General features: G+C 70.1%; 50 protein-coding genes and 3 tRNA genes. 41 read left to right on the forward strand and 12 right to left on the reverse strand.

The annotated features are described in order from the left end of the window. Window positions 1–17: 17 nt before the first annotated feature. Both H181DRAFT_RS14910 and cimA read left to right on the forward strand, forming a co-directional pair. Window positions 18–1,121 (forward strand): branched-chain amino acid aminotransferase, encoded by a 1,104-nt coding sequence (locus tag H181DRAFT_RS14910; RefSeq protein WP_045865125.1) that lies wholly within the window; start codon window positions 18–20, stop codon window positions 1,119–1,121. Between the two features lie 530 nt (window positions 1,122–1,651). Further along, window positions 1,652–3,262 carry a citramalate synthase gene (gene cimA / locus H181DRAFT_RS14915; RefSeq protein WP_045864927.1) on the forward strand — a complete coding sequence of 537 codons (1,611 nt, stop codon included), beginning with the start codon at window positions 1,652–1,654 and terminating at the stop codon, window positions 3,260–3,262. A 133-nt stretch (window positions 3,263–3,395) separates the two neighbouring features. Here the strand turns inward: cimA and H181DRAFT_RS14920 are convergent, their stop codons facing one another. Continuing rightward, window positions 3,396–4,628, reverse strand: coding sequence for a cytochrome P450 family protein (locus tag H181DRAFT_RS14920; RefSeq protein WP_045864928.1), 1,233 nt, complete (start codon window positions 4,626–4,628; stop codon window positions 3,396–3,398). 223 nt (window positions 4,629–4,851) lie between these two features. Here H181DRAFT_RS14920 and H181DRAFT_RS14925 point away from each other — a divergent pair, with 223 nt between their 5' ends. The 3 genes from H181DRAFT_RS14925 (at window position 4,852) to H181DRAFT_RS14935 (ending at window position 9,460) form a co-directional block, all read left to right on the forward strand. Further along, on the forward strand, window positions 4,852–7,272 hold the full coding sequence (locus H181DRAFT_RS14925) for a polysaccharide lyase 8 family protein (RefSeq protein WP_045864929.1): 2,421 nt from the start codon (window positions 4,852–4,854) through the stop codon (window positions 7,270–7,272). Window positions 7,273–7,514: 242 nt separating this feature from the next. Beyond that, entirely contained in the window at window positions 7,515–9,137 is a 1,623-nt protein-coding gene (locus H181DRAFT_RS14930; RefSeq protein WP_045864930.1) for an acyl-CoA carboxylase subunit beta, read from the forward strand. 68 nt (window positions 9,138–9,205) lie between these two features. Further along, window positions 9,206–9,460 carry an acyl-CoA carboxylase epsilon subunit gene (locus H181DRAFT_RS14935; RefSeq protein ID WP_045864931.1) on the forward strand — a complete coding sequence of 85 codons (255 nt, stop codon included), beginning with the start codon at window positions 9,206–9,208 and terminating at the stop codon, window positions 9,458–9,460. Window positions 9,461–9,571: 111 nt separating this feature from the next. On the opposite strand, the gene H181DRAFT_RS14940 is transcribed toward H181DRAFT_RS14935, so the two are convergent. After that, a complete protein-coding gene (locus tag H181DRAFT_RS14940) occupies window positions 9,572–9,760 on the reverse strand; it encodes a hypothetical protein (RefSeq protein ID WP_045864932.1) in 189 nt (62 codons plus the stop codon). Between the two features lie 547 nt (window positions 9,761–10,307). Between H181DRAFT_RS14940 and H181DRAFT_RS14945 the strand changes: the two genes are divergently transcribed. The 8 genes from H181DRAFT_RS14945 (at window position 10,308) to H181DRAFT_RS14980 (ending at window position 20,649) form a co-directional block, all read left to right on the forward strand. After that, a complete protein-coding gene (locus H181DRAFT_RS14945; protein WP_045864933.1) occupies window positions 10,308–13,943 on the forward strand; it encodes a sensor histidine kinase in 3,636 nt (1,211 codons plus the stop codon). 9 nt (window positions 13,944–13,952) lie between these two features. Continuing rightward, window positions 13,953–14,366 (forward strand): roadblock/LC7 domain-containing protein, encoded by a 414-nt coding sequence (locus H181DRAFT_RS14950; protein ID WP_028435354.1) that lies wholly within the window; start codon window positions 13,953–13,955, stop codon window positions 14,364–14,366. Window positions 14,367–14,437: 71 nt separating this feature from the next. After that, window positions 14,438–14,848 carry a DUF742 domain-containing protein gene (locus H181DRAFT_RS14955; protein WP_045864934.1) on the forward strand — a complete coding sequence of 137 codons (411 nt, stop codon included), beginning with the start codon at window positions 14,438–14,440 and terminating at the stop codon, window positions 14,846–14,848. A gap of 22 nt (window positions 14,849–14,870) precedes the next feature. Further along, a complete protein-coding gene (locus H181DRAFT_RS14960) occupies window positions 14,871–15,446 on the forward strand; it encodes a GTP-binding protein (protein WP_045864935.1) in 576 nt (191 codons plus the stop codon). Window positions 15,447–15,821: 375 nt separating this feature from the next. Further along, entirely contained in the window at window positions 15,822–18,872 is a 3,051-nt protein-coding gene (locus H181DRAFT_RS14965) for a sensor histidine kinase (RefSeq protein ID WP_045864936.1), read from the forward strand. Window positions 18,873–18,882: 10 nt separating this feature from the next. Next, window positions 18,883–19,296: a roadblock/LC7 domain-containing protein gene (locus H181DRAFT_RS14970; RefSeq protein ID WP_045865126.1), complete on the forward strand. Its 414-nt coding sequence runs from the start codon at window positions 18,883–18,885 to the stop codon at window positions 19,294–19,296. Window positions 19,297–19,433: 137 nt separating this feature from the next. Then, window positions 19,434–20,084 carry a DUF742 domain-containing protein gene (locus H181DRAFT_RS14975; protein ID WP_045864937.1) on the forward strand — a complete coding sequence of 217 codons (651 nt, stop codon included), beginning with the start codon at window positions 19,434–19,436 and terminating at the stop codon, window positions 20,082–20,084. Continuing rightward, window positions 20,065–20,649 (forward strand): GTP-binding protein, encoded by a 585-nt coding sequence (locus H181DRAFT_RS14980; protein ID WP_045864938.1) that lies wholly within the window; start codon window positions 20,065–20,067, stop codon window positions 20,647–20,649. The genes H181DRAFT_RS14975 and H181DRAFT_RS14980 overlap by 20 nt, the downstream gene beginning before the upstream one ends. 161 nt (window positions 20,650–20,810) lie before the next feature. Here the strand turns inward: H181DRAFT_RS14980 and H181DRAFT_RS14985 are convergent, their stop codons facing one another. Continuing rightward, window positions 20,811–21,371 (reverse strand): DUF1648 domain-containing protein, encoded by a 561-nt coding sequence (locus H181DRAFT_RS14985; protein WP_052708591.1) that lies wholly within the window; start codon window positions 21,369–21,371, stop codon window positions 20,811–20,813. Between the two features lie 215 nt (window positions 21,372–21,586). Between H181DRAFT_RS14985 and H181DRAFT_RS14990 the strand changes: the two genes are divergently transcribed. After that, window positions 21,587–22,369, forward strand: coding sequence for a fumarylacetoacetate hydrolase family protein (locus tag H181DRAFT_RS14990; RefSeq protein ID WP_045864939.1), 783 nt, complete (start codon window positions 21,587–21,589; stop codon window positions 22,367–22,369). Then, window positions 22,362–23,891, forward strand: a complete 1,530-nt coding sequence (gltX, locus tag H181DRAFT_RS14995; RefSeq protein ID WP_254666847.1) for a glutamate--tRNA ligase — start codon at window positions 22,362–22,364, stop codon at window positions 23,889–23,891. Before H181DRAFT_RS14990 ends, gltX begins: the two co-directional genes overlap by 8 nt. Window positions 23,892–23,976: 85 nt before the next feature. On the opposite strand, the gene H181DRAFT_RS15000 is transcribed toward gltX, so the two are convergent. Both H181DRAFT_RS15000 and H181DRAFT_RS15005 read right to left on the reverse strand, forming a co-directional pair. After that, window positions 23,977–24,900: a DUF3800 domain-containing protein gene (locus H181DRAFT_RS15000; protein WP_045864940.1), complete on the reverse strand. Its 924-nt coding sequence runs from the start codon at window positions 24,898–24,900 to the stop codon at window positions 23,977–23,979. A 118-nt stretch (window positions 24,901–25,018) separates the two neighbouring features. Beyond that, window positions 25,019–25,612, reverse strand: coding sequence for an ATP-binding protein (locus tag H181DRAFT_RS15005; RefSeq protein WP_078895748.1), 594 nt, complete (start codon window positions 25,610–25,612; stop codon window positions 25,019–25,021). A 124-nt stretch (window positions 25,613–25,736) separates the two neighbouring features. Here H181DRAFT_RS15005 and H181DRAFT_RS15010 point away from each other — a divergent pair, with 124 nt between their 5' ends. The 8 genes from H181DRAFT_RS15010 to H181DRAFT_RS15045 all read left to right on the forward strand — a co-directional run bounded on the left by H181DRAFT_RS15010 (window position 25,737) and on the right by H181DRAFT_RS15045 (window position 33,603). Then, window positions 25,737–26,552 carry a helix-turn-helix domain-containing protein gene (locus H181DRAFT_RS15010; protein ID WP_045864941.1) on the forward strand — a complete coding sequence of 272 codons (816 nt, stop codon included), beginning with the start codon at window positions 25,737–25,739 and terminating at the stop codon, window positions 26,550–26,552. Further along, window positions 26,549–26,731: a DUF397 domain-containing protein gene (locus H181DRAFT_RS15015; protein ID WP_045864942.1), complete on the forward strand. Its 183-nt coding sequence runs from the start codon at window positions 26,549–26,551 to the stop codon at window positions 26,729–26,731. Before H181DRAFT_RS15010 ends, H181DRAFT_RS15015 begins: the two co-directional genes overlap by 4 nt. A 96-nt stretch (window positions 26,732–26,827) precedes the next feature. After that, window positions 26,828–28,345: a type I restriction-modification system subunit M gene (locus H181DRAFT_RS15020; RefSeq protein ID WP_045864943.1), complete on the forward strand. Its 1,518-nt coding sequence runs from the start codon at window positions 26,828–26,830 to the stop codon at window positions 28,343–28,345. A 107-nt stretch (window positions 28,346–28,452) separates the two neighbouring features. Further along, complete coding sequence (locus tag H181DRAFT_RS15025) at window positions 28,453–29,562, forward strand: restriction endonuclease subunit S (protein ID WP_368073268.1); 1,110 nt, start codon at window positions 28,453–28,455, stop codon at window positions 29,560–29,562. Window positions 29,563–29,673: 111 nt separating this feature from the next. Then, complete coding sequence (locus H181DRAFT_RS15030; protein WP_199810827.1) at window positions 29,674–33,171, forward strand: DEAD/DEAH box helicase family protein; 3,498 nt, start codon at window positions 29,674–29,676, stop codon at window positions 33,169–33,171. A gap of 133 nt (window positions 33,172–33,304) precedes the next feature. Then, window positions 33,305–33,376: transfer RNA gene (locus H181DRAFT_RS15035), tRNA-Gln, on the forward strand. Window positions 33,377–33,426: 50 nt separating this feature from the next. Then, window positions 33,427–33,499: transfer RNA gene (locus tag H181DRAFT_RS15040), tRNA-Glu, on the forward strand. A 31-nt stretch (window positions 33,500–33,530) separates the two neighbouring features. Next, window positions 33,531–33,603, forward strand: a tRNA-Glu gene (locus H181DRAFT_RS15045). Between the two features lie 79 nt (window positions 33,604–33,682). Here H181DRAFT_RS15045 and H181DRAFT_RS15050 read toward each other — a convergent pair. After that, window positions 33,683–34,330, reverse strand: coding sequence for a MerR family transcriptional regulator (locus H181DRAFT_RS15050; RefSeq protein WP_045864944.1), 648 nt, complete (start codon window positions 34,328–34,330; stop codon window positions 33,683–33,685). A gap of 119 nt (window positions 34,331–34,449) precedes the next feature. On the opposite strand from H181DRAFT_RS15050, the gene H181DRAFT_RS15055 reads away from it, so the two are divergent. Further along, complete coding sequence (locus tag H181DRAFT_RS15055) at window positions 34,450–34,947, forward strand: DUF4188 domain-containing protein (protein WP_045864945.1); 498 nt, start codon at window positions 34,450–34,452, stop codon at window positions 34,945–34,947. A gap of 56 nt (window positions 34,948–35,003) precedes the next feature. Here H181DRAFT_RS15055 and ndgR read toward each other — a convergent pair whose 3' ends face one another. Continuing rightward, a complete protein-coding gene (gene ndgR, locus H181DRAFT_RS15060) occupies window positions 35,004–35,723 on the reverse strand; it encodes an IclR family transcriptional regulator NdgR (protein ID WP_045864946.1) in 720 nt (239 codons plus the stop codon). 162 nt (window positions 35,724–35,885) lie between these two features. Between ndgR and leuC the strand changes: the two genes are divergently transcribed. The 4 genes from leuC (at window position 35,886) to H181DRAFT_RS15080 (ending at window position 39,086) form a co-directional block, all read left to right on the forward strand. Further along, window positions 35,886–37,310, forward strand: coding sequence for a 3-isopropylmalate dehydratase large subunit (leuC, locus tag H181DRAFT_RS15065; RefSeq protein ID WP_045864947.1), 1,425 nt, complete (start codon window positions 35,886–35,888; stop codon window positions 37,308–37,310). A 13-nt stretch (window positions 37,311–37,323) separates the two neighbouring features. Next, entirely contained in the window at window positions 37,324–37,917 is a 594-nt protein-coding gene (gene leuD, locus H181DRAFT_RS15070) for a 3-isopropylmalate dehydratase small subunit (RefSeq protein WP_045864948.1), read from the forward strand. 135 nt (window positions 37,918–38,052) lie between these two features. Further along, window positions 38,053–38,307, forward strand: coding sequence for an SCO5555 family protein (locus tag H181DRAFT_RS15075; protein ID WP_045864949.1), 255 nt, complete (start codon window positions 38,053–38,055; stop codon window positions 38,305–38,307). Window positions 38,308–38,432: 125 nt separating this feature from the next. Continuing rightward, window positions 38,433–39,086 carry an HU family DNA-binding protein gene (locus H181DRAFT_RS15080; protein ID WP_045864950.1) on the forward strand — a complete coding sequence of 218 codons (654 nt, stop codon included), beginning with the start codon at window positions 38,433–38,435 and terminating at the stop codon, window positions 39,084–39,086. Between the two features lie 167 nt (window positions 39,087–39,253). Here H181DRAFT_RS15080 and H181DRAFT_RS15085 read toward each other — a convergent pair whose 3' ends face one another. After that, window positions 39,254–39,457, reverse strand: coding sequence for a hypothetical protein (locus H181DRAFT_RS15085; RefSeq protein ID WP_045864951.1), 204 nt, complete (start codon window positions 39,455–39,457; stop codon window positions 39,254–39,256). A gap of 23 nt (window positions 39,458–39,480) precedes the next feature. Beyond that, window positions 39,481–40,152 (reverse strand): 2-phospho-L-lactate guanylyltransferase, encoded by a 672-nt coding sequence (gene cofC / locus H181DRAFT_RS15090; RefSeq protein WP_045864952.1) that lies wholly within the window; start codon window positions 40,150–40,152, stop codon window positions 39,481–39,483. A gap of 265 nt (window positions 40,153–40,417) precedes the next feature. On the opposite strand from cofC, the gene H181DRAFT_RS15095 reads away from it, so the two are divergent. From H181DRAFT_RS15095 to H181DRAFT_RS15105, 3 genes are all read left to right on the forward strand, one after another. Next, window positions 40,418–41,320, forward strand: a complete 903-nt coding sequence (locus tag H181DRAFT_RS15095; protein ID WP_078895749.1) for a lysophospholipid acyltransferase family protein — start codon at window positions 40,418–40,420, stop codon at window positions 41,318–41,320. Continuing rightward, a complete protein-coding gene (locus tag H181DRAFT_RS15100; protein ID WP_074467872.1) occupies window positions 41,317–42,318 on the forward strand; it encodes an NAD(P)H-dependent glycerol-3-phosphate dehydrogenase in 1,002 nt (333 codons plus the stop codon). Before H181DRAFT_RS15095 ends, H181DRAFT_RS15100 begins: the two co-directional genes overlap by 4 nt. A gap of 198 nt (window positions 42,319–42,516) precedes the next feature. Continuing rightward, complete coding sequence (locus H181DRAFT_RS15105) at window positions 42,517–43,653, forward strand: D-alanine--D-alanine ligase family protein (protein WP_045864953.1); 1,137 nt, start codon at window positions 42,517–42,519, stop codon at window positions 43,651–43,653. A 26-nt stretch (window positions 43,654–43,679) separates the two neighbouring features. Here the strand turns inward: H181DRAFT_RS15105 and H181DRAFT_RS15110 are convergent, their stop codons facing one another. Together H181DRAFT_RS15110 and H181DRAFT_RS15115 are read right to left on the reverse strand one after the other, a co-directional pair. Further along, complete coding sequence (locus H181DRAFT_RS15110) at window positions 43,680–44,150, reverse strand: DUF3515 domain-containing protein (protein WP_045864954.1); 471 nt, start codon at window positions 44,148–44,150, stop codon at window positions 43,680–43,682. 20 nt (window positions 44,151–44,170) lie between these two features. Further along, window positions 44,171–44,404: an Lrp/AsnC family transcriptional regulator gene (locus H181DRAFT_RS15115; protein WP_045864955.1), complete on the reverse strand. Its 234-nt coding sequence runs from the start codon at window positions 44,402–44,404 to the stop codon at window positions 44,171–44,173. 242 nt (window positions 44,405–44,646) lie between these two features. Here H181DRAFT_RS15115 and H181DRAFT_RS15120 point away from each other — a divergent pair, with 242 nt between their 5' ends. Both H181DRAFT_RS15120 and thiD read left to right on the forward strand, forming a co-directional pair. After that, window positions 44,647–45,654 (forward strand): thiamine-phosphate kinase, encoded by a 1,008-nt coding sequence (locus H181DRAFT_RS15120; RefSeq protein ID WP_045864956.1) that lies wholly within the window; start codon window positions 44,647–44,649, stop codon window positions 45,652–45,654. Between the two features lie 121 nt (window positions 45,655–45,775). After that, entirely contained in the window at window positions 45,776–46,675 is a 900-nt protein-coding gene (gene thiD, locus H181DRAFT_RS15125; RefSeq protein ID WP_078895750.1) for a bifunctional hydroxymethylpyrimidine kinase/phosphomethylpyrimidine kinase, read from the forward strand. A gap of 114 nt (window positions 46,676–46,789) precedes the next feature. Here thiD and rpmB read toward each other — a convergent pair whose 3' ends face one another. Continuing rightward, window positions 46,790–46,975: a 50S ribosomal protein L28 gene (gene rpmB, locus H181DRAFT_RS15130; protein WP_028435377.1), complete on the reverse strand. Its 186-nt coding sequence runs from the start codon at window positions 46,973–46,975 to the stop codon at window positions 46,790–46,792. Window positions 46,976–47,264: 289 nt separating this feature from the next. Here rpmB and H181DRAFT_RS15135 point away from each other — a divergent pair, with 289 nt between their 5' ends. From H181DRAFT_RS15135 to rnc, 8 genes are all read left to right on the forward strand, one after another. After that, a complete protein-coding gene (locus H181DRAFT_RS15135) occupies window positions 47,265–49,112 on the forward strand; it encodes a DAK2 domain-containing protein (protein WP_045864957.1) in 1,848 nt (615 codons plus the stop codon). Between the two features lie 117 nt (window positions 49,113–49,229). After that, window positions 49,230–52,466 carry a helicase-related protein gene (locus tag H181DRAFT_RS15140; RefSeq protein ID WP_045864958.1) on the forward strand — a complete coding sequence of 1,079 codons (3,237 nt, stop codon included), beginning with the start codon at window positions 49,230–49,232 and terminating at the stop codon, window positions 52,464–52,466. A gap of 130 nt (window positions 52,467–52,596) precedes the next feature. Then, window positions 52,597–53,196, forward strand: a complete 600-nt coding sequence (gene rsmD, locus H181DRAFT_RS15145; protein WP_045865134.1) for a 16S rRNA (guanine(966)-N(2))-methyltransferase RsmD — start codon at window positions 52,597–52,599, stop codon at window positions 53,194–53,196. Window positions 53,197–53,252: 56 nt separating this feature from the next. Then, a complete protein-coding gene (gene coaD, locus H181DRAFT_RS15150; protein WP_045864959.1) occupies window positions 53,253–53,732 on the forward strand; it encodes a pantetheine-phosphate adenylyltransferase in 480 nt (159 codons plus the stop codon). Window positions 53,733–53,803: 71 nt separating this feature from the next. Then, entirely contained in the window at window positions 53,804–54,892 is a 1,089-nt protein-coding gene (locus tag H181DRAFT_RS15155) for a cell division initiation protein (protein ID WP_045864960.1), read from the forward strand. Window positions 54,893–55,045: 153 nt separating this feature from the next. After that, window positions 55,046–55,639: a YceD family protein gene (locus tag H181DRAFT_RS15160; protein WP_175439774.1), complete on the forward strand. Its 594-nt coding sequence runs from the start codon at window positions 55,046–55,048 to the stop codon at window positions 55,637–55,639. A 2-nt stretch (window positions 55,640–55,641) separates the two neighbouring features. Beyond that, window positions 55,642–55,815: a 50S ribosomal protein L32 gene (rpmF, locus tag H181DRAFT_RS15165; RefSeq protein ID WP_045864962.1), complete on the forward strand. Its 174-nt coding sequence runs from the start codon at window positions 55,642–55,644 to the stop codon at window positions 55,813–55,815. A 19-nt stretch (window positions 55,816–55,834) separates the two neighbouring features. Further along, window positions 55,835–56,656, forward strand: a complete 822-nt coding sequence (rnc, locus tag H181DRAFT_RS15170; RefSeq protein WP_045865135.1) for a ribonuclease III — start codon at window positions 55,835–55,837, stop codon at window positions 56,654–56,656. Window positions 56,657–56,727 lie beyond the last annotated feature (71 nt).

Consider the following 56,727-nt stretch of genomic DNA (forward strand, 5'->3'; position numbering starts at 1 on the left):
TGAAGGACGCGCTCATCATGACGACGCCTCGTATCGACTTCGACCTCAAGCCCTCCTCGCAGCCGCTGCCAGACGCGGAGCGCGAGGCGGTGCTGAAGAACCCGGGCTTCGGCCGTCATTTCACGGACCACATGGTCACGATCGCGTGGACCGAGGGCCGGGGGTGGCACGACGCACAGCTCCAGCCGTACGCGGCCCTGCAGCTCGACCCGGCCAACATGACCCTGCACTACGCCCAGTCGATCTTCGAAGGGCTGAAGGCCTACCGGCAGCCGGACGGCTCCGTCGCCGCCTTCCGTCCGGACGCCAACGCCCGGCGCTTCCAGCGCAGCGCACGCCGCCTGGCGATGCCGGAGCTGCCGGAGGAGACCTTCATCGAGGCGTGCGAGGTGCTGGTGCGCCAGGACGACGCGTGGGTGCCGGGCAGCGGGGAGGAGTCGCTGTACCTGCGCCCCTTCATGTTCGCCACCGAGGTCGGGCTCGGGGTGCGGCCCGCCAACGAGTACCTGTTCATGCTCATCGCCTCGCCGGCCGGCTCGTACTTCCCCGGCGGCGTCCAGCCCGTCTCCGTCTGGCTCTCGCAGGAGTACGTGCGGGCCTCGCCCGGGGGCACGGGCGAGGCGAAGTGCGCGGGCAACTACGCCGCGTCCCTGGTGGCCCAGGCCGAGGCCGCGAAGCAGGGCTGCGACCAGGTCGTCTGGCTGGACGCCGTCGAGCGCCGCTACATCGAGGAGATGGGCGGCATGAACCTGTACTTCGTGCACGGCTCCGGCGAGGACGCGAAGATCGTCACGCCGTCGCTCACCGGCACGCTGCTGCCCGGCATCACCCGGGACTCGCTGCTCACGCTCGCCGCCGACCTCGGCTACGCGACGGAGGAGACCCGGCTGACCGTGGACGACTGGCGAGAGGGCAACGCCGAAGGCACGATCACGGAGGTCTTCGCCTGCGGCACGGCCGCGGTGATCACCCCCGTCGGCGAGGCGAAGTGCGCGGACGGTGCGTGGAAGGTCGGCGACGGCCAGCCGGGCCCCATCACCATGCAGCTGCGCGAGAAGCTGCTCGCCGTCCAGACGGGGAAGGCCGAGGACGTGCACGGCTGGATGCGGCCGCTGTCCTGACACCCCCGCGGCCCCTGCGCCCGCAGCCCCCGGCCCGTGGTGCGAGGGCGTTCGCGGCCTCAGCCGTGACGAGCGTCACGGGTCTGTGCGGTCCGGCCCCCGCGGTGCGGCCGAGGCCGGCGGGGGTGGGGCGGCCGGAGCGACGGAGCCCGCGGTGCGGGACGATGCGGTGGCGGGCGGCGCCCGCCACCGCTCCCCGGTGACGGCTCCGTCCCGCTTTCCGCATGGTGAGACGCTTTACGTGCCCGAGGCGGGTCTGTGCGAGACTCCCCGACGTGTCCTCGTTCGCCATGATTATCGGCAGCAGGCGCGCCGGTCCTCAGTGACCGACTGCCGCACCCGGACCCCCTGTGCGGCGGCGGCCACCGTGTCCCAGACCCGCGCGCAGACCTCTCGCACCCGCGAGAGGTTTTTTCGTTTTCCGGACCACCCCGCCGGAAGCGGCAGCGCGACGCGGAACCAGGAGTAACGCGGGACAAGCAGAGCCAGGCATTCCGGATCTCGCTCATCCTTCAGGAGCCACAACAGCCATGACCACCGACGCCCCGGCCACTCCGGACGACAGCTTCCACATCTTCGACACCACCCTCCGCGACGGGGCCCAGCGTGAGGGCATCAACCTCACCGTCGCCGACAAGCTGACGATCGCCCGTCACCTCGACGAGTTCGGCGTGGGCTTCATCGAGGGCGGATGGCCGGGTGCCAACCCGCGCGACACCGAGTTCTTCGAGCGCGCCCGCAGGGAGATCGACTTCCGGAACGCGCAGCTCGTGGCCTTCGGCTCGACCCGCAAGGCAGGCGTGCGGGCAGCGGACGACCCGCAGGTCAGGGCCCTGGTCGAGTCGGGGGCGCCCGTGGTGACCCTCGTCGCCAAGTCGCACGACCGGCACGTCGAGCTGGCGCTGCGCACCACGCTGGAGGAGAACCTGGCGATGGTCCGCGACACCGTGACGTACCTGCGCGAGCAGGGGCGCCGCGTCTTCGTGGACTGCGAGCACTTCTTCGACGGCTACCACGCGGACGCCCGCTACGCGAAGCAGGTCGTGAGCGCCGCCCACGAGGCGGGGGCCGACGTCGTCGTGCTGTGCGACACCAACGGCGGGATGCTGCCCGCGCAGATCCACGCCGTCGTCCGCACCGTCCTCGCCGACACGGGAGCGCGCCTCGGCATCCACGCGCAGGACGACACGGGCTGCGCCGTCGCCAACACGCTCGCCGCGGTCGACGGCGGCGCCACGCACGTGCAGTGCACCGCCAACGGCTACGGGGAGCGCGTGGGCAACGCGAACCTCTTCCCCGTCACGGCCGCCCTCCAGCTCAAGTACGGCAAGCAGGTGCTGCCGGCCGGCGCGCTGGAGGAGATGACCCGGATCTCGCACGCGGTCGCCGAGGTCGTCAACCTCACCCCCTCCACGCACGAGCCGTACGTCGGCACGTCCGCCTTCGCGCACAAGGCGGGCCTCCACGCCTCCGCGATCAAGGTCGACCCGGATCTGTACCAGCACATCGACCCGGAGCGCGTGGGCAACACCATGCGGATGCTCGTCTCGGACATGGCGGGCCGCGCCTCCGTCGAGCTGAAGGGCCGGGAGCTCGGTTACGACCTGGAGGGCGACCGCGACCTCGTCGGCCGCATCGTCGAGCGCGTCAAGGAGCAGGAGCTGAAGGGCTACACCTACGAGGCCGCCGACGCCTCGTTCGAGCTGCTGCTCCGCGACGAGGTGGACGGCCGCTCCCGGCGCTTCTTCCGGCTCGAGTCCTGGCGCACCATCGTCGAGCAGCGTCCCGACGGCGACCAGGCCAACGAGGCGACGGTCAAGCTCTGGGCGAAGGGCGAGCGGATCGTCGCCACCGGCGAGGGCAACGGGCCTGTCAACGCGCTGGACCGCGCGCTGCGCCGCGGGCTGGAGCGCCTCCACCCGCAACTGGCCAGGCTCTCCCTCGTCGACTACAAGGTCCGCATCCTGGAGGGCGCGCACGGCACCGACTCGACGACGCGGGTGCTGGTCTCCATGAGCGACGGGGGCGCCGAGTGGTCGACCGTCGGCGTCGCGGGCAACATCATCGCGGCGTCCTGGCAGGCGCTCGACGACGCCTACACGTACGGCCTGCTGCGGGCCGGGGTGGAGCCGCACGAGTAGACCGGACCCGGACCCGGACCCGGCGCCGGGACGGGAGGACGGAGGAGCCTCGGCCTGCCTGCCTGCCTGCCTGCCAGCCCGTCCCGTCCCGGTTCCGTCCCGCCTCCCCTGCGGCGGCCGCCTCCGGCCCGTGTCAGCCGTCCAGCCGCACCGGCAGCACGCTGCGGCTGTTGCCCACGAGGCTGGGCCGGGGCGGCAACTCCTCGTCCCGTACCGCCAGTTCCAGCCGGGGATGGCGCGCGAAGAGCGCTTCGAGAGCGATCGCGGCCTCCATCCTGGCCAGGGGAGCGCCGATGCAGAAGTGAGCGCCGTGGCCGAAGGAGAGGTGCGCGGCGGGCGGGCGGGTGACGTCGAAGCGGTCGGCGTCGGCACCGTGCGCACGGGGGTCGCGTCCGGCCCCCAGATAGCCGGCGAGTACCGGTGTCCCCCGGGTGATGACGGTCCCGGCCAGGGAGATGTCGCTGGTCGGGTAGCGGAACGGGAAGAAGCCGATGGGCCCGTCGTAGCGGAGGGTCTCCTCGACGACTGCCTGCCATGTGGCCGCACCCGCCAGCACGGCTTCGAGCTGCTCGCGGTGGGTGCACAGGGCCCGCACGGCGTTGGTGACCAGGCTCATCGTCGTCTCGTGGCCCGCGACCGTGAGCAGGAGCAGCGTGCCTGCCAGCTCCCGCTCGCTCAGCCGGTCCCCGTCCTCGTCGCGGGCGGCGACGAGGGCGCTCGTGAGGTCGTCCCGCGGCTCGGCGCGGTGCGCGGCCACGACGCGCGCGAAGACGCCGGCCGTCTCCCTGTTGGCCTCGACGATCTGCTCGGGCGCCGAATCCGTGCTGAGCAGGACGCGGAAGAGCTGGTGCAGACGGTCGCGCGACGCGCCGTCCACGCCGAGGAGTGCGCAGATGACGTTCATGGGCAGCGGATAGGCGAAGTGCTCCCGCAGGTCGACCGTGCCGTCCGGCTCGGTGAACTCCGGTAGCCCGTCGAGCAGTTCGGCGGTCAGCAGCTCCACCTGCGGCCGCAGGCCCTCCACGCGGCGCGGAGTGAACGACCTCGCGACGAGGCCGCGCAGCCGCCGGTGGTCGGGACCGTCCGCGGTCGTCATCCCCTCGACGGTGGCGTACACGGACAGCGGCCAGCCCTCCGGCGTCCGGCCTTCCCGCAGGGCCGTGAAGTGGCGTGCGTTCTTGGCGACTTCGGGGTGGGAGAGCAGCTCCTTGAGCTCGTCGTGCCCGGTGACGGCCACCGCCTCGACGTCCCCCGGGAGCAGGACCGGCGCCGCCGCGGGGCACCTGTCCCGCAGCAGGCGGCTGGCCGCGTGCTGCGCGGCTCCTGAGGGGTCCAGACGGTGCGGTGCCTCGGGCGCGTCGGTCATGGTGCAACTCCTGTCCGGCCGCTGTGCGCGGGATGGGGCCGAGATGCAATATCCGCTCTGCGTCCTTGCCCCGCAAGGGAGTTGAGTGCCGGACAGGGCACGCGCCGAACCCGCGGACGGCTGCCGGGCGGTGCTGCGGCGGGCATTGCCGCCGCGCCCCCGCACTGCTAGACACCCAAAGACGCTCAAAGAGGTCTATGCCACTTCGAGAGGGGTCCTTCCCGTGCCGCCCACGCCGAACTGGCCCAGACGCACATTTCTGGCCGCCTCCGCCGCGAGTGCCCTCACCCTCACCGCCGAGGGCACCGCCTCCGCCTCCACCAAGATCCCGTCCGCCCGCCCGGCTGCCGCGGCCGACGACTTCGCCGCCCTGCGGCGCCGCTGGCTCGACCTGGCCCTCGGCAGCGGCTTCGACCCGGAGGCCGAGCCGTACGCCTCCCGTCTCGCGGAGACCGGGGAGCAAGCCCTCGCTCTGCGGGCCGAGATGAAGCCCACCGACGACTCGCTCTTCCCCGGCTACCCGTTCGACCCGCCTTCCGGGATCACGCAGTCCTACCAGCGGCTGGAGACGATGGCGCTGGGCTACGCGCAGCCCGGCACCGGCTGCACCGGCGACGCCGCGCTGCTCGACGCCGTCACCTCGGGCCTCGCCCACGTGCACGAGCGGATCTACCGCGCGGGCACCGAGCCGTACGGCAACTGGTGGGAGTGGCAGATAGGCAGCCCCCGCCTGCTCCTGGACATCGTCGCGATGCTCCACGACGAGATCGACGAGGCCGTGCGCGCCGAATACCTCGCGGCCGTCGACCACTTCCTCCCCGAGTCCGTCTTCGACGAGTACACGGGCACCTCGACCGGGGCCAACCGCGTCGACTTCTGCCGCGTCTACGCGGTGCGGGGGATTCTCGGCGAGGCCCCGGAGAAGATCGCGCTGGCCTCCTCGGCCCTCTCGCCCGTCTTCCCGTACGTCACGGAGGGGGACGGCCTCTACGCCGACGGCTCCTTCGTCCAGCACACCTGGGTCGCCTACTCCGGCACCTACGGTTACGTGCTGCTGGACGGGCTGGGGAGGCTGTTCACGCTGCTGGACGGCACGAGCTGGGAGGTCACCGATCCGGCGCGACAGATCATCCTCGACAGCGTGGAGAACGCGTACGCCCCGCTGCTGCACGACGGGCTGATGATGGACAGCGTCAGCGGCCGGGCGATCTCCCGCGGCGTCCTCAAGCAGGACACGAAGGGCATCCGGCAGAGCGACCACACGAGGGGGCACCAACTCGTCGCCGCCGTCGCGCTGTTGGGCGGGGGAGCGAGCGAGGCCGAGCGGCGCCGCTGGAACGCGATGGTGCGGGGCTGGATCGAGCGCGACACCGAACTCCCCGTGCTGACCGACCCGCAGTTCGACGTCGCCGACCTCGCCCGGCTGCACGCGGTGGCCGGGGAGGAGGGCGGGGAAGCGGCACCCGAGCCCGTGGGGCACCGGCTGTTTCCGGCCATGGCACGCGCGGTGCACCGCCGGCCGGGCTGGTGCGCGAACCTCTCCATGGCCTCGGACCGGATCGCCTACTACGAGGCGGGCAACGGGGAGAATCCTCGCGGATGGCACACGGGTGCCGGAATGCTCTACTGGTGGAGCGGCCCGCGGACTCTCGGCCAGTACACGGACGACTTCTGGCCGACCGTCGACTTCTACCGGCTGCCCGGCACGACCGTCTCGGCCAAGAGGCTGCCGGACAACGCGGGCGGCGAATGGGGCGAGCCGAAACCCGACGCACGCTGGGCGGGCGGCGCCACCGACGGGCACTACGCGGCTGCCGGCCAGCACGTGCGGGGCCTGGAGAGCACGCTGACCGCCCGCAAGTCCTGGTTCTTCGTGGACGACGCGGTCGTCTGCCTCGGGGCGGGGATCGGCTGCGCGGACGGCACGGACGTGGAGACCGTCTTCGACAACCGCAACCTCGGGGAGCGCGGCGGCGCCGCGCTGACGGTGGACGGCCGGCGCTTCGTGCCCGGCCCCGGCCGCACGCGCGCTCTCCGGCACGCCGGCTGGGCGCATCTGGCGGGTCACGGCGGCTGGATCTGGCCGGAGGGGACGGCGCTGCGCGTGAAGTGCGAGGACCGCGACGGTGCCTGGTCCGACATCAACGAGGGCAGCGTCACCGATCCGGTCACGCGCCGCTGGCTGACCCTGTGGACGAGCCACGGCACCGACCCCCAAGACGCCGGATACGTCTACCTGTTGATGCCCGGGGCGGACGCGCACGAGGTCGCCGCCCGCGCCGCGCACCGCCGCTGGCTCACCGTCGACGCCAACTCCGCCGCCCGGCAGGCCGTCACGGTCAGGAGCCTCGGGCTGTCGGCCGCCAACTTCTGGGAGGCGGGCAGGGCGGGTGCCCTCTCGGCGGGAGCCCCGTCGAGCGTCCTCGTACGGCGGGAAGGACGCACCGCGCGGCTGCATGTGTCGGAACCCACCAGAACGGGGGAGCCGTTCGAGCTGACCTGGCACAGGCGGGTGCGCGAAGTGCTGGACGCCGACGCGGGGATCGAGGTGCTGGAGCCCTCCCGAGGGGGCGGCGGACTCCGGCTCCGCGTGACTCCGGGCACGGCGGGAGCCACTCTGAGCTGTACGGTGCTGCTGCGCTGAGCTGGGGCGCGAGGGGCGGGACGGCCTGGGCCTCCGCACCTCCCGGGCGCCTGACGGAGCACCGACAAACCGTTGACGCGTGGCTGTGGGAACCCCACAGCCACGCGCGCGTCCGGTGTGAGACTTCCCTGTTTGGACGTGATGTGAAGGAGCAGTTCTGTCCAGCGCGACCATGAATCGGCCTTGGACACTGTCTGAATCTGACGAGGAAGAATCGGCTCGGCGTTTCGTAGGGTCTATACATGACCGATCAGCCCCAGTCCTCGCAGCAGGCCGCGGATCCCGTACCGGGGGAAGTCCCCGCCGAGCCGGCCCAGGACGCCCGCGGACGCGTGGCCGAACTGCACGCCCTGCGGGAGCGCGCCCGTCAGGGCCCCAGCGAGAGGGCGACCGAGGCTCAGCACGCGAAGGGCAAGCTGACCGTCCGGGAGCGGATCGAACTCCTCCTCGACGAGGGGACGTTCCGCGAGGTGGAGCCGCTGCGGCGGCACCGCGCCACCGGCTTCGGCCTGGAGGAGAAGAAGCCCTACACCGACGGCGTCGTCACCGGATGGGGCCTCGTGCACGGCCGCACGGTCTTCGTCTACGCGCACGACTTCCGCATCTTCGGAGGTGCGCTGGGAGAGGCGCACGCCACGAAGATCCACAAGATCATGGACATGGCGATCTCCGCCGGAGCGCCCCTGATCTCCCTCAACGACGGCGCGGGAGCGCGTATCCAGGAGGGCGTCTCGGCGCTCGCCGGGTACGGCGGGATCTTCCAGCGCAACACCAAGGCCTCGGGAGTCATCCCGCAGATCTCCGTGATGCTCGGCCCGTGCGCCGGCGGCGCCGCCTACTCGCCGGCGCTCACGGACTTCGTCTTCATGGTCCGCGACACCTCGCAGATGTTCATCACCGGACCCGACGTGGTCCAGGCGGTGACCGGCGCGCAGGTCTCCCAGAACGGCCTCGGCGGCGCGGACGTGCACGCCGGGACGTCCGGGGTGGCCCACTTCGCGTACGACGACGAGCAGTCGTGCCTCGAAGAGGTGCGCTACCTGCTGTCGATGCTGCCGAGCAACAACCGCGAGAACCCGCCCGTCGAGGAGTGCCACGACCCCGTCGACCGGCGCGGTGAGGCGCTGCTGGACCTGGTGCCCGCGGACGGCAACCGCCCGTACGACATGCGCAAGGTGATCGAGGAGATCGTCGACGACGGCGATCTGCTGGAGATCCACGAGCGCTGGGCCACCAACCTCATCGTGTGCCTGGCGCGGATGGACGGTCAGGTCGTCGGCATCATCGCCAACCAGCCGCAGTCGCTGGCGGGCGTGCTGGACATCGAGGCGTCCGAGAAGGGCGCCCGCTTCGTCCAGATGTGCGACGCCTTCAACATCCCCATCCTCACGCTGCTGGACGTCCCGGGCTTCCTGCCCGGAGTGGACCAGGAGCACGGCGGCATCATCCGGCACGGCGCCAAGCTGCTCTACGCGTACTGCAACGCGACCGTGCCCCGCATCTCGGTGGTGCTGCGCAAGGCCTACGGAGGCGCGTACATCGTCATGGACTCCCAGTCCATCGGCGCCGACCTGACGTTCGCCTGGCCGACGAACGAGATCGCGGTCATGGGGGCCGAGGGTGCGGCGAACGTCATCTTCCGCAGGCAGATCAACGGTGCGGACGATCCCGAGGCCATGCGCGCGCGGATGGTCAAGGAGTACAAGGCCGAGTTGATGCACCCGTACTACGCCGCCGAACGCGGCCTGGTCGACGACGTGATCGACCCCGCGGAGACGCGCGAGGTCCTCGTCCGGTCCCTCCAGATGCTCCGCAGCAAGCACGCAGACCTGCCGTCGCGCAAGCACGGCAACCCGCCCCAGTGAGCCCGCAGAGTCAGCAGAGTCCACAGCAGGATCTCAGCCGAGTCCGTCAGCAAGGGAAGCGACAGCCGATGAAGACCAGCGACAGAACCGGCACCGCCGAAGCCGCCCTCCGCGCCGACGCCGCCCGTCTGGTGCGCGTCGAGAAGGGACACGCGAACGAAGAGGAACTGGCCGCCGTCACGGCCCTGTTGCTCGCCCGTGCCGCGGCCACGGCACGCCACTCGGCGATCCCGGCCCCCCGCGAGGCGGGCCGCAGCAAGGCCGGCTGGCGGCGCCTGGAGCGCGCCCGCGGGTTCCGAGCCCCGCACAGCTGGCAGGGCTGAGGAAGCGCCCCCGCGGGCCGCTGAGAGCCGTCAGCGAGCGAGAGACGCGAAAGGACGCCCCCCGGTGAACTCACGGGGGGCGTCCTGCTGTTCGCCGCGCTACGGGCCGCTTCAGCCGACGGGGGCGTCCTCCAGTACCGTGCGCTGAGGATTCGCCGTCTGCGCGGGCAGTTCTTCGAAGTCCGCGTCCAGCGCCTCCGCCGCGACCGCCTCGGTGGTCAGCTCGTCCGCGTCCTGGAGGCTGGCCAGGGTGGTCCGGCGCGGGTTGGCCGTGTTGCGCATGATAAGGGTGGTCTTCACTCGACCGTACCTCTCAACTTTCCATCAGTTGTCGTTGCAACGCATTCTGTAAACCAGCTTAAGTTCCCGATTTCCCTCCAGTGCGTGACGCAGGCAATGCGGAGCGTGTGAGTTTCCTCACCGGAGCAGGGGCAAAAAGGGCGTAGGGGACGGAAGTTGAGAACCGCCGAAGCGGACATCGGGGTTGGAAAAGGAGTTTCGTGGTCCTGGGTCGGTGCAGACCCGTCGCAGAACCTTTACGATCTCCCGTTGAAAAGTCCGGAATCACGAAAAGTGCGTTCCACAAGAAGTGACGGAACATCGGCGCAGCGTCACATCTCCATCCGGGTTTTCCACAGGCCTTGTTGGAGATCCGGCACTGTGCTGGAATTCCACGGACCGCCGCGGGAAACAACCGGCGCGCAGGGGCGCAGAGCAGCGCCGCGCGGCGGTCAGGGGACGCGCGCCGGTCACTCACGACCGCCAGGGGGGCCTTGGGACCCCCACGACTCGATACCGTCCCGCCGTCCCAAGCGGAGGGGCGCCTGGTCCAGAGGTTGCGACGCTAGTGCAGGGACGTTTCAAGAGGGATGGCAGCGCAGCGGGGGACGTGGAGCCGCGCGGAATGACCGACCGCGGCACCTCGCCCCAGCGCGCCCAGCAGACCGGCCCCACGGCCGCCGTGCACGAGGACGACAGCGCGGCGACGAACCGTTCGGGCAGCGGTACGGGCAGTGAGGGATCCGCCCCCGAGCGCGTCAGAACGCCCCCGGGGCCCGGGTCCCGGGTCGCGCTGCGCAACTGGCGGATCAGCACGCGCCTCGTCTCGCTGCTCGCGCTTCCCGTCGTCGCGGCCACGACTCTGGGAGCCCTGCGCATCCAGGACTCGCTGGGCAAGGTCGACCAGCTCGAGAACATGAAGCTGCTCACGGAGATGACGGAGCAGGCGACCGAACTCGCCTCCGCTCTCCAGGAGGAGCGCGACCGCTCGGCCGGCCCCCTCATCGCCACGGGCGACCAGAAGGACGACACGGTCGTCGGGCCCCGGCAGAAGACGGACCAGTCCTTCCGGGCGTTCAAGGAAGCGACGGCCGACATCGAGGGCACCGACGAGGTGATGGCGGGCGTCCAGTCGACCGTCCTCGACATCACCCGCCAGGTGACGGCGATCAAGGACGTCCGCGACCGGGCCTACGACAACGAGGAATCGGTCTCGCAGACGGTCAACAGCTACAACCAGCTGATCGATTCGCTGCTGTCCCTGTCGCAGGACATGGCCCAGGCATCCAACAACTCCGAGATGATCCAGAGCACGCGCGCGCTGGCGGCCTTCTCCACCGCCAAGGAGCACGCGTCCATCCAGCGGGCGATCATCTCCGCGGGCCTCGCCCGCAAGGGCGGTCCCGAGCTCTCCGAGAGCGACCGGCTGTTCGGCAAGACCGCCGCCGACAGCGAGGACGCCTCGCTGGACAGCTTCACCAAGATCTACGGCGACGAGCGCGCCGTCGAGCTGACGAAGCCCCTCGACGGCGGCGTCGTCAACATCACGCTGGCGGACAAGTACCGCGACCGCGTGCTGAACAACCCCGACGGCATCAAGAGCGAGACCCGCTCGTACCCCGACTGGTACGACCAGGACCGCTCCAAGATCGACGAGATGGCCAAGATCGAGTCCGCGCTCCTGTCGCAGCTGGAGCAGCAGGCTCGCGAACTGCGCTCCGCCGCGCAGCGCGAGGCCATCATCAACGGCGCGGTCATCCTGCTCGTCCTCGGCATATCGCTCGTCGGCGCGTTCGTCGTGGCCCGCTCCATGGTCCGGTCGCTGCGCAGGCTCCAGGACACCGCTCAGGACGTCGCCCGCAAGCGCCTTCCCGAGCTGGTCAAGCAGATGTCCGAGGCCGAGCCCCAGGACGTCGACACCTCCGTCGAGTCCGTGGGTGTGCACAGCCGGGACGAGATCGGCCGTGTGGCCTCCGCGTTCGACGACGTCCACCGCGAAGCCGTCCGGCTCGCGGGCGAGCAGGCTCTGCTCCGGGGCAACGTCAACGCGATGTTCACCAACCTCTCGCGCCGCAGCCAGGGCCTCATCCAGCGCCAGCTCTCGCTGATCTCCGAACTGGAGTCCCGCGAGGCCGACCCGGACCAGCTCTCGTCGCTGTTCAAGCTGGACCACCTCGCGACGCGTATGCGCCGCAACGGCGAGAACCTCCTCGTCCTCGCGGGCGAGGAGCCGGGCCGCCGCTGGACCAGGCCCGTCCCGCTCGTGGACGTCCTCCGCGCGGCCGCCTCCGAGGTGGAGCAGTACGAGCGCATCGAGCTGAACTCCGTGCCCGCCACCGAGGTCGCCGGCCGCGTCGTCAACGACCTCGTGCACCTCCTGGCCGAGCTGCTGGAGAACGCGACGTCGTTCTCCTCGCCGCAGACGAAGGTCAAGGTCACCGGCCACGCCCTGCCCGACGGGCGGGTGCTGGTGGAGATCCACGACACCGGCATCGGCCTCTCGCCGGAGGACCTCTCCGCGATCAACGAGCGGCTGGCCAGCCCTCCGACGGTGGACGTCTCGGTCTCCCGCCGCATGGGCCTGTTCGTGGTCGGCCGCCTCTCGCTGCGGCACGGCATCCGCATCCAGCTGCGCCCGTCGGACTCCGGCGGTACGACCGCACTGGTCATGCTTCCCGTCGACGTCGCACAGGGCGGCGCCCAGCCGCCGCAGCCAGGCAAGGCCAAGTCGGCGGCCGGCGCGGCGCCGAAGGGCAGCGGCCTCGCCGCCGCGCTCCAGCGCGGCCCGAGCGGCGGCCCCGGTGCCAAGCTGGGGCAGGCGCGTCCCGTCGGCGGCGGCGAGGCCCGCCCCGAACTGCCCGGCGGCGGAGCCCCCGTGGGCGCCGGAGCCGGACCGGGCGACAACGGCGCTCCGGCGACCGACTTCTTCAGCGACAGCGGCGCGGGCAACGGCAAGCCCCGCGGCGGCCCGCCCGCCGCTCCGCCGCTCAACCGCCAGGTTCCGCCGCTGCCGCAGCGTCCCGGCCCGGCCGGCCAGCTGACCGGCGGGAGCAACGCGAGTCCTGCGGGTCCCGGTGGTCCGGGCGGTCCCGGCGGCCAGCGCGGGCCGGGCGACACGGGCGAGTTCAGCAGGCCGGACGACTGGCAGAGCTGGGAGGGCAACCAGGCCACGGGCGAGTACGCCGCCCCGCCGCAGCCCGGCCAGGACACCGGCGAGCGCCCCCAGCCGCCCTCGGACACGGGCCAGTTCGCCCGCCCGCCGCAGCCTTCCGAGGCGAGCCCGTTCGCGCGTCCCCCGCAGCCTTCGGGCACGGGCGAGTTCCAGCGTCCGCCGTCGCCCGCCGAGACGGGGCAGTTCGCCCGTCCCGAGGAGTGGAACCAGCGTCCCAGCTGGGCGTCCCCTTCGGGGCCCGGCGAGGACGGCCCGCGCGGGCACGACGACTCCGACGTCGCCGACACCGGAGAGTTCGCCCGTCCCGGGTTCACCGGCGCCTCCAGCGGCGGCCAGGGTGCCGCTCCCGGCAGGGAGCAGCAGGGCCAGAGCCCGCAGGACACCGGTGAGCACGCACAGCCCGACCGGACGCAGAACGAGCAGGCGCCCGCCTACGACCCGGATTTCGGCATACCCGCGGTGCCGCCGGCAGCAGCCGACGCACCGACGCCGATCTTCGAGGCCATCGAGTCCAACTGGTTCCGTGCCGCTTCCTCGGCGCCTCCCCCCGCACCCCGCGGGGACAGGCACGAGGGGGCGCCGGAGCCCTCGCACCAGGCACCCGCACCACGGCCCGGCCAGCCGGCCTCCGCCGTGCCGCCGATGCCGCAGCGTCAGACCGCTCGGGGCACCGCCGAGAGCGCGTCTGCGAATTCCGTCCACGCCACCGGGGAAGCGCACAGCGGCGCCGACCCGGGTGCGTACTGGGGTGCCTCTCCCAACGACGAGCGCTGGCGCAAGGCCGAACAGGTCCGCCAGCCCGCCGCCGGGGGAGTCACCACTTCGGGTCTGCCGCGTCGCGTGCCCCGCGCCAACCTTGTCGCGGGTACCGCGCAGCAGCAGTCCTCCGCCCAATCCGGTCCCCAGGTCTCCCGCGCCCCTGACGACGTCCGTGGCCGGCTGACCAACCTACGCCGCGGCATCCAGCAGGGCCGGCAGGCCGGTACGACGAACGGCCGCGGCATTGGCCCCACTTACCAGCAGGAGCGTTAGTTGAGTCCGATGAGCCAGGCGGCGCAGAATCTGAACTGGTTGATCACCAACTTCGTGGACAACACCCCAGGTGTGTCGCACACGGTGGTGGTCTCCGCGGACGGCCTCCTTCTGGCCATGTCCGAGGGCTTCCCGCGCGACCGCGCCGACCAGTTGGCGGCGGTCGCCTCCGGGTTGACCTCACTGACCGCGGGCGCCTCACGCATCTTCGAGGGGGGCCCCGTCAACCAGACCGTGGTGGAGATGGAGCGGGGGTTCCTCTTCATCATGTCCATCTCGGACGGCTCCTCTCTCGCCGTCCTCGCCCACCCCGAGGCCGACATCGGTCTCATCGGTTACGAGATGGCCTTGCTGGTCGACCGCGCGGGAACAGTCCTCACCCCTGACGTGCGCGCTGAACTCCAGGGGAGCATCCTCAACTGATCCGAACAGCAGCATCATGTGCCACCTCAGACCGTTAGCCGACCCGACCTCATGCCTCGCTCGGAGGAGCCATGACCCCGCCAGCCACGCCCGGCCCGTACGGTGCCCCATACCAGCACGCACCGTACGGAGGTGAGGGCGACCAGCCGCTGGTGCGCCCTTACGCCATGACGGGCGGCCGTACACGGCCGCGCTACCAGCTTGCGATCGAGGCGTTGGTGAGCACGAGCGCCGACCCGATGCAGCTGCAGGGTCTGCTCCCCGAGCATCAGCGGATCTGCCATCTGTGCCGTGAGGTCAAGTCGGTGGCGGAGGTCTCCGCCCTGCTCGCGATACCGCTCGGCGTGGCCCGGATCCTGGTCGCCGACCTCGCCGAGGCCGGCATGGTGGCCATCCATCAGCCCGGCGGCGGTTCCGAACCTGGTGGCGCTCCGGATGTGACCTTGCTCGAAAGGGTGCTCAGTGGACTTCGCAAGCTCTAGCCCGCAGACGACGGGGCAGACGATGGGTTACGGAGCCCCTGCGGCCGCCCGTTCGACGACCTCCGCGAAAATCGTGGTCGCCGGTGGTTTCGGTGTGGGCAAGACGACCTTCGTGGGTGCCGTGTCGGAGATCAATCCGCTCCGTACGGAAGCCGTGATGACCTCGGCCTCCGCCGGGATCGACGACCTGACCCACACCGGCGGGAAGACCACCACCACGGTGGCCATGGACTTCGGCCGCATCACTCTCGACGACGACCTGATCCTGTACTTGTTCGGTACGCCCGGGCAGGACCGTTTCTGGTTCATGTGGGACGACCTGGTGCGTGGTGCGATCGGTGCCGTCGTGCTGGTCGACACCCGCCGCCTCGCGGACTGCTTCCCCGCGGTGGACTACTTCGAGAACTCCGGCCTCCCCTTCGTGATCGCGCTGAACGGCTTCGACGGCCACCAGCCCTACGGGCCGGAGGAGGTCCGCGAAGCGCTGCAGATCGGCCCGGACACTCCCATCATCGTCACCGACGCCCGGCACCGCGCCGAGGCGAAGAGTGCGCTGATCACTCTGGTCGAGCACGCGCTGCTCGCCCGCCTGAAGTGAACAGCGGAGCCAACTAGACGCACCGTACGTCGAGTTGATGGCACAGCCGGTAACGCTGCCTACAGCGTCCGGCTGTGTTCTTCGCCATGCCCGGGCCCGAATTCATAACGTTTCGACAGTGAATTACGGCTTCGTGAACACTGCTGGCGAGCGGAAAACTTCACTCTGCTCACAAAACTTGCCCGCGATGTCGTGACTGTCGCTTTCTGCCCCTTTTGCAGGGCCTCTCACTGACTCGTTCCCACCTCAACCAACTGTTTGGCTCACTCTGTTCTGACGTGCTGAAATGCGCTGAACTCAGCAGTAGCGAGTGGCACGACGGGACCCGCGTAACGGCCGATGTCGGACAGCCGGGTCCAAGAGGTGAGGAGTCGCGTGAGGCGAAGCAAGACGGGCGCTGCGACACGGGCGGGCCAGGAGTCCCGGGGCAACTTCACACCGCCGTCCCTGGGCACGGCGACCGCCGGGCTGCCTGCCGGCGACAGCGGCAACGGCAGCCGCCTGGCGGTCCGGAACTGGCGCGTGAGAACCCGCCTCAACGCGATCCTCCTCATTCCCGTGATCGTCGGCCTGGTCTTCGGCGGCTTCCGGGTCCAGGACTCCGTGGAGACCTGGAACGAGGCGGACGAGGCACAGCGCACCGCCGAACTCGTCCGCGCGGCCGCCACCTACGGCAACGCCCTCATCGACGAGCGCGACCGCACCGCGGCACCCCTGCTCGCGGGCCGCCGGAACGATCCGGCAGTCGAGCGCGTACGCGCCGTCACCGACCGCGCCAAGGAGGGCTTCGACCGCGCCGTGACGGCGATGCCGGACAAGCCCGGACTCAAGCGCCGGCTGGCCGTCTTCCGCAAGGAGGAGCCCAAGCTGGGCGAGCTGCGCAGGGCGGCCTACACCGACCGTCTGAGCGGCGTGCGCACCGAAGAGGGCTACGTCACGATCCAGCACCCGCTGATGGAGTTCGCCAACGAACTCGGCTTCGGCACGGGCAACATCACCTCCTACGGCCGCACCGTCTACTCGATCTCCCTGGGCAAGGCGGCGCAGTCCCTGGAACGCTCCATCGCCATGCACATCCTGGTGCGCCCCGGACCGTCGAAGGAGGACCGGAAGCGGCAGTTCACCGCTCTGACCTCCTACGCCTACCTCGAGCGCATCGCCATGGAGGAGTACGTCGGAGGCGGGCGCCCCGAGGACATCGCGCTGCTCGAGCGCGAGAAGGCCCGCGCCGAAGCCAAGGGCAAGAAGCTCGCGGCAGCCCAGAAGGCGAAGGTGCAGGCGGCGGGAGGGCAGTACATACCGCCGCCGCCCGCGGAGAAGGCGATACCGGCGATCGTCTCCGGCGCCGGCGCCCGGGCGCTGAAGGCCAAGGGCATCACCGCGAAGAGCTGGTTCGCCTCCAGCACCTCCAAGTTCGACGCCTACCGAGCCGTGGAGAAGCAGCTCGCGGACCAGGCGGTCGAGGAGACCGAGCAGATCTCCTCCGACGCGCGGCAGGACGCCTTCGTCAACGCGCTCATCGTGCTGGTCTCGCTGCTTCTCGCCTTCGTCGTCGCGGGCATGATGGCCCGCTCGATGAGCCGCGGCATGCGCAACCTGCGCACCGCCGCGTTCGGCATCGCCGAGGAGCGGCTTCCCTCCTTGGTCGACCAGCTCTCCCGTACGGACCCGGGACGGGTGGACACGAGGGTCGCGCCCATCCCGATCGACAGCCGGGACGAGATCGGCGAGGTCGCGCGGGCCTTCGACCAGGTGCACCGCGAGGCCGTGCGCCTCGCGGCCGAGCAGGCGCTGCTGCGAGGAAACGTCAATGCGATCTTCACGAACCTCTCCAGCCGCAACCAGGGCCTCATCGAGCGCCAACTGGGCCTGATCTCCGACCTGGAGAACAACGAGGCCGACCCGGACCAGCTCGAGAGCCTCTTCCGCCTCGACCACCTGGCCACCCGCATGCGCCGCAACGGGGAGAACCTCCTCGTCCTCGCCGGCGAGGAGCCCGGCCGCCGCTGGAACGAGCCCGTCCCGCTCGTCGACATCCTGCGGGCGGCCTCGTCCGAGGTGGAGCACTACGAGCGCATCGAGCTCTCGGGCATCCCGGAGAGCGAGATCCACGGCCAGGTCGTCAACGACCTCGTGCACCTGCTGGCCGAACTCCTCGAGAACGCCACCACGTTCTCGTCCCCGCAGACGAAGGTGCACGTCACGGCGACCCGGCTGCCCGACGGCCGCGTCGTCGTCGAGATCCACGACAAGGGCATCGGCCTGACCGCCGAGGACTTCGCCGACATCAACCACAAGCTGGCCAACCCGCCCACGGTGGACGCCAGTCTGGCCAAGCGCATGGGCCTGTTCGTGGTCGGCCGGCTCGCCGACCGGCACGGCATCCGCGTCCAGCTGCGGCCCTCCGGCGAACAGGCGGGCACGACGTGCCTGGTGATGCTTCCCGAGGCCATCACCCGTGGCGGCGGAGGGGAGGAGGACGCCTTCGAGGACTTCAGCGTCTCCCGCATCATGCCGGAGCATCCCCGGCCCCCTCGGCAGCGGCACGGAGAGCTGACCGGGTCCCGCTCCGCGGCCGAACTCGGCTTCGACGACGGCTCCTACGAGATCCCCGACGACGTCTCCGCGCTCGACGCCGTGAGGCCGTCCCTGCCGGGAGGCGGCCACGACGACCTCGGGGAGCGTCCGGGCCGGCACCGCTCCGGCCCGGGAGAGAGCCTGGGGGAGCGCCCGGACGAGCGTCCGGGCGGCGACCCCCGCCCGCTGCGGCCCGCGCCGTCGGGGTACGGGCAACAGCCGTACGGCCGACCCGAGTTCGGCGGCCGGCAGGCCGACTCAGGGTGGCGGGGGACGTACGGGCAGCACGAGCCGCCGGAGACCGGCGGGCCCGGAACCGGGCCTTCCGCAGGTGACCGGTACGTTCCCGAGGAGCCACAAGCGGAATCCGCACCCGGCGTTCACGGGAACGGCAGCAACGGCGTAGGCTTCGACCGGCCGGGTCCCGGCCCGAGCGACTACCGCTCCACTACCGGCGCAGGTCTTCCGCGCCGAGAGACGGCGCGGCAGGGGCAGGCGGGTGGACCGAAGGCGCAACACGAGGAACCCCAGCGTCAAACGGAATCCTCCGGGAGTTGGCACTCGGCCAACGACGAGCGCTGGAACCGAGCGGGCCGGCTGCGCGAACCGCAGTCCGGTGGTACCACTTCATCCGGCCTTCCCAGGCGGGTGCCCAGGGCCAACCTGGTCGAGGGCACAGCCGAAGCACCCATGCAGGGAGGCCCCGCGGTCTCCCGTGCGCCGGAGGACGTCCGTGGCAGGCTGAGTAACCTGCACCGGGGCGTCCGCAGAGGGCGCGGTGCGGGTGACGGCCCCCACAATGACCGACAGGGCTTCGGCCCCGGCAGCACCTACGATCAGGAGCGTTAGTGTGAGCCCGATGAGCCAGGCGGCGCAGAACCTGAACTGGTTGATCACCAACTTCGTGGACAGCACCCCGGGTGTTTCCCACACGGTTGTGGTCTCCGCGGACGGGCTACTGCTCGCGATGTCCGAGGGCTTCCCGCGCGACCGCGCCGACCAGTTGGCCGCGGTCGCCTCCGGGCTGACCTCGCTCACCGCCGGAGCTTCCCGCATCTTCGAGGGCGGCATGGTGAACCAGACAGTGGTGGAGATGGAGAGGGGATTCCTTTTCATCATGTCCATCTCCGACGGTTCCGCCCTGGCGGTCCTCGCCCATCCCGATGCCGACATCGGTCTGGTCGGCTACGAGATGGCACTTCTCGTCGATCGCGCGGGTACGGTTCTCACCCCGGACCTCCGTGCTGAACTGCAAGGCAGCCTGCTCAACTGATTCTCAACCAGTAGTCAGGCAGTGCGCGTTGCGCCTCCGCGCCATAAGGTGCTGGGGATGCGGCGCTCACTCAACGAGCTGGAGCAGGCGGAATGATGTGGCAAGCACGTCCGTGAGTCGGAGGAGGAAACGTGACAATGCCCCCAGACGGCCCGTCGTCGTACGGCAGTGGTCATGAGAACGCGCGCCCGAAGCGGTTCAACTTCCCCTCGACGCCCAGCAGGCACGTGGGCGCCCACTCGCGCGACGAGCCGCAGCCTCCGCGGAGGCAGCAGCCGCCCCCGCAGCGGCAGGAGCCGCCGCAGTTCGACGAAGGGCTGTACGGCGGCCGCCGCGAGCAGTCGTACGGCGGGGGGCAGTACGACCAGGGCCCGCCGCCCCGCATCCAGCCCGTGCAGCCCGCCCCGCGCAGCGACGCGGGGAGCCACAACGGCCGCACCGAGCAGCAGCCGCTGGTGCGCCCGTACGCCATGACCGGCGGCCGTACCAGGCCCCGCTACCAGCTCGCCATCGAGGCTCTGGTGCATACTTCGGCTGAACCGGCCCGACTTCAGGGCCAGTTGCCGGAGCATCAGCGGATCTGCCGGCTGTGCTACGAGATCAAATCGGTAGCTGAGATCTCGGCACTTCTCTCCATTCCCCTTGGCGTCGCCCGTATCCTCGTCGCCGACCTGGCGGAGGCCGGACTCGTCGCCATCCACCAGCCCGGCGGCGAGGACACCAACGCCGACGGCCAGCCAGACGTGACACTGCTCGAAAGGGTGCTCAGTGGACTTCGGAAGCTCTAGCGGCGGCGCTGCTGCCCGTTCCACCACTTCCGCGAAAATCGTGGTCGCCGGTGGTTTCGGTGTGGGCAAGACGACCTTCGTGGGTGCCGTGTCGGAGATCAATCCGCTGCGCACGGAAGCCGTGATGACCTCGGCCTCCGCCGGGATCGACGACCTGACCCACACCGGTGACAAGACCACCACCACGGTGGCCATGGACTTCGGCCGCATCACTCTCGACCAGGACCTGATCCTGTACCTGTTCGGTACGCCCGGGCAGGACCGTTTCTGGTTCATGTGGGACGACCTGGTGCGTGGTGCGATCGGTGCCGTCGTGCTGGTCGACACCCGCCGCCTCGCGGACTGCTTCCCCGCGGTGGACTACTTCGAGAACTCCGGCCTCCCCTTCGTGATCGCGCTGAACGGCTTCGACGGCCACCAGCCGTATACCCCGGAGGAGGTCCGCGAAGCGCTGCAGATCGGCCCGGACGCGCCGATCATCACCACTGACGCGCGCCACCGCTCGGACGCGAAGAGCGCGCTGATCACCCTGGTCGAGCACGCGCTGATGGCCCGCCTGCGCTGAGCGGCCGGGCAGCCCGCAGAGCTTCCGCAACGACGAAGAGCCGGACGTGGTCCGGCTCTTCGTCGTTCGTCTGCGGGAGCCCCCGGCACCGGCGCACCCACCGGCCAGGCATTCGCGGCACGACCTGCGGACCGGCACGGTGCGAGGCGTTCCGACGCGCTTCAGGCGGTCTTCCCGGCCTTCTTCTCCGCGGCGTCCCGCCGCCACGCGTCGCCGAGCGGCACGAGGCCCAGAACGAAGAGAGCCAGTGAGGTGGGCAGCACCCACCCCGGTATCGCGGCCGTCTCCGCCGTGCGCCACTGGACCCAGCACAGCGGCACGAGGGCGACCCCGTACAGCGCGTTCATCATCAGCAGGGCTCTGGCGGTACGGCGTGCGGACGCGGCGCTCGCCGGACGGTTGGTCAGCGAGTTCGCGACCGCGGACCGGCGGCCCTCGGGGCGGGACATCTCGTCCAGCGGCGTGATGCGGGCCGAGAGCGCCGCGCTGCCGGCGAGGGCGGCCGTGAGCCCGGCGTAGACGAGGACGGGGACGAACGCGGCCCAGAGGGTCTTGTCCGTCCACGCGTCGACGCCGCCCGGGCCCACGTGCGACGGCACCCGGCCGGGCAGGTACGGGTACCGCAGTGCGCCCCACGCCGCCATGCCGCACAGCAGCAGGAGGCTCGGGGCCAGCCAGACCCACACGGCTCCGCTCCGCCCGTCCCGGGTTCCTTCCGCCATGTCTTCCCCCGCTTTCCGCTCGCTCCGGACCGCTTGTGGGACGACGCGTCGTCCTCCCCGCGATTGTGCCCGTCTCACCGCACCGCACCGCACCGGGCCGGACCCGCTCTGAAGCCGCCCCGCCCGCGCGCCCGGGGGGCGGGGGCCAGGCCCCGCCGCGTGGCATACGCTGGAGCGTCGTCACCCCACGCCTCACCTGAAGGGCACCCGAACCCGTGCGCATCGCAAGATTCTCCCTCGACGGAAACGTCGCCTTCGGCGTCGTGGAAGGGGACGCGGAGACCGAAGGCGGCCCCGTCCTCGACATCATCAAGGGCCACCCCTTCGCGGAGTTCGAGCGCTCGGGCCAGAAACTCCCCATGGACAAGGTGCGGCTGCTGCCGCCGGTGCTGCCCAACAAGGTCGTCGCCATCGGCCGCAACTACGCCGAGCACGCCAAGGAGTTGGGCAACGAGGTCCCCGACACCCCGGTCGTCTTCTTCAAGCCCTCCACCTCGGTGTGCGGCCCCCACGACCCGATCGCGTACCCGTCCTTCTCGTCCGAGGTGCACTACGAGGCCGAACTGGCCGTCGTCATCGGACGGTTGTGCAAGGACGTCCCCCGGGAGCGCGTCAAGGACGTCATCCTCGGCTATACCTGCGGCAACGACGTCACGGCCCGCGACGTGCAGCGCGCCGAGTCGCAGTGGGCGCGGGCGAAGGGCTTCGACACCTCCTGCCCGCTCGGCCCCTGGGTCGAGACCGAGCTGGACGCCTCGGACCTGGGCGTGATGTGCACCGTCAACGGCGACCAGCGGCAGCTCGGCCGGACGAGCGAGATGGTCCGCTCCGTCGAGGACCTGGTCGTCCACATCACCGAGGCCATGACCCTGCTTCCGGGCGACGTGATCCTGACCGGCACCCCCGCGGGTGTGGGCCCCCTGAACATCGGCGACGAGGTCGCCGTCACCATCGAAGGCATCGGCACTCTCACCAACAAGGTGGTCAAGCGTGACTGACGCGACCGCGACCCTGTCCACGGTCGATCCCAAGGACGTCCGCGTACGGTTCTGTCCCTCCCCGACGGGCAACCCCCACGTCGGGCTCATCCGCACCGCCCTTTTCAACTGGGCCTTCGCTCGCCACCACGGCGGCACCCTCGTCTTCCGCATCGAGGACACCGACGCGGCCCGCGACTCGGAGGAGTCCTACGAGCAGCTGCTGGACGCCATGCGCTGGCTCGGCATCGACTGGGACGAGGGCCCCGCGCCGTTCGACGAGGTGTCCGGCGGCAGCGGCGGCCCGCACGGCCCGTACCGCCAGTCGCAGCGCATGGAGATCTACGCCGACATCGCGGCGAAGCTCCAGGAGCACGGCTACGCCTACCCCTGCTACTGCACGGCGGACGAGCTGGAGGTGCGCCGCGACGCCGCCCGCAAGGCGGGACGGCCCTCCGGCTACGACGGAAAGTGCCGCGACCTCACCCCCGAGCAGATCGCCGCGTACGAAGCGGAGGGGCGCAGCCACATCGTGCGCTTCCGCATGCCGGACGAGACGATCACTTTCACCGACCTCGTCCGCGGTGAGCTGACGTTCGCCCCGGAGAACGTCACCGACTACGGCATCGTCCGCGCCAACGGAGCCCCGCTCTACACGCTCGTCAACCCCGTCGACGACGCGCTGATGGAGATCACGCACGTACTGCGCGGCGAGGACCTGCTCTCGTCCACGCCGCGCCAGATCGCCCTCTACCGGGCCCTGGCGCGGATCGGCGTCGGCAACGGCACAGTCCCCGCGTTCGGGCACCTCCCGTACGTCATGGGCGAGGGCAACAAGAAGCTCTCCAAGCGCGACCCGCAGGCCTCGCTCAACCTCTACCGGGAGCGCGGCTTCCTGCCGCAGGGCCTGCTCAACTACCTCTCGCTGCTGGGCTGGTCGATCGCCGAGGACCGCGACATCTTCACCCTCGACGAGATGATCGCCGCCTTCGAGATCACCGACGTCAACGCCAACCCGGCCCGCTTCGACCTGAAGAAGTGCGAAGCGATCAACGCCACGCACCTCCGCGAACTCCCGCCGGCCGAGTTCGTCGCGGCGTGCGAGCCGTGGCTGCGCGCGCCGTACGCCCCCTGGGCGCCGGAGGCCTTCGACCGGGCGGCGTTCGAAGAGCTCGCTCCGCTGGCCCAGACGCGCCTCACCGTTCTCTCCGACATCACCGCCAACGTCGACTTCCTCTTCCTGGACGAGCCCGTCGCGGACGAGGCGTCCTGGACGAAGGCGATGAAGCCGGGCGCGGAGAACGTGCTGCGCACTGCCCGTACGAAGCTTGCCGAGGCCGACTGGAAGGCCGAGGCGCTGAAGGAGGCGGTGCTGGCGGCCGGCGAGGAGCACGGCCTGAAGCTCGGCAAGGCCCAGGCCCCGGTCCGCGTCGCCGTCACGGGCCGCACGGTCGGCCTCCCCCTCTTCGAGTCCCTCGAACTCCTCGGCCGCGACCGCACGTTGGCGCGCGTCGACGCGGCCCTGGCGAAGCTGGGCGGTTAGCGGGACGCCTGAACCTGCGACGGGTTGTGCTCCGGGCGCCTCGGAGCACAACCCGTCGCAGGTTCAGGCCAGTCGCCTCCCCGGCTCAGCGCGGCTCTGCCGGGTCCTGGTAACCCGTGGGTAGGTCGGTCCTCGGCGGAAGCTGCTGCGGAACGAGAGGCCGGGCTGCGGGCTTTCCCAGCCGGAACATCAGGCTGGAGGACTGTGCGGATCGCCGGTCAGAGACCACGATCCCGCCGCGCCACTTGCCCACCGGGTCCCGGTACCGGAACTGCAGCTTGCGAAGCTGGTCCCCGAACGTGCTCCGCAACCCCGCGTACGCATCGTCACAGTGCACATTCCAGGTGAGGTCACTGGTGTAGGCGTGACACGCGATCGGGAACAGCAGCGAGGAGACCACGAGGTCGGCGAGCTGAAGCAGCGTGTGCGTGTCGCTGTGTCCGAACACCGGGGACTCGATGATCCCTCGGTAACCGTCCCCGCCGGTGCGGTACTTGCGCGTCGTCACACAGTGCACGTTCGGTGCGTTCTTCGACTTCGTGCGGCTGTCCAGGACCATCATCCCGCGTGAGTGCTCATGTGCGAGCTGGGCCTGGAATGTCTCCGTGAGTGCGCTCACGGAGGAGCTGTACACACCGGTCTCGTCGAAGGCGCACCCCTCCTCTTTCACCCACACCCTGGCGAGGACGCGCGCGTCGTGCTGCCGCAGGATGTCCAGGAGTGACCCAAGGAGGTCGAAGGCCGCGCGACGCCAACTGTGGTTGCCCACACGGATGTTCTTCCGCACATCCGAGCCCTTGACCTCGTGCTGGATCACCTCGGAGAGAAACGTGGCGCGCTGAAGCTGTGGCCGGTAGTGCTTCTTGACCTTGAGGAAGTCCCATGTGAGCGCTTTGACCTGGGACCGGGGAACGGTGAAGCCGCCGACCACAAGTACGGGCGGCGCATCCGGCCTCGCGGGGTCGAGGGTCTGCCCGTTGCCGGCTTCGTCGATGTAGCACAAGTGCACGCGGTGCGCTCCCCCGACAACGTCTGTGGCCGCCCGGAGGCGGCCACAGGGTCTGTGCAGTCATATGCACGGTTTCTTTGGTTGCTGATGGCGATGTTGCCACCGGGGTCAGCACGGGTCAAGCCGAGAGGTCACCCTCGGTTGACACCAGGTCACTACTGTTCCTGACGGGGCGCGAACAAGTTCCCGGGGCGCGTGCCGAGCGGCCGTCGCACCCTCGCGGCGCGGCCTCTGCGCCGGATTGCTCATGCCTTCGCACATGACCCCACCAGCAGGCGGGGCCCCACACCGTCTTGCCGACCACCCGGTCCCGCACGCCCCACTCCGCCGCGAACGCGGCCACCAGAGCCAGCCCGCGGCCCGACTCGGTCAGGGCGGTCGGCTCCACGGCACACGGGAGCGGCGGCGCGGCGGGTGGCGGGCGGTGGTCCCCCGCGTCGGAGACCTCCACGGTGACGGCCTTCTCCAGGTCGTACTCCAGCCGCACTTCGACCAGCCGGCCGGGGACGAGTCCGTGCCGCACGGCGTTCGTCACCAGTTCCGACACGACGAGCGCCACGTCCTGCACGCCGCTCTCCGCCACGCCCAAGGCCCGCAGTCCGTCCGTGACGGCCCTGCGGGCCAGGGCGACGCTGCGCGGGACGGAAGGGAACCTCCGCCACCACACGAGCGAGGAGAGCGAGGGGGCGTTCTCATGACTTTCCTGGTTCATGTGACCAGGATCGACGCGGGCGACTACGTTCGGTAGTAACCGCACGTCGACGGCGCCGGACGGCGACCTTCGTGCGCGCGAAGTTGCACGGCGTTGAGACGAGTTGAGGAACGGTGGACCGACGATGACGCAGAACAAGAAGGCGACCTCCCCGTCCGCGCAGTACTTCGCGGAGATCCTCCGCCTGCTGCGCACCTCGGCCGGGCTCTCCCAGAACGACCTCGGCGCGCGCATGAACTACACGGGCGGTGCGGTCAGCGCGGTGGAGACGGGGGCCAAACCGGCCACCGACGAGTTCGTGACGGCGGCGGAGAAGGCGCTGGACGCCGGCGGCGTCATCCTGGCCGCGAGCAAGTACCTCCGCCTGGAGCGGTATCCCGAACACTTCCAGGGCTTCGTGCAGTTGGAACAGGAAGCGCTGAGTGTTTCGTCGTTCTGCACGCAGGTCATTCATGGACTGCTCCAGACTGAGTCTTACGCTCAGGCTGTGCTCAGCTGTGGATTCCCACCGTTGGATGAGACGGAGGTTGAGGGGCTGGCGGGGGCGCGTATGGAGCGCGCTGCTCTGCTGACCCGAAAGCCCGTGTGTGTCATCAACATCGTGCTTGAAGAAGCTGCGCTGCGTCGTCGCGTGGACAGTGCCGAAACGATGAAGGCCCAGTACGAGCACCTTCTGACGTGTGCCGGGCGTCCCAATGTGGTCGTGCAAGTGATGCCGACCGAAAGAGGTGAGCATGCCGGTATCGAAGGTCCCATGACCTTGATCGAGACACCGGTGTGCGAACGTCTCGCGTACATGGAGTGCAACGGGACCAGCAGTCTTGTATCCAGGCCGGAAGACGTGGGTGTCTTCGCGCGCCGGTATGCCATGATCGGCCAGCAGGCCCTCCGGCCGGAAGAATCCCTCAGCCTCATCAAGGAGTTGGCGGAAGAGCTATGAGCGAGCTGATCTGGTGCAAGAGCAGCTACAGCGACTCCAGCGGCGGCGAGTGTGTCGAGATTGCCCACACTGCCACCTACGTGCATGTGCGTGATTCGAAGCGCACAGACGGGCCCGTACTGAACGTTCCATTCACGTCCTGGCAGCGGTTCCTCGGCAGCATGCCTTGTGGTGAGTGACGTGACGGTGGCCGTCGTGTAGCGAACGGCCGCCGAAGGCCGTTGCACTTGCCCAGGAATGACCGCTCCTCAGGCGCGGGCCGGTAGGATCGATCCGTGATCACAGGCGAACTGAAGAGCAAGGTGGACCGCGTCTGGGACGCGTTCTGGTCGGGCGGCATCTCCAACCCGCTGGAGGTGATGGAGCAGATCACATACCTGCTCTTCATCCGCCGCCTGGACGAGTTGCAGACACTCAAGGACAAGAAGCAGGCACGCCTGGCCGAGACGGAGCCCAACCCGTTCTTCACGGCGGACCAACAAGACCTGCGCTGGCAGAACTTCAAGGACCGCGACTCCGAGGTCATGTACGACCTGGTCGCCACGGGCGTCTTCCCGTACCTTCGCGGTCTGGGTGCCGAGGACTCCACGTACTCGGACCACATGCGGGACGCCCGCTTCACGATCCCGACCCCCAACCTGCTGTCGAAGGTCGTTCTCCTACTGGAGGACATCCCGATGCAGGACAAGGACACCAACGGCGATCTCTACGAGTACATGCTCAGCAAGATCGCATCCGCCGGTCAGAACGGGCAGTTCCGAACACCCCGGCACATCATCCAGCTCATGGTCGAGATGATGGAGCCGAGCCCGGGTGACGAGATCTGCGACCCGGCGTGCGGCACGGGCGGCTTCCTCGTCGGCAGCGCCGAGTACGTGGCCCGTGAACACGACAGCGCTCTCTACGACGTTGAGCAGCGCCGTCACTTCAACAACAGCATGTTCCACGGCTTCGACTTCGACTCGACGATGCTCCGCATCGGCTCGATGAATATGCTGCTCCATGGCGTGGAACAGCCGGACATCCGCTACCGCGACTCGCTTTCCGAGAGCGCGGGCGAGGAGCAGGACAGCTACTCGCTGATCCTGGCGAATCCTCCCTTCGCCGGCAGTCTGGACTACGAGACGACATCGAAGGACCTCCTCAAGGTCGTCAAGACGAAGAAGACCGAACTGCTCTTCCTGGCCCTCTTCCTGCGCCTGTTGAAGCCGGGCGGGCGCGCGGCGGTCATCGTCCCGGACGGCGTGCTGTTCGGCTCGTCCAAGGCGCACAAGGAACTGCGTCGGCAGTTGGTCGAGGAACAGAAACTGGAAGCGGTAGTGAAGCTGCCGAGCGGCGTCTTCAAACCGTACGCCGGTGTTTCTACGGCAATCCTGATTTTTACCCGCACCGATTCGGGCGGCACCGACAACGTCTGGTTCTACGACGTGCGCGCGGACGGCCTGAGCCTCGACGACAAGCGCAACCCGTTGCTCCCCGAGGCGAAGCTGGGCGCGCGAACACTGGCGCCCTTGGGCGAGGCCGATCACGAGAAGAACAACCTCCCGGACGCGCTTGCCCGTTGGCGCGATCGCGACGGCGACGAACTGAAGCGCGAGCGCACGGAGCAGAGCTTCACGGTCCCCAAGGCGGACATCGCGGCGGAGGGCTACGACCTGAGCCTCAACCGCTACAAGGAGATCGTCCACGAGGAGATCGAAACCCGGGCTCCCCTGGACATCATCGCCGACCTGGAACGCCTTGACGCGGAGATCGCCAAGGGAACGGCGGAGCTGAAGGGGATGCTTTCGTGACTCCCGTGAATTCTGTCAGGCTGGGCGAAATTGCTTCGTTTGTTAGGGGTATTACTTTCAAGCCATCAGACGTGATCCCGGCGACGGCCCCGAATGCAGTTCAGTGCATGCGAACCAAAAATGTGCAACGGGAACTTGACCTAACCGACGTTTGGGGTGTCAGTCGCGATTTCGTGCGTCGTGATGAGCAGCTTCTCGAGAGCGGTGACTTGCTCATCTCCAGTGCGAACAGCTGGAACCTTGTGGGGAAGTGTTGCTGGGTTCCAGCGCTGGACCATCCTGCAACTTTTGGCGGTTTCGTCACGGTGCTGCGTGGGGCCTCCGGGCTGGTCGACCAGCGTTACCTCTATCACTTCTTCTCCATGCAACGCACACAGGAGACGGTTCGCAGTTTTAGTCGCCAGACAACTAACATTTCGAACCTAGACCTCAAGCGGTGTGCGAATCTCTTGGTGCCGCTCCCGGAAATTGGCGAACAGAAGCGCATCGCCGCCGTCCTCGACCAGGTCGATGCCCTGCGCACCAAGCGCCGCGAGGCCATCACTCTCCTCGACGATCTCGCCCGGTCCATTTTTCGTTCCATGTTCAGTGGTATCCAGGTCGGTTCAACGTCTGCCGTTAGCTTGGACGAAGTCCTTCAGCGTCGCATGCGTAGTGGTGTGTCACCCTCGAGCCGAGGGGACATCAGAACCAAAGTGCTCACCCTGTCTGCTGTGACAAGAGGGAGATTTGACGAGGAGGCATGGAAAGAAGGCTTCTATCTAGAGGATGTAACACCCTCTCATGCGGTTCGTCGCAACCTCTTCCTGGTTTGCCGTGGCAATGGCAACAAGGATTTGGTCGGTCGTGGCGTTTTTCCCCGGAGTGATATGGATGACACTGTCTATCCTGATACAGTGCTAGCCGCCCCAATTCGCTCCGAAGTTGTCGTCCCGGAATATCTTGAGTATGTTTGGTCGAGCTCTCACGTTCGCCGTCAGATCGAGAGCATCGCCAGAACGACTAATGGGACGTACAAGGTTAATCAGAAGACAATTGGGGCAGTGAGTTTCGCACTTCCAAAGATCGAAAAGCAGCGCGCATTCCAGGCTCACGCGGAAGCCATTGAACAGCAGAAGGCGATTCACCTCACCCACCTCGCCTCCCTCGACGAGCTCTTCACCTCCCTCCAGCAGCGTGCGTTCAACGGCACCCTCTGGCAGGATCAGGCGGCCTAGCTCACAGCACACCAACTCCTGGCCGTGAGCGGGCACTTGAGCCTCATCCCCTTACCGCCAGGAGCCGCACCAAGGGCCGAAGCAGCGGCCCGCAGGAGGGGGACGCACGGCATGATGAAGGGCAGCGGCGACGGGAACGGCGACCAGGGCTCGGGCCGTCCTCCGAGCAACTTCGCGTTCGTCGAGCATGAGTGGCCCGACCTGTACGCCGAGGCGGAGCACGCCGAGCGGCTGGCCTACGCCGATCCTCGTACGTCCTGCTTCTATGCCCGCCGCACCCTGGAGTTCACGCTCCAGTGGATGTACCGGGCCGACGATGCCCTGCGCGAGCCGCACAACAACGACCTGAACGGCATGATCCACGAGCCGACCATGGTGAACCTGGTCGGTCCCGGTCTGCGCACGAAGATGAACCTGATCCGCAAAGAGGGCAACAACGCGGTGCACAAGCCGGGCGAGTTCGCCTCCAGGACAGCCGTAAGGATCACCGCTGAGCTCTTCCAGGTCATGTACTGGCTTGCCCGCACCTACACCGGTCGGCCCCACCAACTCCCGCCTTCTGGAACCCAGTTCGACACGGGCTCAATCCCGCGCCCCGTACCAGCCGAGGTGCGCAGGCTGAAGCGTGCGGAGCTCCTGGAAAAGGAGAAGCAGGACAAGGCCGAGCGCGAGGCTCTGGCCAAGGCACTCGCCGAAGCCCGCGCGAAGGGTGAAGCGCTCGAAGCAGAGATCGTCCAGCTCCGGGCCAGGGCCTCCGCTGCGAAGGCCAACAACCAGGCGCGTACCGACGAACACGACTACGACGAAGCCGCCACCCGTGACCTCTTCGTCGATGTCCTTCTCAAGGAGGCGGGCTGGGACCTGGCCGCCGACCGGGACCGTGAGTTCGAGATCACGGGGCTGGACACCCCCTCCGGCAAGGGCCGCATCGACTATGTGCTCTGGGGCGACGACGACAAGCCCCTCGCAGTGGTCGAGGCCAAGCGGACCAAGGTCGACGCATACGAGGGCCGGGAACAGGCAAGGCGCTACGCGGACGCCGTGCAGCAGAAGTACGGCCTGCGCCCGGTCATCTTCTACACCAACGGCTACGAGACCTACATCTGGGACGACGGAAACGGCTATCCGCCCCGTCAGGTCCAGGGCTTCCGCACCAAGGACGAGCTGCACTGGCTGATCAGGCAGCGGGCCGGCCGCCGTGCGCTGATGGCCAAGAACGTGAACCCGAAGATCGCCGACCGCAACTACCAGCGGCATGCGATCCAGCGGGTGGGGGAGACCTTCGACCGGGACAAGCAGCGGCGCGCTCTGCTGGTGATGGCCACCGGCACGGGCAAGACCCGTACGACCGTCGCCCTCATCGACCTGCTCCAGAAGGCGAATTGGGCACGCCGCGTGCTGTTTCTCGCCGACCGGCAGGCTCTGGTCACCCAGGCCGTCAACGCGTTCAAGGAACATCTGGAGCACACGCCCACCGTCAATCTGCTCACCGAGAGGCAGACGGAGGGCCGTGTCTTCGTCTCGACCTATCCGACGATGATGAACCGCATCGACGAGCTGACGCAGGACGGCCGCCGCCGCTTCTGTCCCGGCTTCTTCGACCTGATCGTCATCGACGAGGCCCACCGCTCGGTCTACGACAAGTACGGCGAACTCTTCGACTACTTCGACTCGCTGCTGCTCGGCCTCACCGCCACCCCCAAGAACGGCATCGACCGGAGCACCTACCGCCTCTTCCAGCTGGAGGACGGCGTCCCCACAGATTCCTACAGCCTGGACGAGGCCGTGGAGGACGGCTTCCTGGTGCCGCCGAAGGCCGTCGACGTACCCCTGAAGATCCTGAACAGGGGACTGAGGTACGACGAACTCAGCCAGGAGCAGAAGGAAGCCTGGGAGAACCTTGAGTGGACCGAGGACGGCCAGATACCCACCGAGGTCACCCCTGACGAGATCAACACGTATCTCTTCAACAAGCCGACGATCGACCAGGCCCTGGAAGTCCTGATGACCTTCGGCCACCGGGTCGAGGGCGGCGACCGGATCGGCAAGACCATCATCTTCGCCAAGAACAACGATCACGCGCGCGCCATCGAGGATCAGTACAACCTGCACTACCCGCAGGGCGCAGGCCACGACGCGCGTGTCATCACCTACCGCGAGAAGAAGGCACAGCAGCTCATCGACGACTTCTCCAACCCGGAGAAGGCCCCGGACATCGCGATCTCGGTCGACATGCTGGACACCGGCATCGATGTGCCCGAGGTGCTGAACCTCGTCTTCTTCAAGCCGGTCTACTCGCCCACGAAGTTCTGGCAGATGATCGGCCGCGGCACCCGTCTGCGGGAGAACATCTTCGGCCCCGGTCGGCACAAGGAGGATTTCTACGTCTTCGACCTGTGCGGCAACGTCGAGTTCTTCAACGCGGAGCTGGGCAGGGACCCCGGACGTCAGGCGCCCAGCCTCACCGAGCGAGTCCTGCAACGCCAGTTGGAACTCGTACGCGCACTGGACCGCCGGCAGCCGCCGGACTCCACGCAGGACGCCGGAACGGCTCCGGAGTCGTCGACCGAGTCGGCGCTGCGCTGGTCCACCGCCCGACGGCTGCGCGACACGGTGGCCGCCATGAACACCGGCAACTTCCTGGTGCGTCCGCACCGCCGGGAGGTAGAGATCTACAGCGACTTCACCAGCTGGCACCGGTTGGACGAGGAGAAGGCTGCGGAGATCAGCGAGAAGCTGCTGAAGCTGCCGAGCGAGTACCGGCCCGAGGGCGAGGACGTTGACGAGGAGGCCAAGCGCTTCGACCTCACCGCCTACTCCCTCGAACTTGCGGCGCTGGAGGGCGGCGGCTCCTACAAGCGCCTGCGCACGAGGGTGCGCGAGATCGCCCAGGACCTTCTGAGCAAGACCAACATCCCCGTCGTCCGCGAGCAGGCCGAGCTGCTGGAATCCGTGGCGGGGGAGGAGTGGTGGCAGGACGTCACGGTCCCGATGGTTGACCACATGCGACGCCGGATGCGTGGCCTGGTGCGACTGGTGGACGAGCGGGCGAAGCGAAACATCGTTTATACGGATTTCGAGGACGAGCTGGGCGCGCTCGCCGAGGTGGAGCTGAAAGGCGTCCCGCAAGGCACGGACGAGCAGCGTTTCCGTCAGCGGGCCCGTGCGTACTTGGCACGTCACGAGGACGTTCCGGTGGTGCGCAAGCTGTACATGAACGAGCAGATCACCGAAGAGGATCTGAGCGACCTGGAGACCGTGTTCCTGGCAGAGAGCGTCGCCTCCCCGGAGGATCTGGAGCATTTCGGCCATCGTGATCTCGGTCTCTTCGTGCGAGGCCTGCGCGGACTCGACCGCACCGCTGCTCAGGACGCGTTCGCGGAGTTCCAGGCACAGTACGCGCTCACCTCGAGGCAGCTGCACTTTGTGAAGATGATCATCGAGTACGTGGTGCACAACGGGGTGATCCATCTTCGGGATCTCTACGAGCAGCCGTTCAAGGATCATGGGGCGGTGGACGGGCACTTCAGTGACGGGGAAATCGACGATCTGGAGGTCGTCTTCAAGGAGCTGCGCAGGCGCGCAGTGCCTCCTGCACTGGCCGCCTGAGTGCGCGGAACCCGTTTTGGAGCCCGGTCCCCGATCAGGTACTGTTCTTCCTGTCGCCGAACGGGGCGGAGCCGCGAGGCCCGATCGTACGGCGGTCACCCGGACAAGATCCCCGCAGGGGGTTGCGTTTTGGTGGGCTATGGTGTAATTGGCAGCACGACTGATTCTGGTTCAGTTAGTCTAGGTTCGAGTCCTGGTAGCCCAGCGCGATCTTGGTGAAGCATCCTTCATAGGCTGCTGGTTGGCAAGATCGAGGCCCCCGTTGTGTAGCGGCCTAGCACGCCGCCCTCTCAAGGCGGTAGCGCCGGTTCGAATCCGGTCGGGGGTACTGGTCCGTGATCGTTGCGGATCGCAGAGAGGCCCCCGTTGTGTAGCGGCCTAGCACGCCGCCCTCTCAAGGCGGTAGCGCCGGTTCGAATCCGGTCGGGGGTACTCGATCGGGAAAGCCCTCCGGGAGACCGGGGGGCTTTTCTTCGTCCGCGGGGCAGGGGTTCCCAGCTCCGTTCTTTCCTCAACTCTCCGCGCTGAAGCGCCTGTTGGACTCCTCCGCCTCGGCCAGCCGCCGCAGGCTGAGCAGCACCGGTTCGTACAGCACGGTGCAGGCCACCGCCGCCTCGATCTGCTCTTCCGCGTCGTCGTAGCTCGCGACCAGCTCCAGGTCGCTCTGAGCCACCTGCGCCGCGGCCCGCGCGTACGGCAGCAGGTTCTCCGTGCCGCACGGATAACCGAGGCGCCGGAGGGCCGAGATCGCGCCGACCAGCGTCCGGTACGCCGGGGAATCGGCCCCGGTCGACTGCGAGAACCCCCACCCCAGTTCCGCCAGCAGTGCCTGCGAAGTGCGCTCCGCCGCCGCGGTCTCCGCGTCGCCCTCCGCGGTCTCCGTGTCGTGGGGCAAGGCCCACACGGCCGAGCCGATGCGGCTGTGCCGGCTCAGCGATGTGTCGTCGACGTTCTTCAGCACGTCGCGGACCGTCGCGACGGGGAGCCGTCCGACCTGGACGAGGGCGCGGATGAGCCGCAGGCGCCGCAGGTGCGACTCGTCGTACTCGGCCTGGGTGGCCGAGACGCGGCGGCCCGGCGGCAGCAGCCCCTCGCGCAGGTAGTACTTCACCGTTGCCGTACTGATGCCGCTGCGTTCACTCAGTTCTGCCAGGCGCATTCCGTGCCGTTCCCGTCCTCGTGCTCATGGACTGCCGAACGTCCCCTTGCGTTTTCTCTTGGAGAGTAGCACTATCCAAATGGGATAGCGGAACTATCCAAGTGCGAGGGGAGTGCGTCATGGCAGCGAAGGTGCAGGACGGACGGAAGACGGCGGCGGCCCAGGGCGACATCGTCGTGTTCCTGGTCGGGATGCGCATCAACAAGCTGCGGGCGGTGCGGAGTTGGCTGCCCGTGTTCACGGCGATGCCGCGGATGCTCAAGGAGCTCTCGAAGGACGCCTCCAGCGGCCTGCTGGGCTTCCGCGTGCAGCTCGGCGGGCTTCGCGAATTCGGCGTCCTGCAGTACTGGAAGTCGGAAGAGGCGCTCTTCGCCTACGCGTCGGCGGCGGACAAGGAGCACCGGCCGGCGTGGGCGGCGTACAACCGCCGGGCGCGCAACGGGGGTGCTGCTGTGGGGGTTTGGCATGAGACGTATGCCGTCCCGGCGGGCTGTTACGAGGCGGTGTACGTGAACATGCCGCCGTACGGCCTCGGGGCGGCGCACGGCGTCGAGCCGGTGGGCAGACGCGGGGAGCGGGCTGCGGACCGGATGTCGTCCGGACGCGTCGAGGGCTGACACGGCTCGGTCCGAGAGACGGCCGGGCCTCCCCTCTCAGGAGGCCGGGCCGTCGCTCAGCCCGTCGTCCTGCGCAGAGCGTCGCTCAGCCGGGCCGCCGCGTCGACGATCGCCTGCGCGTGCATGCGCCCCGGGTGCCGCGTCAGGCGCTCTATCGGGCCGGAGACCGAGACGGCGGCGACCACGCGGTTCGACGGGCCGCGCACCGGGGCGGACACCGAGGCGACGCCCGGTTCGCGTTCGCCCACGGACTGCGCCCATCCGCGGCGCCGCACGCCCGAGAGCGCCGTCGCCGTGAACCTGGCGCCTTGCAGTCCGCGGTGGAGGCGCTCCGGCTCCTCCCATGCCATGAGGATCTGCGCGGCGGAACCCGCCTTCATCGGCAGCGTCGAGCCGACCGGCACGGTGTCCCGCAGTCCGGACAGCCGCTCGGCGGCGGCCACGCAGATCCGCATGTCGCCCTGGCGCCGGTAGAGCTGCGCGCTCTCGCCCGTCACGTCCCGCAGATGCGTGAGCACCGGGCCGGCCGAGGCGAGGAGGCGGTCCTCGCCGGCGGCCGCGGCCAGCTCGCCGAGGCGCGGGCCGAGGATGAAACGCCCCTGTATGTCACGGGCGACCAGGCGGTGGTGCTCCAGCGCCACCGCGAGCCTGTGAGCCGTCGGCCGGGCGAGGCCGGTCGCGCCGACCAGCCCGGCGAGAGTGGCCGGACCGGACTCCAAGGCGCTCAGCACCAGAGCCGCCTTGTCGAGAACGCCGACGCCGCTAGAGTTGTCCATGCGTCGATACTCGCGTCTCAGAGTGTGAAACGCAAGTTCCTTTTTCGGCGCCACCCGCCACTCTGGACGGGCGAAGCGCACAGGGCCCGGGGGGACCGCCGGCCCCGTGCGCCACTGGATCTCGACATGTGGCCGGCGACGCTGCCGGCCGGAGGGAAAGCGATGGGACGGACACTCGCGGAGAAGGTCTGGGGCGACCATGTCGTCAGGCACGCGGAAGGCGAGCCGGACCTCCTCTACATCGACCTGCACCTGCTGCACGAGGTGACCAGCCCCCAGGCCTTCGACGGGCTCCGCAAGAACGGCCGCCGGGTGCGCCGTACGGACCTGACCATCGCCACCGAGGACCACAACACCCCGACCCTCGACATCGACAAGCCGATCGCCGACCCGGTCTCCCGCACGCAGCTGGAGACCCTCCGCAAGAACTGCGCGGACTTCGGCGTGCGCCTGCACCCCCTCGGGGACGACGAGCAGGGCGTCGTGCACGTCGTCGGCCCCCAGCTGGGTCTGACGCAGCCGGGCATGACGGTCGTCTGCGGCGACTCCCACACCTCGACGCACGGGGCGTTCGGCGCCCTCGCCTTCGGTATCGGCACCAGCCAGGTCGAGCACGTCCTGGCCACCCAGACGCTGCCGATGGCGCCGTTCAGGACGATGGCGATCACGGTCACTGGCGAGCTGCCCGACGACGTCACCGCCAAGGACCTGATCCTGGCCGTCATCGCGAAGATCGGCACCGGCGGCGGACAGGGCTACGTCATCGAGTACCGCGGTGAGGCGATCGAGAAGCTGTCGATGGAATCGCGGATGACCGTCTGCAACATGTCCATCGAGGCCGGCGCCCGCGCCGGGATGATCGCTCCGGACGGGACGACGTTCGAGTACGTGCGGGGCCGCGAGCACGCCCCGGAGGGCGCCGACTGGGACGCTGCCGTCGAGTACTGGAAGACGCTGCGCACCGACGACGACGCCGTCTTCGACCACGAAGTCGTCATCGACGCCACGCAGTTGGCGCCGTTCGTGACGTGGGGAACGAACCCGGGCCAGGGCGCACCGCTGTCGGAGTCCGTCCCGGACCCCGCCTCGTTCGAGGACGAAGGGGCGAAGCTCGCGGCCGAGAAGGCCCTGGAGTACATGGGACTCACGGCGGGGCAGCCGCTGCGCGAGGTCCCCGTCGACACGGTGTTCGTCGGATCCTGCACCAACGGCCGTATCGAGGACCTGCGTTCGGCAGCCGCCGTCCTGGAGGGGCGCCAAGTCGCCGACGGCATGCGGATGCTGGTCGTCCCCGGTTCCGTACGGGTCGCGCTGCAGGCGGTCGCGGAAGGGCTGGACAAGGTCTTCACCGCGGCCGGGGCCGAGTGGCGCCACGCGGGCTGCTCCATGTGCCTGGGCATGAACCCCGACCAGCTCCAGCCCGGTGAGCGCGCCGCGTCCACCTCCAACCGCAACTTCGAGGGAAGGCAGGGCAAGGGCGGCCGTACGCACCTGGTCTCGCCGCAGGTCGCCGCCGCGACGGCGGTGCTGGGCCACCTCGCCTCACCCGCCGACCTGTCCGACGTGCGCGAGCCCGCCGGCGTCTGAGGAGACGATCACCATGGAAGCCTTCACGACTCACACGGGACGCGTCGTCCCGCTGCGCCGCAGCAACGTCGACACCGACCAGATCATCCCCGCCCACTGGCTGAAGAAGGTCACGCGGGACGGATTCGAGGACGGACTCTTCGAAGCCTGGCGCAAGAACCCGGATTTCGTGCTGAACGACGAGGCGTACAAGGGCGGTACGGTCCTCGTCGCGGGCGAGGACTTCGGCACGGGCTCCTCGCGGGAGCACGCCGTCTGGGCGCTGCAGAACTACGGATTCAAGGCCGTGATCTCCCCGCGATTCGCGGACATCTTCCGCGGCAACTCCCTGAAGAACGGCCTCCTCACGGTCGTACTGCCGCAGCCGACCGTGGAGGCGCTCTGGGAGCTGGCCGAGTCGGACCCAAGCGTCGAGGTGACCGTCGACCTGGTCGGGCGCAAGGTGCTCGCGCCGGGCGTCGAGGCGGGTTTCGACCTGGACGAGAACGCCCGTTGGCGGCTGCTCGAAGGGCTCGACGACATCAGCCTGACGCTGAAGGACGAGGACTCCATCGCGGCCTACGAAGCCCGGCGTCCCGCCTTCAAGCCCCTGACGCAGCAGCTGTGAACGCAGCCTGAGCGGAGCCCGGGCGCCCCTCACGACCGCAGGGCCTCACGCGCCCCCCGTCCGCAAGACGGGGGGCGCCTGCGTGTGTTGGGGACTCGTTATGCGACAACTCACCCCAGATGGCACAATCGGTGCATGGAACGCGACGGTCAACTCGATCTCTACGACCGACTCGCCGCCCGCTTGAAGGAGGCGCACGCAAGAGTGCGCTCACTGCAAGTCCCCGAGGGCGTACGGGTGGCGCTGACGCGCAAGCTGCTCGTCATCACCGCGGCCTCGAAGCACGATCTCGCCGACGCTGAGCGGCGTGTGGACCGTCTCATGACGGATATCGACGAGGGACGCTTCCCCGAGGAACAGGCAGGCAAGCGCGCTGACGGAGCTCGATGAAGGGCGAGTTCGTTGCGGCACAAGGGTGATTCGCCCGTTTCATGTTTGATTCGCGGTATATATCTGCCTAGCGTGCGAAAAAGCTTGAACACATTCGTTCCTGCAATAGTTCCGAAGGGGAAGACGTGAACAAGGCGCAGCTCGTCGAAGCAATCCAGGACAAGCTCGGTGGACGGCAGCAGGCCGCGGAAGCGGTCGATGTCGTGCTGGACGCGATCGTCCGCTCCGTTGTGGCGGGGGAGCGGGTCTCGGTCACCGGGTTCGGCTCCTTCGAGAAGGTGGACCGCCCCGCGCGGTACGCCCGCAACCCGCAGACCGGTGAGCGCGTGCGGGTGAGGAAGACCTCGGTGCCCCGCTTCCGTGCCGGCGCCGGATTCAAGGAACTGGTCAGCGGGGCGAAGAAGCTTCCGAAGAACGATGTCGCCGTGAAGAAGGCCCCCAAGGGCAGTCTGATGGGCGGCACTTCCGCGAAGAAGGCCGCGACGAAGCGCGCGGGAGCGAAGAAGACGACGGCGAAGAAGAGCACGGCGCAGCGCGGCGCCGCGAAGAAGACGGCGGCGAAGACCACCGCCAAGCGGACGCCGGCGAAGAAGACGGCGGCGAAGAAGGCCACGGCGAAGAAGTCCACCGCGAAGAAGACCACGGCGAAGAAGTCGACCGCCAAGAAGGCCACGGGCAAGAAGTCGACCACCAAGAAGGCGCCGGCCAGGAAGGCCCCGGGCCGCCGCACCGCCGCCCGCAAGTCCACCGCCAAAAGGGCCACCGCGCGCAAGCGCTGAGCTGTACTCGACCCGCGACGCCGGGCCGGACTCCCGCCGGGGAGTCCGGCCCGGCGGGCGTTCGGGGGCGCCAACGGGACGCCGCGACCGCGGACTTCGCACGGGGATCCGGTCCGGCGGGCCTGGCGGCGGCCGGCCGGGCGCCGGGGAAGAACCGATGCACAGAGTCAGAGGGTCTGCAAGGTGACGAAGGTGACGCGCCGCTCCTCGCCGGACCCCTCGACCTCGATGCGTACGCGCTGCCCGGACCGCAGCAGGCGCAGCCCTCCGGCGTCGAACGCGGTGGCGTCGAACGGCAGAGGGGTGCCGTCGTCGAGCAATACGCTCCCGCTGCGCGTCTCGGGGTCGAACGTGTACGAGGTTGCCTGCATGGCAGAAGCCTATGGCAGTGCCCTCACACCGCGTTGACGGGCGTGGGACCCGGGTCGCCGCACAGCGCCCCGGCCGTGTGCGGGCCCACGCCGAGAACGACCGCGGCGGCCAGGTCGGCCTCGGTGTCGACGTCCTGCCGCACGCTGACCGCGTCGGACAGGAGCAGCTCCGCCGCCCCCGAAGCGGCGTGCCGGGCCCGCGAACGCGGCCCGAACCGCGGGCGGAGCGCATGACCCGGCATGGCGGAGAGCAACGTGGTGCCCGTCCCGTCGGCGTCGGCGAGGAACGCGCGGGGGGCCTCCGCGGCGGCCTGGAGTACGTGTGCGAGTTCACGGGCCCGCAGCGCTGGGAGATCGGCGTTGAGGGCCGCCAGCGGGGCTTCAGGGCGGATTCCGCGCACGACGGCGGCACCGTGTGCCAGGGCGGGGTTGAGGCCCGCGTCCGGGGCGTCCGGAACGATGCGCGCCCCGAGGGCGGCCAGCTCCTCGGCCGCCTGCTCGTCGTTGGTGACAACTGCCACATCGCGTACGGCCGTACAGGTCAGGGCCGCGCTGACGGCGTCCTGGGCGAACGCCAGCGCGAGCCGTGCGCGCGCCGGAGCGGCCGCCGCCGCGGCGAGCCTGCTCTTGGCGCGCGACAGCGGCTTCAGCGGCATCAGGAGGGTCCATGCCGGTGGTGTCACATGCGGCTCCATCGCCTCATTCTCACCCGCCGCCGACGCGGTCCCGCAGGCCCCGGGCTACGGTTGCAGGACAGACGCAGACAGACCGTGCGCTCGACACGGTGGGGGGTACGGGGTGAGACTTGCCCCTCGCGCGCTGGGGCAACCCGCGCCGCCGCGATGTGGCAGGCCCAGCCGTAGTGCAGAGGGCCCCGTGCCCGCTCCGCGGGAGGCCGCTGCCTCGCCGCCGCCGGGACCCACGTGGCTGTTCGAACAGGCAAGAGGAGATGGTGTCCGGGTGTCCCGCCGCAGAATCGGCTTCTGGTACCGCCTTGCCGCGGTTTTGGTGAAACCGCCGCTCGTGCTGTTCTTCAAGCGGGACTGGCGCGGAATGGAGCATATTCCGGAAAGCGGCGGATTTATCACGGTCGTCAATCACAACTCGGCCCTGGACCCGCTTTCCTATGCCCACTTCCAGTACAACACCGGACGGGTTCCGCGCTTTCTCGCGAAGGTCGGGCTGTTCAAGAGCGGGTTCGTCGGGGCGGCCATGCGGGGGACCGGGCAGATCCCCGTCTTCCGCGAGTCGAAGGACGCCATAGGGGCCTTCCGCGCCGCCGTCGAGGCCATCAACAAGGGCGAGTGCGTGGTGTTCTACCCCGAGGGCACCCTGACCAGGGACCCCCGGATGTGGCCCATGAAGGGGAAGACCGGCGCCGCCAGGGTCGCCCTGGAGACGAGGGCGCCGGTCATTCCCGTCGCGCAGTGGGGGGCGAATCTCGCCGTCCCGCCCTATCCGAAGCGCGGTGACATCAAGTTCTTCCCCCGCCGGACTCTCGTCGTCCAGGCCGGACCGCCCATCGACCTCTCGGAGTTCTACGGCAAGGAGGCGACCGCGGCGGTGCTGCGGGAGGTCACCGAGCGGATCATGGACGAGATCACCGCGCAGCTCGCCGACATCCGCGGTGAGACCCCGCCGGCCGAGCGCTACGACCACCGCCATGCGGCTGCCTCCCGCGGGCCGGAGCGGCTCCCCCACCAGGAGAACGGCGAACGGTCTGCGCGGCAGGGCGAACAGGCGTCCCGGGGCGAGGAGAACGTCCACAGCGAGAGGAACGGCCGGGGAGGCGCACCGGAGCGGGGCGGACGGCCCCTGCAGCCGGACGCGGCGCCTCCGGCGGCCGAGGGAGAGAACGCGTGACGAAAGCCGCCGTATTCGGCACAGGTTCCTGGGGCACGGCCTTCGCGATGGTGCTCGCCGACGCGGGCTGCGAGGTGACGCTCTGGGGGCGGCGGCCCGAACTGGCCGAAGCGGTCAACACCCGCCGCGTGAACCCCGACTACCTCCCGGGAACGGAGCTCCCGGCGGGAGTCACGGCCACCACGGACGCCGCGGAGGCGGCGCGCGGCGCGGAGTTCACGGTGCTCGCGGTGCCCTCGCAGACTCTGCGCGGCAACCTCGCGCAGTGGACTCCGCTGCTGCATCCGGAGACCGTGCTCGTCTCGCTGATGAAGGGCGTCGAACTCGGCACCGCCAAGCGGATGAGCGAGGTCGTCGAGGAGGTCGCGGGCGTGGACGCGTCACGCGTCGCCGTGCTGACCGGCCCCAACCTCGCCAGGGAGATCGCGGAGAGGCAGCCCGCGGCCTCCGTCGTCGCCTGCGCGGACGAGAGCGTGGCCCTGCGCCTGCAGGCCGCATGCCACACGCCGTACTTCCGCCCGTACACCAACACGGACGTCGTCGGCTGCGAACTCGGCGGCGCCGTCAAGAACGTGATCGCGCTGGCCGTCGGCATCGCGGACGGTATGGCACTCGGGGACAACGCGAAGGCCTCGCTGATCACGCGCGGCCTCGCGGAGACCGCCCGGCTCGGCTCGGCGATGGGCGCCGACGCCCGCACCTTCGCCGGGCTCGCCGGGATGGGCGACCTCGTGGCCACCTGTTCCTCGCCGCTCTCCCGGAACCACACCTTCGGCACGAATCTCGGCCGAGGCATGACGCTTCAGGAGACGATCGCCGTCACACGCCAGACGGCGGAGGGTGTCAAGTCGTGCGAGTCCGTACGTGAACTGGCGCGGCGGCACGGCGTGGAGATGCCGATCACGGAGACGGTCGTCGGCATCGTCCATGACGGCAAGCCGCCGCTCGTCGCCCTGAAGGAACTCATGTCGCGCAGCGCGAAGGCCGAACGCGTCTGACGGTTCGCGGGGTCGCGTCGCCGCGGGCCGGGCCGGGCGTTCCGGCGCCGGTTCGGCGGCGCGATCTCCCGGTCGCCCCGGGGTCGTTCGGCCCCCCGGGGTCGGTGCGGAACGTGACCGGAACCCCGGACGGGGCCGCCGCGACGCGGGCCCCGGGACCCTGACGGGTCAGGGGCCAGAAGGTACAGTCGGTCCGATATGAGCAGCCAGAGCCCCTCCCGCAAGCCCCGTGTCGCCGTCGTGTTCGGCGGGCGCAGCTCCGAGCACGCGATCTCGGTCGTCACCGCAGGAGCCGTACTCGCCGCCATCGACCGTGAGAAGTACGAGGTGCTGCCCATCGGCATCACCACGGACGGCCGCTGGGCGCTGACCGCAGACGAACCCGAGCGGATGGCCATCGAGAACCGCAGACTGCCGAGCGTCTCCGAACTGGCCGACACGACGACGGGCGGCGTGCTGCTGCCGCTCGAACCGGGCAACCGCGAGGTGACGTACCACGAGCCGGGCTCCGTGCCCAAGGCGCTGGGCGAGGTGGACGTCGTCTTCCCCGTGCTGCACGGTCCGTACGGCGAAGACGGCACGTTGCAGGGGCTGCTGGAGATGTCGGGCGTGCCCTATGTCGGTGCGGGAGTGCTCGCGTCGGCGGTCGGCATGGACAAGGAGTACATGAAGCGGGTCTTCGCCTCCTTCGGACTGCCCGTCGGGCCGTACGTCACGATCCGTCCGCGGGACTGGAAGACGGACCCCGGCGGCGCGCGCAAGCGGATCCTGGACCTGGCGGGCCGGCACGGCTGGCCGCTGTTCGTGAAGCCGGCACGGGCGGGCTCCTCGATGGGCATCACCAAGGTCCACGACATCGGCGGGCTGGACGAGGCCATCGCCGAAGCCCAGCGGCACGACCCGAAGGTCGTCGTCGAGTCGCTGCTCAGCGGGCGTGAGATCGAGTGCGGTGTGCTGGAGTTCGAGGACGGCCCGCGGGCGAGCGTCCCCGCCGAGATCCCGCCGGTGAGCGCCCACGACTTCTACGACTTCGAGGCGAAGTACATCGACTCCGCCTCCGGCATCGTGCCCGCGCCGCTCACCCCCGAGGAGACCGCGAGGGTGCAGGAGCTGGCCGTGTGCGCCTTCGAGGCCGCCTCCTGCGAGGGCCTCGTCCGGGCGGATTTCTTCCGCACCGAGGACGGGGAGTTCGTCATCAACGAGATCAACACGATGCCCGGCTTCACGCCCATCTCGATGTATCCGCGGATGTGGCAGAAGAGCGGCGTCAGCTATGCGGAACTCGTGGACCGGCTCATCCAGGCCGCGCTGCGCCGCGAGACCGGCCTGCGCTGACGGGCCGGGCGCCGGCGACCGGAATGTCAGTGGTGCTCGGGCACCGAACTGCGGACGGGCTTCGCGAGGTCCGGCAGCGCGTTGATCTCAGGGGCGTGATCGCCGGGGACCGTCAACTCGACGTTCGCCTCGCGGTCGACGGTGGTGAAGCGGTAACCCTCTTCGCGCTTCTCCACCAGCCAGGAGACGCCGTTGACGTCCACCGCCTCCGCCGTGGGGTTGTAGTGTTCACTGCCGGGCGAGAGCTTCTCGGGGCGCGGCACTCCGCAGCGCAGTTCGATGGCCGGATCGCCCCAAGCCGCGGTGTACTTCGAGGCCGGGTCGAGTGTGATCCGCTCCTGCCCGTCCACGCGCTCCGGAAGCCGGTCGTGGAGCGACCGGCACGCCGCGGCGGCTTCGCCGGAGGGGTGCGGGGCCGCCGGCCCCTCCTCGACCGAGCAGCCCGCGACGGCCAGTGCGGCGACGGCGAACGTAACCCGGTAGTAAGAGGTGTTCACCGGGCGAGCATACGGGGGAGCTACAGATGAACGATCGGGCAGGTCAACGTCCGAGTGATGCCGTCGACCTTCTGGATCTCGGCGACGACCAAGCGGCCGAGCTCGTCGACGCTGTCGGCCTGCGCGCGCACGATCACGTCGTAAGGGCCGGTCACGTCCTCCGCGTGCATGATGCCCGGAAGCTTGGAGACGAAGTCGGCGACGGTCGATGCCTTGCCGACCTCGGTCTGGATCAGGATGTACGCCTGTACCACGGAACCTCCAGGGCGGCTGAGGGGAGCATGGAGGGAAGGGGAACGCCACGGTACCGCGTCGCCGCTACCCCGCGGGAGACCCGCGGCACTGTCGGTGACGGCGCACCGCTGCCGCGGGGCACGCACCCGTCGCGGGGGCGGACCGGGGCGGACGGCGCCGCCGCCTTCCGCGCAGGGGGCGCGGGCAGGGGGCGCGCGGACGGAAGGATCACGCAGCAAGTGAGGGTCGAAGGGGCGGGACGATGCAGCTGAGCGGGGACTACAACGGCGGCCGTGCGCGCACGCCCGGCACCGTCGGCGAGCTCGGAGAGTTCGGTCTGATCAGGCAGTTGACGTCCCGGCTCACGACGACTCCCGCCGTCCGCCTCGGCCCCGGGGACGACGCGGCAGTGGTCGCGGCCCCGGACCGCAGAGTCGTCGCGACGACCGACATCCTGCTGGAGGGGCGGCACTTCAGGCGCGACTGGTCCACGGCGTACGACGTGGGGCGCAAGGCCGCGGCGGAGAACCTCGCCGACATCGCCGCCATGGGCGCCTTCCCCACGGCGCTGCTGCTCGGACTCGTCGTCCCCGCGGAACTCCCCGCGAACTGGCCGATGGAGCTGATGGACGGCATCCGCGACGAGGCGCAGGTCGCCTCGGCCGCAGTCGTGGGCGGCGACGTCGTCCGCGGTGCGACGATCACCGTCTCCATCACCGCCCTCGGCGACATGCGCAACCGCGAACCGGTGACCCGCTTCGGCGCGAGGCCCGGCGACATCGTGGCCTTCACCGGCTGGCTGGGCTGGTCCGCCGCCGGACACGCGGTGCTCTCCCGGGGGTTCCGCTCGCCGCGCGCCTTCGTCGAGGCGCACCGCAGGCCCGAACCGCCGTACCACGCGGGGCCCGCCGCGGCAGGGCTCGGGGCGACCGCGATGACCGACGTCAGCGACGGGCTCGTCGCGGACCTCGGGCACATCGCCGAAGCCAGCAAGGTCCGCATCGACCTGCGCTCGGCCGACCTGGACGTGCCCGCCCAGATGTCGGACATCGGCCAGGCCGTCGGCGTGGACCCGCTGCACTGGGTCCTCACGGGCGGCGAGGACCACGCGTTGGTCGCCACCTTCCCGCCGGACGCGAAACTCCCCGCACGCTGGCGGAAGATCGGCGAAGTGCTCGCCCCGTCCGCCCAGCCGCAGGTGACGGTGGACGGCGCGGCCTGGGAGAAGGCAGGCGGCTGGGACCACTTCGGGAGCGGCGAGGAGAGCTGAACGGTCCGCGCACCTGACCGGACGGGGCGACGCAGCGCCGCGGCTGCCAGGCCGGGGGCCGATGCCGCTTCGGCGCCGAACCGGCCGCGGGCGCTCACGGCGCGCGGGCTACGGTCTAGGCATGGAGGACACAGCCGCACAGCCGTTCCCGCAAGGGCAGCCGCACGAGTCCGACCGCTCCGCCGACCCGGCGCCGCCCCGCGTACTGACGGTCGCGGGCTCCGACTCCGGCGGCGGCGCCGGCATCCAGGCCGACCTGAAGACCATGCTGGCGCTCGGCACGCACGGCATGAGCGTGGTCGCCGCCGTCACCGCCCAGAACTCCCTGGGCGTGCAGGGCTATTGGGAGCTGCCGGCGGAGGCCGTACGCGCCCAGTACCGCAGCGTCGTCGACGACATCGGGGTCCAGGCGGTCAAGACGGGGATGCTGGCCTCGGCCGAACTGGTCGAGACGGTCGCCGGGCTGCTCGCCGGAACGGACGTGCCCGTCGTCGTCGACCCCGTGGGCGTCTCGAAGCACGGCGACTCCCTCCTCGCCGAGGACGCCGTGGAAACCGTCCGCACCCGGCTGCTCGCCACCGCGACCGTCGTCACGCCCAACCTCGACGAGGTCGCGCAGCTGACGGGCGTACGCGTCTCCGGCGAGGCCGGGATGCGGGAGGCCGCCGCGGCGCTGCTGGCGTACGGACCGCGGTGGGCCCTCGTCAAGGGCGGGCACCTGCCCGCGACGTCCTCGGAGGACGGCCGGCTCCCGCAGGGCGAGGCCGTCGACCTCCTCACGGACGGCACCGAGGAGCACTGGCTGCGCGCCCCCCGCTACAGCAACCGCCACACGCACGGCACCGGCTGCACGCTCGCCAGCGCGCTGGCCGCGCTGCTGGCGCGCGGAATGTCCGTGCCGGAGGCGGCCGCGGGGGCGAAGGAGTACGTCACAGGGGCGATCGCCGCCGGATTTCCGCTGGGCTCCGGGCTCGGGCCCGTGCACCACGGATGGCGGCTGCGTACGCGCGAGGGGCGCTGAGAGCCGCGGCAGCTGTGCGCGCGGCGGCGGCCTGCCCTTTTCCGGCATGAGCAGAGCCGGTCCGTCACGTCGACGAACCGGCTCTGGAACAGCCTGCGAGGTGGCCGCGCTGCGTCAGCGCGAGACCTTGCCGGCCTTGATGCACGAGGTGCAGGCGTTGAGGCGCTTCGGCGTCCCGTTGACCACTGCACGCACGCGCTGGATGTTGGGGTTCCAGCGGCGCGGGGTGCGGCGGTGCGAGTGGGAGATGCTGTTGCCGAAGCCCGGCCCCTTGCCGCAGACGTCGCAGTTGGCAGCCACGGGTCACTCCAAAGACTTCAGATGCATGTACGGAAAATCCCGGCGACGCAGGCACGTGAGCGACCGGCACTGCCAGGGAGGTGATGAGGCCCGATACTCATCAGGCAACCGGAGCAGCATACAACGCCTGCTCACGAACAGCGAAACCAGCACCGGCCGCCCCGCATCCACCGGGCCCGCCGCTGCTCCGCGCCCCGCTCCGCCGTCTCTCCTCTAGCCTTCGGACGGCGCCCGATGCGGGCGCCCCGCCGCCGTCCGCCGTCCCCGGCCCTTATGCAGGAGGTCCCACGTGCCACAGCCGTTCGACGCCACGGTGGTACGGGCCTGGGCGGCTCTCGCGCGGGACGCCCTCGGCGAGGGCCGCGCGGAGCTCGACTCGATCAACGTCTTCCCCGTCGCGGACGGCGACACCGGCACGAACCTGCACCGCACGGTGACCGCCGCATGCGAGGGGCTGGAAGGCGAGCAGGACGGCAAAGAAGGGACCGGCACCCCCGGCGGCCCCGCCGCGCCCGTACTGCGCACCCTCGCGCGGGGAGCGCTGCTCGGCGCGTGCGGCAACTCCGGGACGATCCTGGCGCAACTGCTGCGAGGCATGGCGGAGGTCTACGGGGAAGCGCGCGGGAGTACGTCCGCGCAGACGGACGGAGCGGTGGGCCTGGAAGGCGCCGGCAGCGGGCGGCTGCTGGCCGCCGCGCTGCGTCGCGCTGCGGAGGCCGCCTACGAGGCGGTGGCACGCCCGGTCGAGGGGACGATGCTGACCGTCGCGCGCGCCGCTGCCGCCGCTGCCGAACGGGCAGTCGCCGAGAGCGGAGGCGGCGGAAGCACCGGCAGCGGCCCGGCGGACGCCACCGGCCGGGGCGCCGGCGCGGAGGCCGAGGCCGCCATCGTGGCGCTCGCCGCCCATGACGGCGCCCGTGCGGCGCTCTCCGCGACGACGGGACAGCTCGACGCTCTGCGACGGGCCGGAGTAGTCGACGCCGGGGGAAGCGGGCTCGTCGCGGTACTGGGTGCGCTGGCGGACGCGCTGTCCGACTCGGAGGGCACGTCACGTCCGCGCAGTGCGACGCCGCCGGAGGGACACCAAGCGCCCCGTCCCGCTCCCGCGGACGCCTCGGAAGGCGACCCCGCGTACGAGGTGATGTACCTCCTGGACGCCGACGACGCGGCAGTGGCCGCCCTGCGGGATCAGCTCGACGGCCTCGGCGACTCACTCGTCGTCGGCGGCGGGGACGGCCTGTGGAGCGTGCACGTCCACGTCGACGACGCCGGGGCGGCCGTGGAAGCCGGAATCGCGGCCGGCCGTCCGCACCGCATCCGCGTCACGCACCTCGCGCCGGACCCGGAGGGACCGCGCGGCGGGTGCGCCCCGGAGGTCCCGTCGGGCGGCGGCCCGGCAGGCACAGCGCAACCGTCCGGCGGCGGCTCGGGGGACGGCGAGGGCGGCACAGTCCACGGCCCGGGGCCGAGCCCTCGTGGAGGGCGCGCAGTCGTCGCCGTCGTCCACGGTGACGGGCTCGCGGACCTGTGCGAGGAAGCCGGCGCTGTCGTCATGCGCGCCGGTGGGTCGCTCGACGGCGAAGGACTGGCCGCGGCGGTCCGGGCGACCGGCGCCCCGGAGGCCGTGCTGCTGCCCAACGACGTCGAACTGCACGCGACCGCGGCAGCCGCCGCGCGGGCGGTCCGCGGATCGCCGGGCGGCATACGTGTCGCGGTGGTCCCCACGCGCGCCGCCGTGCAGGGGGTCGCCGCCCTCGCGGTGCACGATCCGGACCGCGGTTTCGACGAGGACGTCGTCGCCATGACCTCGGCCGCAGGCGCCACCCGCTACGGGGAGGTGACCGTCGCGGAGCGCAAGTCCTGGACCATGGCCGGCGTCTGCGAGGCGGGGGACGTACTGGGGCTGGTGGAGGGCGACGTGGCGGTGATCGGCTCCGACATCGCCGGCACCGCGGGGGACGTGCTGGAGCGGATGCTCGCCGCGGGCGGGGAACTGGTCACGCTGGTCGTCGGCGAGCACGCCCCCGAGGGGCTCGCCGACCAGCTCGAAGAGCGGGTGCGGGGCCATCTCGGCGTCGACACAGTGGTCTACGAAGGCGGCCGGCAGTGCGTGCCGCTGCTGATCGGAGTCGAGTAGGCGGTCAGCCCCCCGGCACCCCGGAGGAACGTCCCGCGGAGGAACGCCGCACTGAGGGCTGCCGCTGCGCGTTCAGTGCACCGGTTGCCTGTCCGGTTCCCCGGTCCTGTCACAGCCATGGTGTGCAATGGGAGCGTGCCAGCGCTCGACGAACCACTGAAGAAGATCCTCGGCGGCAACACCGCGAAGGTGATGGCCGAACACCTGGGTCTGGAGACGGTCGGAGACCTCCTCCACCACTATCCGCGGCGTTACGAGGAGCGCGGTCAGCTGACCCGCCTCGCCGACCTGCCGCTGGACGAGCACGTGACGGTGGTGGCCCAGGTCGCCAAGGCCACCGTGCACAAGTTCAACCGGGGCAGGGGGCAGCGCCTCGAGGTCGTACTCACGGACGGCAGCGGGCAGTTGAGGCTCGTCTTCTTCGGGCGCGGCATCTTCAAACCGCAGAAGGACCTGCTGCCCGGGCGCCGCGGGATGTTCGCGGGGAAGGTCGGCGTCTTCAACGGACGTCTGCAGCTCGCCCACCCGCAGTACGAACTGCTGGGTTCGGAGGGTGGGGCCGAGGAGGTCGACGCGTTCGCCAACAGGCTCATGCCGATCTATCCGGCCGTCGCCCAGCTCGCGTCCTGGAAGATCGCCAAGTCGGTCCGGACAGTGCTCGCCTCCATGGAGTCGACCGGCTGGGACGGCCTCGTCGACCCCCTGCCGCCGGCCATCCGCGACGAACAGCGGCTGATCCCGCTGCCGCGGGCCTTCGAGAAGGTGCATCGCCCCCACACGAACGCCGATGTGGCCGAGGCACGCGCCCGGTTGAAGTGGGACGAGGCGTTCGTCCTGCAGGTCGCCCTCGCCCGGCGGCGGCAGGCGGAGTCCCAACTGCCCGCCGTGCCGCGCGTTCACGTCCCGGACGGACTGCTGGACGCCTTCGACGCCAAGCTGCCCTTCACCCTCACCGAGGGGCAGCGGCACGTCAGCGCCGAGATCTTCGCGGACCTCGCCGCCGAACACCCCATGCACCGGCTCCTTCAGGGCGAGGTCGGCTCCGGCAAGGCACAGCCCCTGGACGCCCTCGTGCTCACCCCCGGGGGGTTCCGCGAGATGGGGACGATCAGCCCCGGGGACGAAGTGGTCACTCCTTCCGGGGAGTTGGCCCCCGTCGACGGCGTCTTTCCGCAGGGGGAGCGCGAAGTGTGGCGGCTGGTCCTCTCGGACGGAAGCAGCGTCGAGTGCGACGACGAGCACCTGTGGCTGGTGGGTGCCGGCGCCGTGCCCCGGCTCCCGGACGGGCAGGGCGGCACCCCGCCGCCCGGCGGCCCGGAGGCCTCGGTGCTGACGACGCGGGAGATCAGATGCGATCTGACCAGGCGTGACGGATCTCCGAAGTGGTGGCTTCCCGAGTCCGTGCCGGTCGATCTCGGCGCTCCTGCGGACGTGCCCGCCGACCCGTACGAGACGGGGCTGCTGCTCGGCCGGCAGGACGCGGAGGGAGGCGTGCCCCGGCCGTTCAGGGAAGCCTCGGTCAAGGACAGGCTGGCGGTCCTGCGCGGGCTGCTTGAAGGGCTCCCGCACGTCGCGGGCGGGTCCGGGACGGACGAGGAGACAGGCCCGCCGGCGGCCCGGCCGGAAGGCGCCGCAGTGCGCGCCGCGTCGCGGCGGCTCGCCGAGGACGTCGCATGGCTGGTGCGCTCCCTGAGCGGCCACGCGAGCGTCGCACCGGCCGGCCCCGTTCACGATTCCGGCGGCCCCTTCGACGTGACGGTGCAACTCCCGCCGCAGTACCCGGCTCTCCGGCACACGGACGAGCCCGGCGGGCAGGACCATGGCAGCCAGGGCGACGGGGGAGAGATCGCGGGACGCGCGGTCGTCGGCGTCGAACCAGCCGGACGGAAGCAGGTGCAGTGCATCAGCGTCCGCCACCCCAGCAGGGCGTACGTGACCGACAACTTCACCGTCACGCACAACACGATGGTCGCGCTGCGCGCCATGCTCACCGTCGTCGACAGCGGAGGCCAGGCCGCGCTGCTCGCCCCCACCGAGGTGCTCGCACAGCAGCACCACCGGTCGGTGACCGAGATGATGGGCGAGCTCGCGGAAGGCGGCATGCTCGGCGGCGCGGAGCAGGGTACGAAGGTCGTACTGCTCACAGGGTCGATGGGGGCGGCCGCCCGGCGGCGGGCGCTGCTGGAGCTGGCCACGGGCGAGGCCGGCATCGTCATCGGTACGCACGCGCTGATCGAGGACAAGGTCCAGTTCCACGATCTCGGACTCGTGGTCGTCGACGAGCAGCACCGTTTCGGTGTCGAGCAGCGCGACGCCCTGCGCTCCAAGGGCCGGCAGCCGCCGCACCTGCTCGTGATGACGGCGACGCCCATCCCCCGCACCGTCGCGATGACCGTCTTCGGCGATCTCGAGACGTCCGTGCTGGACCAGCTGCCCGCGGGCCGTTCGCCGATCGCCACCCACGTCGTCCCGGCCCGGGACAAGCCGCACTTCCTCGCCCGCACCTGGGAGCGCGTACGGGAGGAGACCGAGGCCGGGCACCAGACGTATGTCGTGTGCCCCCGCATCGGCGACGAGGCGGAGTCGGCGGGCGCGGCGGCGAAGGACGGCAAGCGCACGCCGGTCGGGCCGGCGTCGCGTACCGGCGGCGCTCGTGAGAGCGCGGGCAGCGAGGACGCCGGGGCGTACGGCGGCGAGGACGGCGGCGAGGAAGGTGGCGAGGTCGGGGAGGCGGACAAGCGCCCGCCCCTGGCGGTCCTGGACATCGCCGCGCAGCTGGGCGGCGGCCCGCTGTCCGGGCTGCGCGTGGAGGCCCTGCACGGGCGCATGCAGCCCGACGCCAAGGACGACGTCATGCGCCGGTTCGCCGCCGGAGAGGTCGACGTACTTGTGGCGACGACCGTCATCGAGGTGGGCGTCAACGTCCCCAACGCCACGGTCATGGTCATCATGGACGCCGACCGGTTCGGCGTCTCCCAGCTCCACCAGCTCCGCGGCCGCGTGGGCCGGGGCTCGGCCGCCGGCCTGTGCCTGCTGGTCACGGAGGCGCCGGAGGCGGGCCCGTCGAGGGCCCGGCTCGAGGCCGTCGCGGGGACGCTGGACGGCTTCGAGCTCTCGCGCATCGACCTGGAGCAGCGCCGCGAGGGCGACGTGCTGGGGCAGGCCCAGTCGGGCGTCCGCTCGTCGCTGCGGATGCTCGCGGTCATCGAGGACGAGGAGATCATCGAGGCGGCCCGTGCGGCGGCGACCGCTCTCGTCGCCGACGACCCGGAGCTGGAGCGGATGCCGGAGCTGCGCACGGCGCTGTCGGCGCTGCTCGACGAGGAGCGCGAGGACTACCTCGACAAGGGCTGAGCCGTAAGGGCTGAGCCGTGAGGGCTGAGCCGTACGGGAGGGGCCCGGCGCCGCCGCGAGTTCCTCCGCGGTGCGCGGAGAGCGCGAGAATGGGATCGTCGGTCCCACCGGAGGAGAGGACTTCGCCACCATGACCCGCGTGATCGCCGGCGCCGTCGGCGGACGGCGGCTGACCGTTCCGCCGGGTCAGGGCACCCGCCCCACGTCCGACCGGGCCCGCGAGGGCATGTTCTCCAGCTGGGAGGCCCAACTGGGCGGTGCCGCCGCCTGGCAGGGCGCCAGGGTCCTCGATCTGTTCGGTGGCTCCGGCGCGGTGGGCCTCGAAGCGCTCTCCCGCGGCGCGGCGCACGTACTCCTCGTCGAATCGGACGCCCGCGCCGCCCGCACCATCCGTCAGAACGTGAAGGCACTCGGCATGCCGGGCGCAGAGGTACGGCACGCGAAGGCAGAGCAGATCCTGTCGGGCCCGGCTCCCCAACTGCCTTACGACGTCGTCTTCCTGGACCCTCCCTACGCCGTGACCGACGCCCATGTGCGGGAGATACTGCTCACACTCCGGTCCGGCGACTGGCTGAGCGACGAAGCACTCGCCACCGTGGAGCGGAGTACCCGGGGCGGCGAATTCCGCTGGCCCGAGGGCTTCGAGGGGCTCAGGTCACGTCGCTACGGCGAGGGAACGCTCTGGTACGGTCGCGCCGCCGTACGCGGAGTCACCCCCGCGTCATGCTGACTTCTTCCGGAGCCGCCTCGCCGGCCCCAGATCGTCCGGAGAGCGAGGAAACACCAGTGCGTCGCGCAGTCTGTCCAGGATCCTTCGACCCCATCACCAACGGACACCTCGACATCATCGCCCGCGCGTCCAAGCTCTACGACTCGGTCTACGTGGCGGTGATGATCAACAACTCGAAGCGGGGCCTCTTCTCCGTGGACGAGCGGATAGACCTCATCCACGAAGTGACCGCGGCCTTCGGCAACGTGCGCGTCGAGGCCTTCCACGGCCTGCTCGTCGACTTCTGCAAGGACCGCGACATCCCCGCCATCGTCAAGGGGCTGCGGGCCGTCTCCGACTTCGACTACGAACTGCAGATGGCACAGATGAACAACGGTCTGTCCGGGGTCGAGACGCTCTTCGTGCCGACCAACCCCACCTACAGCTTCCTCTCCTCCAGCCTGGTCAAGGAGGTCGCCACCTGGGGCGGCGACGTCTCCCACCTCGTCCCCGAACCCGTTCAGCGCGCCCTGTCGGCCCGTCTCGCCAAGCCCTGAGACGCAGCCCCCGGCGCCGCTTCCCCGCATCCGCTGTCGGGCTGAGCGCGACTGGCCGTAAAGTCACCTCCGTGGACGTTCAGCAGAAACTCGACGAGATCGTGACGGCCGTGGACAGCGCGCGTGCGATGCCCATGTCGGCGTCTTGCGTGGTGAACCGCGCCGAACTGCTCGCCAAGCTGGAAGAAGTGCGCGAGGCCCTGCCCGGGTCGCTCGCGCAGGCGGAGCAAGTCCTCGGCGGCCGCGAGCAGATGGTCGCCGAAGCACAGGCCGAGGCGCAGCGCATCATCGAGTCGGGCCACGCGGAGCGGGGCTCGCTGGTCTCGGGCACCGAGGTCGTGCGCCAGGCGCAGGCGGAGGCCGAGCAGATCCTCGCGCAGGCCCGGCAGGAGGCCGCGGAGATCCGGGCGGAGGCCGACGACTACGTCGACAGCAAGCTCGCCAACTTCGAGGTCGTCCTCAGCAAGACCATCGGCTCCGTCGAGCGCGGCCGCGAGAAGCTGCTCGGCAGCGGCCCGGGCTCCGAGGAGTGGAACGAGGAGTACGCCGAGGACGCACCCGAGCGCTCCACGGACCCGCGTGAACTCCGGGACCGCGCCGACAACTACGTCGACGTCCGCCTGGGGGCCGTCTCGGCCGTGCTCACCAAGACCCTCGAGGCGGTCGGCAGGGGCCGCGCGAAGCTGCTGGGCCACCGGCCCTCCGACGAGCTCGGGGCGCACATGGCCGCGCAGGACGCCGCCGAGCAGGGCGTGCACACCAGCGACGCCGACTACATGGCGGACCTGGCGGGCGCCGGCCGTCAAGCAGCACCGCCGGCGGGCGTGCCCGGCCCGCACCCCCAGCAGGGGGCGGTCCCGGAGCAGCCCGGGTACGAGCCGGCCGCGGCCGTCGCCGATCCGTACGCCCTGCAGGCCCAGCAGGACGCGTACTACGGCGGCCAGGACGCTGCCGCGTACCAGCAGCAGTACGCCTACTACGGCCAGCAGCCCGACCCGTACTACGCGCAGCAGCAGGAGCTCCAGCAGCAGCACTACGGGCAGCAGCAGCCCCAGCCGCAGCTGGACGAGACGAGCTTCTTCGACACGAGCATGATCGACCTGGACCAGGTCCGCGAGTACGAGGCCCGCTACGGCCAGGGCTACGGGCAGGGCAGCTGAGACTCGATTGGGTCGCGGCCGGACGGTCCAGTATCCTGGCTCTTCGGTCACGCGTACATCGGCGATGACTGCTGCCCGGGTCACCCGGGCGGCGAGCCCCACCGTAGAAAGCAGGAAGCCCTGAACGCCCGCCTCGACCCCCGCGCCCCTCTCGTGTTCGACACACGTGAACTGGGGCGGCGTCCTGGCGCGATGAAGGAGCTCTCCCGCTCGGTGAAGTCTCCCGGTGGTCTCGGCGTCGAGGTCATCGGTGTGCCGGACGACGCGACGATCGAAGTGGAGCTCCGCCTGGAGTCGGTCATGGAGGGTGTGCTCGTCACAGGCACCGCCCGTGCACCGCTCAAGGGGGAGTGCGTAAGGTGTCTGGAGCCGCTGGAGCAGGAAAGCACGGCGGACTTCCAGGAGCTGTTCTCCTACCCCGACGCCGACGACCGGAGCCGCTCCGACGCGGAGACCGGCGACGACGCCGAGGAGGAGGACACTTTCTCCCTCGAGGGCGACTATCTCGACCTCGAACCCGTGCTGCGGGACGCGGTGGTTCTCTCACTGCCCCTGCAGCCGGTGTGCCGGGAAGACTGCCCGGGACTGTGCCCCGACTGCGGGGCACGCCTGGCTGACGACCCGCAGCACGCGCATGAAGACGCCGTCGACATCCGTTGGGCGGCACTGCAGGGACTCGCCGAGACCATGAAGGACGGCGAGAACGACATGCCCGGCAAAGCCGGGGACGACTCACAGGAGAAGTAGCCGTGGCTGTTCCGAAGCGGAAGATGTCGCGCAGCAACACGCGCCACCGCCGGTCGCAGTGGAAGGCTGCGGTCCCCACCCTGGTGAAGTGCGAGCGCTGCACCGAGCCGAAGCAGCAGCACATCGCGTGCCCGAACTGCGGCACCTACAACAAGCGTCAGGTCCTCGAGGTCTGATCGGCTGGTGACAGGCTTCATGTCAGACGCCCGAACCCCCGGCAGTGCTCACCGTCGCGACGGGAGCGAGCCGGCGGCACCGGCGGCGGATCTGGTGGATGCGGCCTCGTCCCACACGCTTCTGGAAGGGCGGCTCGGGTATTCCCTCGAGTCCGCCCTTCTGGTGCGTGCGCTGACGCACCGGTCCTACGCGTACGAGAACGGCGGACTGCCCACCAACGAGCGCCTCGAGTTCCTCGGAGACTCCGTCCTCGGACTGGTGGTCACCGACACCCTCTACCGCCTGCACCCGGACCTCCCGGAGGGCCAGCTCGCGAAGCTGCGCGCCGCCGTGGTCAACTCGCGTGCCCTCGCAGGGGTGGCGCGCGACCTCGACCTCGGCGCGTTCATCCAGCTGGGCCGGGGTGAAGAGGGGACCGGCGGCAGGGACAAGGCATCGATCCTGGCCGACACCCTGGAGGCCGTGATCGGCGCCGTCTACCTGGACAGGGGACTCGACGCAGCGGCCGAGCTGATCCACCGGCTCTTCGACCCGCTCATCGAGCACTCCTCGAACCTCGGTGCCGGCCTCGACTGGAAGACCAGCCTGCAGGAGCTCACGGCCGCCGAGGGCCTGGGCGTCCCGGAGTACCTGGTCACGGAGACGGGCCCGGACCACGAGAAGGTCTTCACGGCTGCTGCCCGCGTCGGTGGTGTCGCGTACGGCACCGGCACCGGCCGCAGCAAGAAGGAAGCCGAGCAGCAGGCGGCGGAGACGGCCTGGCGGGCCATCCGTGCCGAGGCGGACAAGGCGGCGGCAGCCGCGCCGCCGGACGCCGCGGCGACATCGCCAGGCGCCTGACCTGCAACATCGCGTACAGACGGACCTGCGGGCCCGGCCCGGACGGGCGGGGCCCGCAGTCCGCTTTCCGG

It is taken from the genome of Streptomyces sp. WMMB 714, assembly GCF_900090125.1.
Classification (GTDB): domain Bacteria; phylum Actinomycetota; class Actinomycetes; order Streptomycetales; family Streptomycetaceae; genus Streptomyces; species Streptomyces daqingensis.

What these genes read in the sequence shown, in the direction of transcription:
- cimA (WP_045864927.1), top strand. Translation starts at nt 1,652, where the DNA reads ATGACCACCGACGCCCCGGCCACTCCGGACGACAGCTTCCACATCTTC.
- H181DRAFT_RS15105 (WP_045864953.1), top strand. Translation starts at nt 42,517, where the DNA reads ATGAGCAGCCAGAGCCCCTCCCGCAAGCCCCGTGTCGCCGTCGTGTTC.
- H181DRAFT_RS14985 (WP_052708591.1), bottom strand. Translation starts at nt 21,371, where the DNA reads ATGGCGGAAGGAACCCGGGACGGGCGGAGCGGAGCCGTGTGGGTCTGG.
- H181DRAFT_RS15005 (WP_078895748.1), bottom strand. Translation starts at nt 25,612, where the DNA reads ATGAACCAGGAAAGTCATGAGAACGCCCCCTCGCTCTCCTCGCTCGTG.
- H181DRAFT_RS14950 (WP_028435354.1), top strand. Translation starts at nt 13,953, where the DNA reads ATGAGCCAGGCGGCGCAGAATCTGAACTGGTTGATCACCAACTTCGTG.
- H181DRAFT_RS15030 (WP_199810827.1), top strand. Translation starts at nt 29,674, where the DNA reads ATGATGAAGGGCAGCGGCGACGGGAACGGCGACCAGGGCTCGGGCCGT.
- H181DRAFT_RS15010 (WP_045864941.1), top strand. Translation starts at nt 25,737, where the DNA reads ATGACGCAGAACAAGAAGGCGACCTCCCCGTCCGCGCAGTACTTCGCG.
- H181DRAFT_RS15055 (WP_045864945.1), top strand. Translation starts at nt 34,450, where the DNA reads ATGGCAGCGAAGGTGCAGGACGGACGGAAGACGGCGGCGGCCCAGGGC.
- ndgR (WP_045864946.1), bottom strand. Translation starts at nt 35,723, where the DNA reads ATGGACAACTCTAGCGGCGTCGGCGTTCTCGACAAGGCGGCTCTGGTG.
- H181DRAFT_RS15140 (WP_045864958.1), top strand. Translation starts at nt 49,230, where the DNA reads ATGGTGTGCAATGGGAGCGTGCCAGCGCTCGACGAACCACTGAAGAAG.
- H181DRAFT_RS14920 (WP_045864928.1), bottom strand. Translation starts at nt 4,628, where the DNA reads ATGACCGACGCGCCCGAGGCACCGCACCGTCTGGACCCCTCAGGAGCC.
- rnc (WP_045865135.1), top strand. Translation starts at nt 55,835, where the DNA reads ATGTCAGACGCCCGAACCCCCGGCAGTGCTCACCGTCGCGACGGGAGC.
- H181DRAFT_RS14975 (WP_045864937.1), top strand. Translation starts at nt 19,434, where the DNA reads ATGCCCCCAGACGGCCCGTCGTCGTACGGCAGTGGTCATGAGAACGCG.
- H181DRAFT_RS14910 (WP_045865125.1), top strand. Translation starts at nt 18, where the DNA reads ATGACGACGCCTCGTATCGACTTCGACCTCAAGCCCTCCTCGCAGCCG.
- H181DRAFT_RS14970 (WP_045865126.1), top strand. Translation starts at nt 18,883, where the DNA reads ATGAGCCAGGCGGCGCAGAACCTGAACTGGTTGATCACCAACTTCGTG.
- H181DRAFT_RS14930 (WP_045864930.1), top strand. Translation starts at nt 7,515, where the DNA reads ATGACCGATCAGCCCCAGTCCTCGCAGCAGGCCGCGGATCCCGTACCG.
- H181DRAFT_RS15015 (WP_045864942.1), top strand. Translation starts at nt 26,549, where the DNA reads ATGAGCGAGCTGATCTGGTGCAAGAGCAGCTACAGCGACTCCAGCGGC.
- H181DRAFT_RS15085 (WP_045864951.1), bottom strand. Translation starts at nt 39,457, where the DNA reads ATGCAGGCAACCTCGTACACGTTCGACCCCGAGACGCGCAGCGGGAGC.
- rsmD (WP_045865134.1), top strand. Translation starts at nt 52,597, where the DNA reads ATGACCCGCGTGATCGCCGGCGCCGTCGGCGGACGGCGGCTGACCGTT.
- leuD (WP_045864948.1), top strand. Translation starts at nt 37,324, where the DNA reads ATGGAAGCCTTCACGACTCACACGGGACGCGTCGTCCCGCTGCGCCGC.
- cofC (WP_045864952.1), bottom strand. Translation starts at nt 40,152, where the DNA reads ATGGAGCCGCATGTGACACCACCGGCATGGACCCTCCTGATGCCGCTG.
- leuC (WP_045864947.1), top strand. Translation starts at nt 35,886, where the DNA reads ATGGGACGGACACTCGCGGAGAAGGTCTGGGGCGACCATGTCGTCAGG.
- thiD (WP_078895750.1), top strand. Translation starts at nt 45,776, where the DNA reads ATGGAGGACACAGCCGCACAGCCGTTCCCGCAAGGGCAGCCGCACGAG.
- H181DRAFT_RS14960 (WP_045864935.1), top strand. Translation starts at nt 14,871, where the DNA reads ATGGGTTACGGAGCCCCTGCGGCCGCCCGTTCGACGACCTCCGCGAAA.
- H181DRAFT_RS15120 (WP_045864956.1), top strand. Translation starts at nt 44,647, where the DNA reads ATGCAGCTGAGCGGGGACTACAACGGCGGCCGTGCGCGCACGCCCGGC.
- H181DRAFT_RS15075 (WP_045864949.1), top strand. Translation starts at nt 38,053, where the DNA reads ATGGAACGCGACGGTCAACTCGATCTCTACGACCGACTCGCCGCCCGC.
- H181DRAFT_RS14935 (WP_045864931.1), top strand. Translation starts at nt 9,206, where the DNA reads ATGAAGACCAGCGACAGAACCGGCACCGCCGAAGCCGCCCTCCGCGCC.
- H181DRAFT_RS14955 (WP_045864934.1), top strand. Translation starts at nt 14,438, where the DNA reads ATGACCCCGCCAGCCACGCCCGGCCCGTACGGTGCCCCATACCAGCAC.
- H181DRAFT_RS15050 (WP_045864944.1), bottom strand. Translation starts at nt 34,330, where the DNA reads ATGCGCCTGGCAGAACTGAGTGAACGCAGCGGCATCAGTACGGCAACG.
- H181DRAFT_RS15025 (WP_368073268.1), top strand. Translation starts at nt 28,453, where the DNA reads ATGCGAACCAAAAATGTGCAACGGGAACTTGACCTAACCGACGTTTGG.